The 57,671-nt window shown below is 48.2% G+C and carries 53 protein-coding genes, 1 other RNA gene and 1 pseudogene (1 of these 55 running past the window's edge); 36 read left to right on the top strand and 19 right to left on the bottom strand.

Going from position 1 to position 57,671, the window contains the following annotated elements; genetic code table 11:
- The coding region annotated (locus DXA74_RS11265; protein WP_147401094.1) for a PEGA domain-containing protein crosses the window boundary (this coding region is incomplete at its 5' end): on the top strand, positions 1-598 show 598 of its 864 nt. The annotated region extends 266 nt beyond the left edge of the window.
- Positions 599-637: 39 nt separating this feature from the next.
- The gene (locus tag DXA74_RS11260) at positions 638-1,462 is read left to right on the top strand and encodes a hypothetical protein (RefSeq protein ID WP_147401093.1); all 825 of its coding nucleotides are present in this window, start codon (positions 638-640) and stop codon (positions 1,460-1,462) included.
- A 240-nt stretch (positions 1,463-1,702) separates the two neighbouring features.
- On the opposite strand, the gene uraH is transcribed toward DXA74_RS11260, so the two are convergent.
- From uraH to DXA74_RS11225, 7 genes are all read right to left on the bottom strand, one after another.
- Positions 1,703-2,119: a hydroxyisourate hydrolase gene (gene uraH, locus DXA74_RS11255; RefSeq protein WP_118527638.1), complete on the bottom strand. Its 417-nt coding sequence runs from the start codon at positions 2,117-2,119 to the stop codon at positions 1,703-1,705.
- A 190-nt stretch (positions 2,120-2,309) separates the two neighbouring features.
- Positions 2,310-3,584, bottom strand: a complete 1,275-nt coding sequence (gene nqrF, locus DXA74_RS11250) for an NADH:ubiquinone reductase (Na(+)-transporting) subunit F (RefSeq protein ID WP_118527636.1) — start codon at positions 3,582-3,584, stop codon at positions 2,310-2,312.
- Between the two features lie 18 nt (positions 3,585-3,602).
- A complete protein-coding gene (nqrE, locus tag DXA74_RS11245; protein ID WP_118527634.1) occupies positions 3,603-4,229 on the bottom strand; it encodes an NADH:ubiquinone reductase (Na(+)-transporting) subunit E in 627 nt (208 codons plus the stop codon).
- Between the two features lie 28 nt (positions 4,230-4,257).
- The gene (locus DXA74_RS11240) at positions 4,258-4,893 is read right to left on the bottom strand and encodes an NADH:ubiquinone reductase (Na(+)-transporting) subunit D (RefSeq protein ID WP_118527632.1); all 636 of its coding nucleotides are present in this window, start codon (positions 4,891-4,893) and stop codon (positions 4,258-4,260) included.
- A 16-nt stretch (positions 4,894-4,909) separates the two neighbouring features.
- Positions 4,910-5,764, bottom strand: coding sequence for an NADH:ubiquinone reductase (Na(+)-transporting) subunit C (nqrC, locus tag DXA74_RS11235; protein WP_118527630.1), 855 nt, complete (start codon positions 5,762-5,764; stop codon positions 4,910-4,912).
- A 10-nt stretch (positions 5,765-5,774) separates the two neighbouring features.
- The gene (locus DXA74_RS11230) at positions 5,775-6,950 is read right to left on the bottom strand and encodes an NADH:ubiquinone reductase (Na(+)-transporting) subunit B (protein WP_118527628.1); all 1,176 of its coding nucleotides are present in this window, start codon (positions 6,948-6,950) and stop codon (positions 5,775-5,777) included.
- Between the two features lie 28 nt (positions 6,951-6,978).
- A complete protein-coding gene (locus tag DXA74_RS11225) occupies positions 6,979-8,328 on the bottom strand; it encodes a Na(+)-translocating NADH-quinone reductase subunit A (RefSeq protein ID WP_118527626.1) in 1,350 nt (449 codons plus the stop codon).
- Between the two features lie 222 nt (positions 8,329-8,550).
- On the opposite strand from DXA74_RS11225, the gene DXA74_RS11220 reads away from it, so the two are divergent.
- Positions 8,551-13,005: a translocation/assembly module TamB domain-containing protein gene (locus tag DXA74_RS11220; RefSeq protein ID WP_118527624.1), complete on the top strand. Its 4,455-nt coding sequence runs from the start codon at positions 8,551-8,553 to the stop codon at positions 13,003-13,005.
- Between the two features lie 180 nt (positions 13,006-13,185).
- Here DXA74_RS11220 and DXA74_RS11215 read toward each other — a convergent pair whose 3' ends face one another.
- Positions 13,186-14,562 (bottom strand): threonine/serine exporter ThrE family protein, encoded by a 1,377-nt coding sequence (locus DXA74_RS11215; protein WP_118527622.1) that lies wholly within the window; start codon positions 14,560-14,562, stop codon positions 13,186-13,188.
- 233 nt (positions 14,563-14,795) lie between these two features.
- Entirely contained in the window at positions 14,796-16,277 is a 1,482-nt protein-coding gene (gene proS, locus DXA74_RS11210) for a proline--tRNA ligase (protein ID WP_118527620.1), read from the bottom strand.
- 122 nt (positions 16,278-16,399) lie between these two features.
- Here proS and DXA74_RS11205 point away from each other — a divergent pair, with 122 nt between their 5' ends.
- Complete coding sequence (locus DXA74_RS11205; protein WP_118527618.1) at positions 16,400-17,122, top strand: OmpA family protein; 723 nt, start codon at positions 16,400-16,402, stop codon at positions 17,120-17,122.
- 14 nt (positions 17,123-17,136) lie between these two features.
- Positions 17,137-17,844: a monofunctional biosynthetic peptidoglycan transglycosylase gene (gene mtgA, locus DXA74_RS11200; RefSeq protein WP_199666158.1), complete on the top strand. Its 708-nt coding sequence runs from the start codon at positions 17,137-17,139 to the stop codon at positions 17,842-17,844.
- Here the strand turns inward: mtgA and DXA74_RS11195 are convergent.
- A complete protein-coding gene (locus tag DXA74_RS11195; protein WP_118527616.1) occupies positions 17,841-18,719 on the bottom strand; it encodes an N-acetylmuramoyl-L-alanine amidase-like domain-containing protein in 879 nt (292 codons plus the stop codon). The genes mtgA and DXA74_RS11195 overlap by 4 nt on opposite strands.
- An 89-nt stretch (positions 18,720-18,808) precedes the next feature.
- Between DXA74_RS11195 and DXA74_RS11190 the strand changes: the two genes are divergently transcribed.
- From DXA74_RS11190 to DXA74_RS11180, 3 genes are all read left to right on the top strand, one after another.
- Complete coding sequence (locus DXA74_RS11190; protein WP_118527614.1) at positions 18,809-20,065, top strand: DUF5103 domain-containing protein; 1,257 nt, start codon at positions 18,809-18,811, stop codon at positions 20,063-20,065.
- 97 nt (positions 20,066-20,162) lie between these two features.
- Positions 20,163-21,116 carry a D-2-hydroxyacid dehydrogenase gene (locus DXA74_RS11185; RefSeq protein WP_118527612.1) on the top strand — a complete coding sequence of 318 codons (954 nt, stop codon included), beginning with the start codon at positions 20,163-20,165 and terminating at the stop codon, positions 21,114-21,116.
- A 15-nt stretch (positions 21,117-21,131) separates the two neighbouring features.
- Positions 21,132-21,797 carry a trimeric intracellular cation channel family protein gene (locus tag DXA74_RS11180; RefSeq protein ID WP_118527610.1) on the top strand — a complete coding sequence of 222 codons (666 nt, stop codon included), beginning with the start codon at positions 21,132-21,134 and terminating at the stop codon, positions 21,795-21,797.
- A gap of 113 nt (positions 21,798-21,910) precedes the next feature.
- On the opposite strand, the gene DXA74_RS11175 is transcribed toward DXA74_RS11180, so the two are convergent.
- The gene (locus tag DXA74_RS11175; protein ID WP_118527608.1) at positions 21,911-23,227 is read right to left on the bottom strand and encodes a YihY/virulence factor BrkB family protein; all 1,317 of its coding nucleotides are present in this window, start codon (positions 23,225-23,227) and stop codon (positions 21,911-21,913) included.
- A gap of 25 nt (positions 23,228-23,252) precedes the next feature.
- Positions 23,253-23,613, bottom strand: an RNA gene (gene rnpB / locus DXA74_RS11170) — RNase P RNA component class A.
- 221 nt (positions 23,614-23,834) lie between these two features.
- On the opposite strand from rnpB, the gene DXA74_RS11165 reads away from it, so the two are divergent.
- From DXA74_RS11165 to DXA74_RS11140, 6 genes are all read left to right on the top strand, one after another.
- Complete coding sequence (locus DXA74_RS11165; RefSeq protein ID WP_118527606.1) at positions 23,835-25,301, top strand: Do family serine endopeptidase; 1,467 nt, start codon at positions 23,835-23,837, stop codon at positions 25,299-25,301.
- Positions 25,302-25,482: 181 nt separating this feature from the next.
- Positions 25,483-26,343 (top strand): RNA polymerase sigma factor RpoD/SigA, encoded by an 861-nt coding sequence (locus tag DXA74_RS11160; RefSeq protein WP_118527604.1) that lies wholly within the window; start codon positions 25,483-25,485, stop codon positions 26,341-26,343.
- A 358-nt stretch (positions 26,344-26,701) separates the two neighbouring features.
- Positions 26,702-27,133, top strand: a complete 432-nt coding sequence (locus tag DXA74_RS11155; protein WP_118527602.1) for a hypothetical protein — start codon at positions 26,702-26,704, stop codon at positions 27,131-27,133.
- 3 nt (positions 27,134-27,136) lie between these two features.
- Complete coding sequence (locus DXA74_RS11150) at positions 27,137-28,018, top strand: hypothetical protein (protein WP_118527600.1); 882 nt, start codon at positions 27,137-27,139, stop codon at positions 28,016-28,018.
- Entirely contained in the window at positions 28,015-28,572 is a 558-nt protein-coding gene (locus DXA74_RS11145; protein WP_233550520.1) for a S24/S26 family peptidase, read from the top strand. The genes DXA74_RS11150 and DXA74_RS11145 overlap by 4 nt, the downstream gene beginning before the upstream one ends.
- Positions 28,569-28,835 (top strand): PqqD family protein, encoded by a 267-nt coding sequence (locus tag DXA74_RS11140; RefSeq protein ID WP_118527598.1) that lies wholly within the window; start codon positions 28,569-28,571, stop codon positions 28,833-28,835. The genes DXA74_RS11145 and DXA74_RS11140 overlap by 4 nt, the downstream gene beginning before the upstream one ends.
- Before the next feature lie 110 nt (positions 28,836-28,945).
- On the opposite strand, the gene DXA74_RS11135 is transcribed toward DXA74_RS11140, so the two are convergent.
- Positions 28,946-29,560, bottom strand: a complete 615-nt coding sequence (locus DXA74_RS11135; RefSeq protein ID WP_118527644.1) for a riboflavin synthase — start codon at positions 29,558-29,560, stop codon at positions 28,946-28,948.
- A 156-nt stretch (positions 29,561-29,716) separates the two neighbouring features.
- On the opposite strand from DXA74_RS11135, the gene DXA74_RS11130 reads away from it, so the two are divergent.
- From DXA74_RS11130 to DXA74_RS11065, 14 genes are all read left to right on the top strand, one after another.
- Positions 29,717-31,063 carry a TolC family protein gene (locus DXA74_RS11130; protein WP_118527596.1) on the top strand — a complete coding sequence of 449 codons (1,347 nt, stop codon included), beginning with the start codon at positions 29,717-29,719 and terminating at the stop codon, positions 31,061-31,063.
- Between the two features lie 33 nt (positions 31,064-31,096).
- Positions 31,097-32,269, top strand: coding sequence for an efflux RND transporter periplasmic adaptor subunit (locus tag DXA74_RS11125; RefSeq protein WP_118527594.1), 1,173 nt, complete (start codon positions 31,097-31,099; stop codon positions 32,267-32,269).
- Between the two features lie 14 nt (positions 32,270-32,283).
- Positions 32,284-33,042: an ABC transporter ATP-binding protein gene (locus DXA74_RS11120; protein ID WP_118527592.1), complete on the top strand. Its 759-nt coding sequence runs from the start codon at positions 32,284-32,286 to the stop codon at positions 33,040-33,042.
- A 12-nt stretch (positions 33,043-33,054) separates the two neighbouring features.
- A complete protein-coding gene (locus DXA74_RS11115; RefSeq protein WP_118527590.1) occupies positions 33,055-34,293 on the top strand; it encodes an ABC transporter permease in 1,239 nt (412 codons plus the stop codon).
- Positions 34,286-35,365 carry a sensor histidine kinase gene (locus DXA74_RS11110; RefSeq protein ID WP_118527588.1) on the top strand — a complete coding sequence of 360 codons (1,080 nt, stop codon included), beginning with the start codon at positions 34,286-34,288 and terminating at the stop codon, positions 35,363-35,365. Before DXA74_RS11115 ends, DXA74_RS11110 begins: the two co-directional genes overlap by 8 nt.
- Before the next feature lie 4 nt (positions 35,366-35,369).
- Positions 35,370-36,086: a LytTR family DNA-binding domain-containing protein gene (locus DXA74_RS11105; RefSeq protein ID WP_118527586.1), complete on the top strand. Its 717-nt coding sequence runs from the start codon at positions 35,370-35,372 to the stop codon at positions 36,084-36,086.
- Between the two features lie 92 nt (positions 36,087-36,178).
- Positions 36,179-36,796, top strand: a complete 618-nt coding sequence (locus DXA74_RS11100) for a DUF4468 domain-containing protein (RefSeq protein ID WP_233550519.1) — start codon at positions 36,179-36,181, stop codon at positions 36,794-36,796.
- Between the two features lie 358 nt (positions 36,797-37,154).
- On the top strand, positions 37,155-37,373 hold the full coding sequence (locus DXA74_RS11095) for a tetratricopeptide repeat protein (RefSeq protein ID WP_233550521.1): 219 nt from the start codon (positions 37,155-37,157) through the stop codon (positions 37,371-37,373).
- A gap of 35 nt (positions 37,374-37,408) precedes the next feature.
- Positions 37,409-37,639 carry a ferredoxin family protein gene (locus DXA74_RS11090; RefSeq protein ID WP_118527582.1) on the top strand — a complete coding sequence of 77 codons (231 nt, stop codon included), beginning with the start codon at positions 37,409-37,411 and terminating at the stop codon, positions 37,637-37,639.
- A gap of 4 nt (positions 37,640-37,643) precedes the next feature.
- Entirely contained in the window at positions 37,644-38,732 is a 1,089-nt protein-coding gene (locus tag DXA74_RS11085; RefSeq protein ID WP_118527580.1) for a 3-methyl-2-oxobutanoate dehydrogenase subunit VorB, read from the top strand.
- A 13-nt stretch (positions 38,733-38,745) separates the two neighbouring features.
- On the top strand, positions 38,746-38,985 hold the full coding sequence (locus DXA74_RS11080) for a hypothetical protein (protein ID WP_118527578.1): 240 nt from the start codon (positions 38,746-38,748) through the stop codon (positions 38,983-38,985).
- Positions 38,986-38,996: 11 nt separating this feature from the next.
- On the top strand, positions 38,997-39,770 hold the full coding sequence (locus DXA74_RS11075) for a thiamine pyrophosphate-dependent enzyme (protein WP_118527576.1): 774 nt from the start codon (positions 38,997-38,999) through the stop codon (positions 39,768-39,770).
- Between the two features lie 14 nt (positions 39,771-39,784).
- Positions 39,785-40,330: a 2-oxoacid:acceptor oxidoreductase family protein gene (locus tag DXA74_RS11070; RefSeq protein ID WP_118527574.1), complete on the top strand. Its 546-nt coding sequence runs from the start codon at positions 39,785-39,787 to the stop codon at positions 40,328-40,330.
- Positions 40,331-40,413: 83 nt separating this feature from the next.
- Complete coding sequence (locus DXA74_RS11065) at positions 40,414-42,621, top strand: putative porin (RefSeq protein ID WP_199666156.1); 2,208 nt, start codon at positions 40,414-40,416, stop codon at positions 42,619-42,621.
- A 342-nt stretch (positions 42,622-42,963) separates the two neighbouring features.
- On the opposite strand, the gene DXA74_RS11060 is transcribed toward DXA74_RS11065, so the two are convergent.
- The gene (locus DXA74_RS11060; protein ID WP_118527570.1) at positions 42,964-43,896 is read right to left on the bottom strand and encodes a hypothetical protein; all 933 of its coding nucleotides are present in this window, start codon (positions 43,894-43,896) and stop codon (positions 42,964-42,966) included.
- Positions 43,897-44,129: 233 nt separating this feature from the next.
- Here DXA74_RS11060 and DXA74_RS11055 point away from each other — a divergent pair, with 233 nt between their 5' ends.
- Together DXA74_RS11055 and DXA74_RS11050 are read left to right on the top strand one after the other, a co-directional pair.
- On the top strand, positions 44,130-45,119 hold the full coding sequence (locus DXA74_RS11055; RefSeq protein WP_118527568.1) for a Gfo/Idh/MocA family protein: 990 nt from the start codon (positions 44,130-44,132) through the stop codon (positions 45,117-45,119).
- Positions 45,120-46,262 (top strand): DUF4421 domain-containing protein, encoded by a 1,143-nt coding sequence (locus DXA74_RS11050; RefSeq protein WP_118527566.1) that lies wholly within the window; start codon positions 45,120-45,122, stop codon positions 46,260-46,262.
- Position 46,263: 1 nt separating this feature from the next.
- Here the strand turns inward: DXA74_RS11050 and DXA74_RS11045 are convergent, their stop codons facing one another.
- The gene (locus DXA74_RS11045; RefSeq protein ID WP_118527564.1) at positions 46,264-46,776 is read right to left on the bottom strand and encodes a GNAT family N-acetyltransferase; all 513 of its coding nucleotides are present in this window, start codon (positions 46,774-46,776) and stop codon (positions 46,264-46,266) included.
- A 25-nt stretch (positions 46,777-46,801) separates the two neighbouring features.
- Here DXA74_RS11045 and DXA74_RS11040 point away from each other — a divergent pair, with 25 nt between their 5' ends.
- On the top strand, positions 46,802-47,422 hold the full coding sequence (locus DXA74_RS11040) for a uracil-DNA glycosylase family protein (protein WP_118527562.1): 621 nt from the start codon (positions 46,802-46,804) through the stop codon (positions 47,420-47,422).
- A 32-nt stretch (positions 47,423-47,454) separates the two neighbouring features.
- Here DXA74_RS11040 and DXA74_RS11035 read toward each other — a convergent pair whose 3' ends face one another.
- The 3 genes from DXA74_RS11035 to DXA74_RS11025 form a co-directional block, all read right to left on the bottom strand.
- Positions 47,455-47,850: a PaaI family thioesterase gene (locus DXA74_RS11035; protein ID WP_118527560.1), complete on the bottom strand. Its 396-nt coding sequence runs from the start codon at positions 47,848-47,850 to the stop codon at positions 47,455-47,457.
- Positions 47,851-47,872: 22 nt separating this feature from the next.
- Positions 47,873-50,389: a TonB-dependent receptor gene (locus tag DXA74_RS11030; RefSeq protein ID WP_118527558.1), complete on the bottom strand. Its 2,517-nt coding sequence runs from the start codon at positions 50,387-50,389 to the stop codon at positions 47,873-47,875.
- A gap of 79 nt (positions 50,390-50,468) precedes the next feature.
- Entirely contained in the window at positions 50,469-51,212 is a 744-nt protein-coding gene (locus DXA74_RS11025; protein WP_118527556.1) for a copper homeostasis protein CutC, read from the bottom strand.
- An 810-nt stretch (positions 51,213-52,022) separates the two neighbouring features.
- On the opposite strand from DXA74_RS11025, the gene DXA74_RS11020 reads away from it, so the two are divergent.
- The 4 genes from DXA74_RS11020 to DXA74_RS11000 all read left to right on the top strand — a co-directional run bounded on the left by DXA74_RS11020 (position 52,023) and on the right by DXA74_RS11000 (position 56,691).
- Positions 52,023-53,255 (top strand): site-specific integrase, encoded by a 1,233-nt coding sequence (locus tag DXA74_RS11020; RefSeq protein ID WP_054856192.1) that lies wholly within the window; start codon positions 52,023-52,025, stop codon positions 53,253-53,255.
- 17 nt (positions 53,256-53,272) lie between these two features.
- Positions 53,273-53,665, top strand: coding sequence for a hypothetical protein (locus tag DXA74_RS11015; protein ID WP_039848164.1), 393 nt, complete (start codon positions 53,273-53,275; stop codon positions 53,663-53,665).
- 585 nt (positions 53,666-54,250) lie between these two features.
- Positions 54,251-55,618, top strand: coding sequence for a MobV family relaxase (mobV, locus tag DXA74_RS11005; RefSeq protein ID WP_054858168.1), 1,368 nt, complete (start codon positions 54,251-54,253; stop codon positions 55,616-55,618).
- Positions 55,619-55,953: 335 nt separating this feature from the next.
- Positions 55,954-56,691, top strand: a complete 738-nt coding sequence (locus DXA74_RS11000) for a DUF1266 domain-containing protein (RefSeq protein ID WP_008144975.1) — start codon at positions 55,954-55,956, stop codon at positions 56,689-56,691.
- Between the two features lie 108 nt (positions 56,692-56,799).
- On the opposite strand, the gene DXA74_RS16460 is transcribed toward DXA74_RS11000, so the two are convergent.
- Entirely contained in the window at positions 56,800-56,943 is a 144-nt protein-coding gene (locus tag DXA74_RS16460) for a hypothetical protein (RefSeq protein ID WP_181987188.1), read from the bottom strand.
- A 119-nt stretch (positions 56,944-57,062) separates the two neighbouring features.
- On the opposite strand from DXA74_RS16460, the pseudogene DXA74_RS10990 reads away from it, so the two are divergent.
- Positions 57,063-57,635: pseudogene (locus DXA74_RS10990) on the top strand (rRNA adenine N-6-methyltransferase family protein); the annotation flags it as partial.
- Positions 57,636-57,671: the final 36 nt, after the last annotated feature.

The following is a 57,671-nucleotide window of genomic DNA, read 5'->3' as shown; positions in this document are numbered from 1 at the left end:
AACGGTTAACGGAAAAACTTATCCTATAGAAAAGGGAGTCATACAGACTGAACTTTTGCCCGGAAAATATACTTATACCGCTCAGTCAACCTATTACGAAGACAAAAAGGGAGAATTTGAAGTTACTGATGTCTCCAAATCAAAAATAATTCCCCTAAAATTAAAAGCATATACGGCTAAAGTAAATTTCGTATGCAATGTACCTACAGCCATACTGTATGCAAACAACAAAAAGATCGGCGGCCCCGGACTTCTTGAAATTCCATTAGGAAAACATAAAGTACGTGTTGTAGCTGAGGATTGGAAAGACTATACCCAGGAAATCCAGTTTGAAAAAGAAGGAACTCAAGATCTCAATGTTACATTGAAACCCAAACCCTTCATTCCTGTAATCATAACAGGTAAGGGAAAAGGAAAAATGAGTCTGTTTATAGACAATAAGGAAGTTCCAGAATGGAAGAATGACGGTACACCAGTCAAAATCAAACAAGGCAGACATCTGATTACAATAACCTGCGAACAGGAAAAAGATTTTGAAACCAAAGAAAAAGTCGTGCGTATTGATCAAAACACCCCAAAGATTGAATTAAAATTCTAAGGGTAACTATGCAATTCCACTTACCAATATATTCTACACATGAAAATGACATCATTCAACAAGCTTCCTAATTTCTCTGATACCAATTATGCTTACGCCAGTTATATCTGCGGAACACTGGTTGCTGCCAGCTCGTTGTTTTTTATCTACGAGATGTTTACAGCGGCAGACTTTGGCATAGAGATACAATGGAATATCTTTAAGTCTGCGTGGTTTTCTCCCCTCTTTGTCGTTGGTTTTATCCTCGCCATTGTAAACTGGGGCAAGTTCGGACACTGGGGAGGGCAGCCGGTGAACATTTATAAAGACAAATACGGAAACAAGTATGCAGAACGCAACGATGATATTATGGATAATATGTTTGGGCATATCATACTTCCACTGCTGGGGCATTTTGTCATAGAGCCGATCATTTATGCCTGCATCATATTCTATCCGCTGATGTGTCTCTTTGCAATCCTTGGCTTTATCTTGCCTTATGCCATCACGCTCATACTCATCAGTATTTCTGTCTTTATTTTCCTGAGCCCAAAGCATGCCAACGGCGTCGCTTACCGCTCTGTTGTTTTGGTCTTACTGACTTTGCTGATGGGTGGAGGATTATCCTGGGCAGGCTGGAGTATGGAAAGCAGCAAAGGAAACGATTATTCATTCCAAACTACTTCTCCGGAAACAGAGGAAGAGGTTCAAACAACGACCAGTACAGATAATACCGATGAAGATGACATGTTCAGCGAACCTGCACAGACAAATAGTGAAGAACAGCAAAACAATAACACCTCTACAAGCAATAGCGAGGATGACATGTTTGACACACCGACGAACACCTCTGCTGCTTCTGATCCTGATATGTTCAAAGAATAAACAAGGAAAACAACTATTGGACATAGAAACTCTATAATCCACATTACACCAATTAAAAAGGGAGGGGGAATATGATTCTCCTCCCTTTTCATTTTCTGCGCCTCACGGGGCTAAAAACCGCCCTATATGACAAGAGTTATTCCCAGCAATCAAAGCGGGATAATAATAAGAAATGCCGCCCAGCCTAAAAGCTGGACAGCATCCTGCGAAAATAAACCCTAAACTAAACTTATATACCGATCAGCTACCCCGATAAGTGGAATAGCCGTAAGGAGACAATGTAATAGGCACATGATAGTGAGCTCCATCCTTAATCTGAAAAACCACCTCTATGAATGGATAAAAGGTGTCCTGTCCCTGAGTCTCAAAATAAGGAGCAATATGATAGGTCAGCTTATATATGCCGATATTTCCCGCAGGAGTCTCCTTCAGAAAGTCCTTCACACGTCCGTTTTCGTCCGTCACTCGCTCTTCTATTTGAGTCCAGTCGCCCGAAGCATCCTGACGACTCAGTGTAATCTTTACTCCCGCTGCCGGTTTACCGACATTGATATCAAGTATATGGCTGGACAACTGATATTTCTCACTTTGTGTTTGTGCAATTCCTATCAAGGAAAACAGGGATAGAAGCAATCCCAATACAAAAGCCTTCTTCATAATCCTACATATCTTTAAATTTGTACTGATTACAAAGATATAAAGTTTTCTTTTTGAGAGAACCCGATCACGTTCTTTTTGGAAGATTTTACAGTTCCTTAACAAAAAAAGCAATAAAAAAAGGAAACCACCCTTGCGGGCAGTTTCCTTTTTATTGAGTTTTTCGATTGTCTTATCAATCTGATACAGACTATCCACCGAAGTTATCGTACATGATGCTTTCCGGTTCAACACCCAGACTGTCGAGCATGCTAACCACAGCTTTTGACATCGGGCCAGGACCACACATGTAGTATTCGATATCTTCCGGAGCCTCGTGATTCTTCAGATATGTTTCGTAAATTACCTGATGAACGAATCCCGGAGTATACTTCACGCCAGCTGCATCGGCTGCCGGATCCGGACGGTCGAGAGCCAAGTGGAAGCTGAAGTTCGGGAAGTCCTTCTCCAACTGCAGGAAGTCTTCCAGATAGAATACCTCGTTCAGCGCACGAGCACCATAGAAGTAACTCATCTTACGATCAGTTGTCTTCAATGTCTTGGTCATGTGCATGATCTGAGCACGCAGAGGAGCCATACCGGCACCACCACCTACCCACATCATCTCCTTCTTAGAGTTGAAGATTGGGTGGAAGTCTCCGTAAGGACCGCTCATAATCACCTTATCACCCGGTTTCAGGGTAAAGATGTATGAAGAAGCAATACCCGGCATTACGTCCATGAAGCCAGGACCCTGATCTTTCGGCTTGAACGGAGGAGTAGCGATACGTACAGTCAGCATGAAGCGGTCACCCTCGGCAGGATAGTTGGCCATTGAGTAAGCACGGATGGTTTCTTCAGTGTTCTCACACTTCAAACCGAACAGACCGAACTTCTCCCATGCCGGCAGATATTCCGGACCGATCAGATCCTTGTCGATATCCTTGTTATAGTCCATCTTGAACTTAGGAATCTTGATCTGAGCGTATGAACCCGGAATGAAGTCCATGTGAGCACCTTCAGGCAACTGCACGATGAACTCCTTGATAAAGGTAGCCACGTTCTTGTTGCTGATAACGGTACACTCGTACTCCTTAACACCCATTACAGATTCCGGTACCACGATCTCCATATCGCTCTTCACTTTGCACTGACATCCCAGACGCCAGTTATCCTTAATCTGCTTACGGGTAAAGTGTCCCTTTTCTGAATCCAGAATCTCACCGCCGCCGGCAGGAACCTGGCACTTGCACTGACCGCAAGAACCCTTACCACCACAGGCAGAAGGCAAGTAAATACCCTGCTCTGACAAAGCAGACAGCAAGCTGCCGCCCTGAGCTACAGAAACAGTCTTGTCACCATTGATCTTGATGTTTACATTTCCGCTAGGCGACAAATATTTCTTTGCTACGAGCAAGATAATCACCAACAGCAGGATGATCACGAGGAATACTCCAATGCTCGTAAAAATAAAATTCATATCCATTGTTTATTCCCTTTCCTATTAAATTTTCAAACCTGAGAAACACATAAATGCCATGGCCATCAAACCTACAGTGATGAAGGTGATACCCAGTCCCTGCAACGGCTTCGGCACGTTGGTGTAAGCCATCTTTTCGCGAATAGCCGCCAAAGAAACGATAGCCAGAGTCCAACCGATACCTGAACCCAATGCATAAGCCAGAGAATCCCATACATTAGCGATAGCCTGAGAGCTGGTAGCCGGATCCATCTGGATTCTCTGCTGCATGAACAGAGAAGCACCCATGATGGCACAGTTCACAGCAATCAACGGAAGGAAAATACCCAATGCAGAGTAAAGTGATGGAGAGAAACGCTCCACAATCATCTCAACCAACTGCACAATACCGGCAATTACGGCGATAAACAGGATAAATGCCAGATAAGTGAGGTCCTGACCCAAGATTCCGTCTTCGGCCAAAACTTTGGTCTGCAACAAATAGTCCACCGGAACAGTCACCAGCAACACGAAAGTTACGGCGATACCCAATCCGAGTGAAGTCTTTACATTCTTAGATACGGCCAAGTATGAACACATACCCAAGAAGAAAGCGAAAATCATATTGTCCACAAAAATTGAACGGACAAACAAGCTTAATAAATGTTCCATAATTTTTCTTTTATCTAGTATGTGTTACTTACTTTTTCTTCTTGTCCGGATCATTGATTGCACGCTGTGCCCAAATGAAACATCCTACCAGAATCAGGGCCATAGCCGGCATGGTCATCATACCGTTGTTCATATAACCCATTTCGTAGAATCCGTCAGGGATGATCTGGAAGCCAAGCAAACTACCGTTACCCAGGAACTCACGTACAGCACCTACGATAACCAATACCATGGCATAACCCAAACCGTTACCGATACCATCCAGGAAGCTCTCCCAAGGACCGTTCATCATGGCAAATGCCTCCAAACGTCCCATCAGGATACAGTTGGTGATGATCAGACCTACGTATACAGAAAGCTGAACACTTACATCATAAGCAAAAGCCTTCAGGACCATACTTACGATGGTTACCAGAGCCGCAACCACTACCAGCTGAACGATGATACGGATACGGTTAGGAATGGTGTTACGGATCAAAGAAATGATCAGGTTTGAGAAAGCGGTAATGACCGTTACAGAAAGTCCCATCACAATTGCAGGCATCAACTGAGAAGTTACAGCCAAAGCCGAACAGATACCCAACACCTGTACTGCTACCGGGTTATTGAGGTTGATCGGTGATGAGAATACCTCTCTATTCTCTTTTGAAAATAATTTTCCCATTTTTTTCTACCTCCAATTATTCATTAGTTGTTAAAAAAGTCATGTAACGTGACAAGCACTCGTGAAGCATGTTGTTCACACCGTCTGAAGTCAAAGTAGCACCGGTGATGGCATCGCAACGGCTGTCATCGGTCAGTCCTTCTACGAACTTGCCTTTCTTAGCCACGCTGATCAACACAGCACTCTTGTCGGCATTCAGCACCTTCTTGCCTTCAAACTGCTTCTGGAACTTCTCATACTCGGTGATGATGGCACCCAAACCGGCAGTTTCTCCCTTGTGAGAGAAGTAAACACCATAGATAGTGTTCTTGTCGGCATTTACAGCCACATAACCCCAGATAGCATCCCACAGACCTTTACCGGTCAAAGGCATCACATATTTGGTTTCACCGTTTACGTTACAAACATAAAGAGGGAGGTTCTCAGCAGAAATTTCCTTGTCTTCTACAGCAAAACCATCCTTGTCCTTGCTTGCTCCATCCTTAACCATTTCACCGTTAGAAGTAATGATCTGGTCTGAAACAACCACTTCGTCATATTTGCTTTCTACATTAGCCTTATCCAGATCGCGGATATTCAGGGCAGCCAGAATCTGGCTCTTCTTGTCAATACGTACATTGGCCATTGACTGTGGTTCCAACGCCTTAGAGACAAAAGCCAGCAAGAAAGCCACGATGATTACTACCACACAAGCGTAGATAATCGTATAGGTATTGCTGCTGGTATTGATACCTTTCTTCTTTGGCTGTCCGCCTTCAGTGATTTCTTCGAACTCTGAAGCCGGAGCCTGACACGCGGGACATTTGGCCGGAGCTGCATCACCTTCGTGGATGTAGCCGCATACTTTACACTTAAATTTCTTTGTAGCCATATTCCTTTAATTATTTTTTAATTGCACGTTTAGCTCGCTTGTCAATGTTGTTCTGAACAACGATGTAGTCAATCAGCGGAGCGAATACATTCATCAACAAGATGGCAAGCATCATACCTTCTGGATAACCCGGGTTCAGCACACGGATGATAACAGCCATGGCACCGATCAGGAATCCATAATAGTACTTACCGGTTTCAGTACGGGCTGAAGTTACAGGGTCGGTAGCCATGAATACGGCACCGAAGCAGAAACCACCCAGAATGATGTGCTGATACCAAGGCATAGCAGCTACTGCATTGCCCTCAGGACCGAAGTTAGAGAAGATCAATCCCATAACAGCACCACCGACAAATACGCTGATCATAGTCTTCCAGCTGGCAACACCGGTCCACAACAGGATGATCGCACCGATACCGATGGCAATCACGCTGGTTTCACCGATAGAACCCGGAATCAGACCTACGAACTGCTCCCACAAAGAAGAAGTAATGGCAGCACCTGTTGCAGCCTGACCCAGAGGAGTAGCCATTGTGAAGGCATCCGGAAGGTTGTAACCCAAGCCACAGATGCTCTCTGTAGCTACCCAGCAAGCGTCACCGCTCATTACGGTAGGATAAGCAAAGAACAGGAATGCACGGGTGATCAAAGCTACGTTGAAGATGTTCATACCGGTACCACCGAAAATCTCCTTAGCGAAGATTACGGCGAAAGCACAGGCAATGGCAATCACCCACAGAGGGCAGCCTACCGGCACAATCAGAGGAACCAACATACCGGTTACCAGGTAACCTTCGTGAATTTCCTCGTTCTTCCACTGAGCCACGATGAACTCGATACCCAGACCTACGATATAAGAAACCAGAATCTTAGGCAATACAGCCAGGAAACCATAACCGAACATTTCCCAGAAACCGGTCTCAGCCAGTTTTCCGGCAGCCATGGCATTCTGATAACCGATGTTGTACATACCGAACAACAGAGCCGGAATCAAAGCAATCACAACAAACGACATGATACGCTTGCTGTCAATAGCGTCGTGTACATTTACTCCACACTTCGATGTTGTATTGGGCACGAACAGGAATGTCTCGAAGCCATCAAATACAGAACGGAAAGCGTGAAGCTTGCCTCCCTCTTCGAAGTTCGGCTTTATCTTATCAAGATATTTTCTTAACGCGTTCATTATTATTTACGTATTTTATAAGTTTAAATTAAGCCATTTCTTTGCGAAGCATATCCAAACCTTCACGCACGATACGCTGCAACTCCAGTTTTGAAGAGTCAACGAATTCGCAGAGAGCGAAGTCTTCCGGTGCCACTTCGTAGATACCCAATGCCTCCATGCGGTCGATATCACCGGTGATGATAGCCTTAACCAGCTGCTCCGGGAAGATATCCATCGGGAATACACGGTCGTACTCGTTGCTCATGATCATGTGACGCTCGCCACCCTTCACACGGGCATCCAGAGTGTATTCCTTCTTGCCACACAACCAGCTGAAATATGAACGGCTGGTAGAGAACTGATCGAAACGAGGCATGATCCAACCCAGCATTTCGTGAACATCATCACCTTCAGGAATCACATTCACCTCTGTTGAGTGAGCACCCAGGAATCCGTTGGCAGTAGTCTTCTGGCCGGTCATGACATTACCGTCGATGATACGCACGGTCTTGTCTGTTGCGATACGACCGTTCAGCAAGGTTGTCAGCTGCTGGCCGACCTTTACCTTTGCATAAGCCGGTGCCTTTACTTCTGAACCTGCCAAAGCGATGGTACGGGTCAGATCTACCTTACCGGTGTTGAACAGACGACCGATGAAGATCACTTCCTCGGCTCCGATAGTCCATACGATTTCTCCCTTGTTGATCGGATCCACATGATTGATCTGAACACCTACATTACCAGCAGGAGCCGGACCGTCGAACACGTTCACGGTAACGTTCTTGGCCTGAGTCAAAGCGGCATTCTTCTGCTTGCTGCTCACACCGAGGTAAGTCTTGGCAATCTTTGACAATGCATCCAGACCTGTCTGGAAATCGCTTTCCTGACCTGCCAATACATACTCAAAGTCTGCGGACAACGGCATGGAGTTGAATGCAGACACGAAGATAGCTTTCGGAGTTGCATCCGGAGTAGCCACTACATCATAAGGACGCTGCTTGAAGAAAGCAAAGAGTCCGGACTCCAGCAGGAGTTCCTTCACTGCACTGCCGTCCATAGATGCAACCTGCTTCTTACCGAAGTCAACAGCCTGCTGCTCTGCATCAGCCTTAACCTGCACGCTTAACACTTTACGACGTTCGCCACGCTCTACCAATGACACGGTTCCGCTCACCGGTGAAACGAACTTCACTGTAGGATGTGCCTTGTCTACAAACAAGGCTTCGCCGGCCTTCACGACATCTCCCTCTTTGACAACCACTTTCGGCTTCATTCCCACGAAGCTGTCAGGAACCAATGCGTAGGTTCCCGGACACGCTACCTGAAACTTTTCCTTGGCGGCTTTGCCCTTGAGATTGACATCAAGACCCTTACGTAATTTAATTACACTTGCCATATATTTGGATTATAAAAAATGGTTTTAATTAAAACGGCGCAAATTTACGTAAAATAATAGAAAAAGGGAAAGGTTTCTCCAAAGAAAATTGTAATTTCGTGTATCAAAATATTATAAAATATCAAAACGCTCAAGAAAATAACCAGACGCCTGATTGGTGGAATCGTGACATTCTATCTCGCAGGACTGCTATTGCTGAATATTCCAGCAATACAGGTACGCATGTCCGCATTTCTAGCGGCCCGGCTTTCCGACTATCTGAAAACGGAAATACGCATCGGGCGGACGGATATCGGCTTGCTGAACCGCATTATTGTAGATGATGTGCTGATTATGGACCAGCAGCAAGACACTCTGCTGCGGGCAGCCCGTCTTTCGGCCAAGCTGGACATCGCCTCCATCCTGAAAGGAAAGATCGTCATCAACAACACGCAACTGTTTGGCTGTTACGTCAATATCTACCAGAACAACCCGAAAGGAAAGACCAACATGCAATTCCTGATCGATGCCTTTGCTTCGAAGGACACGACGAGCAAGAAAGACATCGACCTGCGCATCAACTCCATCCTCATCCGACGAGGAGAAGTGCGCTTCAACAAGCGGTTTGTGGCCGAAACGCCGGGAGTCTTCAACCCGGCTCATCTGCACATCCGGCAGCTCAGCACAAACATAGCCCTGAAGGCGTTCACCAAAGACTCTCTGAATTTTCAGGTCAAACGTCTGTCTTTCAAGGAACAGTCGGGCATCAGCATGGAAAATTTCCGTTTCAAGATTCTGGCAAACAGCAAGCATGCCAATATCTCCCAACTCGATGTGCAGCTGCCTCACAGCCGGCTGACCATCGACTCGCTTCAGGCCACCTACCCCGGTTCTCCGAGGATTATCGGGTGGAACAAGTGGATGGACGGATTCCATGCCGTGCTGCGTGTGGACCATTCTTACGTAACGCCTCATGATCTGGCTTGTTTTGTCCCGGCTCTCAAAGGGATGCACGAACCGCTCCACCTGAATCTGTATGGAGAATGGGTCCGTGAACATGTGTTCTTCGACCACATCCATCTGTTTACCAAAAACGAAGAAGTGGACCTGCACACACGCCTGCTTTTATATAATGTAAGAAACAAACAGAAGCGCGGACTGCATGCATCCGCACTCTCACTGGACATCGAGAATGAGGTGATCCAACTCTTGCCCGAAGAGATCAAGAACAAACTCTCCGGCGCAGCACCCTTTATCGAAAAGGCTGAATTCATCCGATTTAACGGAGAACTGAAAGCAACGCATAACCTACTGAATACCAATGGAGAGATCAGTTGCTCGGCCGGCAATATTGCCATCAACGGCACGTTCAACGGCACCAAACAGTTCAAGGGTACCGTCGCATCCAAACAGCTGCAACTCAACAAGATTCTGGCTCCGGAAAGCGGTTTGGGCAACCTGGTCTTCAACCTGAATCTCAACGGAAATCTGGAAAACAAGATTCCGAAAATCGTGGCCAAGGGAGTCATCAACAATTTTGAATACAAGACCTACAACTATCAGAATATTCAGATTGACGGAAAATACGGAAACCAGGGATTCGAGGGCAACGTGTCCATGGAAGACCCCAACGGAACCATCCGTCTGAACGGCAGCATCAATCCTTATCTGAAGGAACCGAAAGTGAATGTGGCTCTTGACCTGGAAAACATGTCGCCACACGACCTGAAACTCACCGACAAGATGAGCGGCATGCACTTCACTACAAAAATCGAGGCGGATTTTTCAGGCTTGAAGGCCGACGAGCTGAACGGCAGTCTGAACATCCATGATTTTCTGGTGCGTAAGGCAGAAGAAGAACGCCATTTCGGCAACCTGTCCCTGAACTGGATCAAAAAGGAAAAACAGGAAAAAAGCATCCGGTTATACAGCGACTTCCTGCAAGCCACCGTTGAAGGTGACTTCACATTCAAAGACTTGATACACAATGGACAATATGCAGTATCCAAGTATCTTCCGGGACTGATACCGACTCCGGAAAAGAAAGCCTCCGACTGCCAGATTTCGGCCATCGTACACATTCAGAATCTGGATGCACTGAAATATATCCTGAACGTGCCGATTGACTTCAAGCAGGCGGCCTACATCAACGCGTCGTTCAACAGTAAAAAGGACCTGATACAGATGCAGGTGAACGCCCCTCATGTGATTTACGGCACGGAAAACATCAAAAACATCCACGTAAACTATGCGGGCAGCAACGGATTCCTGAACGGCGCTCTGTCTCTCTCCAGAGAAATGGGCAAAAACATGGTGCGCATCGGGGTTAACACGGATATCCGCGACGGTATTCTCTACAACAACCTGCACTGGAATATCCCCAAGAGCAAGAAATATTCCGGCAATGTTGCCATCAGCACGCTCTTCGAAGAGACCGAGGACAAGCAGACCCGCACGGTCATCAATTTCAACCCGAGCAGCATTGTCATCAACGACTCCGTATGGAATGTTCATCCGGCGCGCGTGGAAATCGAACCCGGCTCTGTGCATATTGACAACTTCCTGATCGACCAGTCGGCCGACCGCTATCTGAGTGTTCACGGATCGGTTTCCGACCAGAAGAACGACACACTTGTGGCCAATCTCAAGAACATCAATCTGCAGTATGTGTTCAACATGATCAACTTCCACGCCGTGGAGTTCGACGGCTATGCCACCGGACGTGTCTATGCCCACGACCTGAAACAGGATCCTACCGTTGAAGCATATCTGAACGTGCAGAACTTCACGTTCAACCTGGCTCCGATGGGGGCCATGAACGCCTACGCCCGATGGAAAACCAGCGAGCATTCCATTTTCCTGAATGCCCTGATGAACGACCCGATGGAAAGCAGCATGACGCGCGTGGAGGGTACCATCACTCCGGGACATGAGCCGGGCAGCGGACTCGACCTGAACATCACGGCCGACAACACCAATCTGTACTTCCTGAACCAATATACGGCAGGAATCTTCACCAACCTGCAAGGACGCACCACCGGCAATCTCCGCGTATTCGGTCCGTTTGGCGGCATCGACCTCGAAGGCGACATGCTGGTAAAACATGCCCGCATGAAAGTGGACATCCTGAACACGCAGTATCACATGTATAATAATAAGGTGGCCATCCGACCGGGAAAAATCATATTCGACGATGCCGTGATTTACGACGAGGACGGCGGTACCCAGACTCTGGGCCACAAGGCTCTGCTGAATGGCGTACTGAGCCACGAGCATTTCTCGAACATGAGCTACGACATCGACATCAAGGCCGACCAGCTGCTGGCGTACGACCAGAAAGAGTTCGGCGACGAGCTGTTCTGCGGTACTGCCATTGCCTCCGGACGAGTGGGCATCAAGGGATGGCCGGGAGTGCTCAACGTGGATATTGATGCCTGGCCGGAAGAAAACACCATCTTCATGTATAACCTGTCGCGCCCGGACGTGCTCACGGAAAATCAGTTCGTCAAGTTCGTATCCAGCAAAAAGACGGGAACGGACCGGCGGAACCTCCTGCTGGAATCGGAGGACATGACCGCTGAGGACAACGAGCAGACATCGGCCGCGACCAGCAAGACCGCCGAGGACGCTGCCGAAGAAAAAAGCAGCGACGTGCGGGTAAACTTCAATCTGCACATCACACCGCGTGCCACCATGAGAATCCTGATGGATGCCCGCGCCGGAGACTACATCTCTGTAAACGGAAGCGGAAACATCAAGGCTTCGTTCTATAACAAGGGTAAATTCCAGATGTACGGCACCTTTACGGTGCAGGAGGGTGTGTATAAATTGTCGCTTCAGGACGTTATCCGAAAAGATTTTGTCCTGTCGCCGGGAGGAAACATCGTGTTTGGCGGCGATCCGAACGAAGCGGGACTGAATCTGCAGGCCATCTACAGCGTGCCGTCAGTTTCGCTCAATGACCTGAGCTCCGGAAGCACCTTCAGCCAGAACAACGTGCGCGTAAACTGTCTGATGAACATCACCGGAAAAGCCAAACAGCCGCACATCAGCTTCGACTTCGACATTCCGAATGTCAACGAGGATGAAAAACGAATGGTGAAAAGCCTCATCAGCACCGAAGAGGAAAAGAACATGCAGATTGTATATCTGCTGGGTATCGGCCGCTTCTATACTTATGACTATAACAACCCGAACCAGAGCCAGTCTTCTGTAGCGATGAAGTCCTTGCTCTCGTCTACCCTGAGCGGACAGCTGAACGAAATGCTTTCGAACATCATCGGCAACAACAACTGGAACTTCGGTACCAACCTGAGCACCGGCGAACAGGGCTGGAGCGACATGGATGTGGAAGGACTGCTGTCGGGCCGACTGCTGAACAACCGCCTGCTGATTAACGGTAATTTCGGCTATCGCGACAATACGAACACTTACAAGTCGTCTAACTTTATCGGTGACTTTGACATCCAATGGCTCCTGACGCCAAGCGGAAACCTGTCTCTGAAAGCCTACAGCGAAACAAACGACCGCTACTTTACCAAGTCATCACTGACCACTCAGGGCATCGGAATTCAGTTCAAAAAGGATTTCGGCGCCTGGAAGGATCTCTTCAAAATCTCAAGAAGAAAACGGCCGCAGATTCTGGAAAACGATTCCGTGAAAACGGAAACTGACGATAAGGATTTGCAGAACCCATAAGACGGATTCCTGCTAAAAACAAACAGCGCGGGGCTGTGTCTGAACGGACACAGCCCCGCGCTGTTTGTTTATTCTGTTTGCTGCCTGAAAAGTACCGGCAGCATCGTCTCTCAAAAACATCGTGATGTTTTCATGCAATCATCAAAATGATTGGTTCATTTCATCGTGACGATTTTTTCATTACCATTCAATGAACTTTCCGCGCTCACGTCTCTTGCGCAATTCTTCCTGAAGGAAGCGCTGACGGTCTTTGGCGATAAAGCGACGGGCAAAGATGTTCGGAATGGCAACACCCAAGGCAATGCAGAAGATGACCATACCGGAATTTACACCGCTCTCCAAAGCTTTCATAAACGGAGTGATCTCATCCAAAGACTTCACGTTCATGCTGATAAAGCCCAAAAGCATGCGATACATCAGCACTCCCGGAATCATCGGGATGACAGAAGGAATGGTCAGCACGTGGTTAGGCACATGGAACCAGTGAACAGCCTTGATGGCAATGAGGCTCACCAATACTGAACCGGCAAAAGAACCCATGACCAGACCCATATCCAGACCGATATTGTTGGTGCTCGGTCCTAAGTTTACAAAGTTACGGGTACATACAGCCAGAATACCGCCAATGGCTACCACCCACAACAAACGGCGCGGGATGTTGAAGATCATGGAGAATCCCATAGCCGAAATAGCGGCGGCAATGGCATATTCCCAATAAGCGTGATGCGGCACAATGCTCAGGGTGGCAAACAGTTCCGGAATGTTACAGAACTTGATGACGAAGGTAATACCGAAAGCCATAGAGGTGACGATCAACAGCGTATTGACCGCTCGCACGATACCCACCTGAATATAATTGTCGAGCATATCGTCCACAAAGTTAATCAATGGCACACCCGGCACGATAAACAGGGCACAGGCCAACAGCGGATGATAAGGAGTGCTGGTCCATTCCGAAGGCAGATAAGTGGTAGACCAGGCAATCAGCGTAGAGATAAATGCCGCAATGGCAATGCTCATATAGTGATTGATACCCCACTCGTTGCAGATAGCGCGCACGCGCATACCCAGAATGGCCGCAATGGAAGCATAAAGGAAAGCCACCCAGTCGCAACCGAACTGAATACAGAATCCGCCACAGGCAAAACCGGCACCGATAGCCACCTGCCACGGGGTGTAGTTACGTTTCTTGGTACGAATCTTTTCCAATTCAGCCTCATACTGATCCAGAGAATAGTCTTGCTCAATGGCTCTCCATGACAGTTTGCTGACTTCCGAAATGGCGGTCATGTTCACACCATGATGCTCGCACTTCTGGAGTTTGGAGAAAGAGTGGGCGTTGTCACTCAGGTTCACTTGCAGCATGGTAAAACCTACATCAATGTGCAGTTTATCTTCCGGCAAGCCCAAGTAGGCTGCTACCCGATTCATGTTGCGTACAACTCTATTGGTGTCGGCCAGACTTTCTACCAATAATTTTCCGGTTCTCAATAATAAATCTAACTTTCTTCTGATCAATAACAGATCCTGCTGGTCTTCTTGTTTGTGCTCCAACATAAATTAATTTTTATATACAAAAAAACTGATATTTCTTTCGGAGTGCAAAAGTATAAAAAAATAACCAACCCGACAACGTAAAACTGATATTTAACCCAATCTTACAGCAGTTTAGCCAATTCCGAAAGCCGGAGAGGTCTGTTTACGACAAAGAGCATGTCCGCGGGTCTGCACCCGAAGACATGCTCTTTTCTGTATTTTTCGTTTCCGCCGGAAAGCGTGCTCCTGACGGATTAGTAAGAACGTGCGATCAATACTCTACACTTGGCCGGCTTGCCGCTCACCATATCCACACCCGGAGTCTGCTCGAACTCGAACGGAACGCAACGGATGGTTGCCTGAGTATCTTCCTTGATCTTGGCCTCTGTCTCGGCTGTACCGTCCCAGTGACACAGGAAGAAACCACCGTCCTTAACGCGCTTCTTGAAGTCTTCATAATCATCGCACTCGTAGATGTGTGCATCGCGGTATGCCTTGGCCTTGGCGAAGATGTTGTTCTGAATGTCTTCCAACAGGTCTTTCACATACTGCTCGATACCGTCCATCGTGCGGGTTTCCTTCTCCAGAGTATCACGACGCATGATTTCTACGGTGTTGTTCTCCAGGTCGCGGGCACCGATTACCAGACGTACCGGTACACCCTTCAGCTCATAATCCGCAAACTTGAAGCCCGGACGCTTGTTGTCGGCATTGTCATACTTCACAGAAACACCCATGGCACGCAGGTTGGCAGCGATACCCTCAACCTTGGCGTCGATGGCTGCCAGCTGCTCCTCATTCTTATAAATAGGTACAATAACCACCTGGATCGGAGCCAACTTCGGAGGCAATACCAGACCATTGTCATCAGAGTGAGTCATGATCAGGGCACCCATCAAGCGGGTAGAAACGCCCCATGAAGTAGCCCAGGCATATTCCAGCTTGTTTTCCTTATTGATGAACTGCACATCGAAAGCCTTTCCGAAGTTCTGTCCCAGGAAGTGAGAAGTACCGCTCTGCAAAGCCTTTCCGTCCTGCATCATCGCTTCAATGGTATAGGTATCCAAAGCACCGGCAAAACGCTCGGTCTCGCTCTTCACACCCTGAACCACCGGAACGGCCATATATTTCTCGGCAAAGTCGGCATATACCTTCAGCATCTGCTTGGCGCGGTCTTCAGCCTCCTCACGGGTTGCGTGAGCGGTGTGACCTTCCTGCCACAAGAACTCGGCAGTACGCAGGAACAGACGGGTACGCATCTCCCAGCGCATCACGTTACACCACTGGTTGCACAGCACCGGCAGGTCGCGATAGCTCTGAATCCAGTTGCGGAAAGTGTTCCAGATAATGGTTTCGGAAGTAGGACGGATAATCAGTTCCTCCTCCAGCTTGGCAGCCGGGTCTACCACTACCCCGTTTTTCTCCTCGTTGGTTTTCAAGCGGTAGTGAGTCACCACAGCACATTCCTTGGCAAAACCTTCAACATGCTCTGCTTCTTTGCTCAAAAATGATTTCGGGATCAACAAAGGGAAATAAGCGTTCTGCACACCGGTTTCCTTGAACTTGTCGTCCAGAATACGCTGCATTTTCTCCCAGATTGCATAACCGTAAGGCTTGATGACCATACAGCCGCGCACGTCAGACTGCTCGGCCAGATCAGCTTTTACGACCAGTTCGTTATACCACTGAGAATAGTTTTCACTTCTCTTTGTCAGATTTTTCAATTCTTTCGCCATAATGTTTATCTTAATTATTTATTGGCGCAAAATTACAAAAAAGTTTTTATTCCTTGTGTGAAAAGGAAAAAATGTCTTATCTTTGCCGCCGTTTTGAAGAATTTTTAATTTTAAAGTTAACTATGAAAGGAATGAAATTGACAGCAGGTTTTCTCTGCTTTTCATTGGTGTTGAGTAGCTGTGGTATGTCTAACACAGGTAAAGGCTCAATTATCGGAGCAGGTGGTGGTGCAGCCCTGGGTTCATTGATTGGTGCTTTGGCCAGCCAGAACAAGGGTAAGGGTGCTGCTATCGGTGCTGCAGTAGGTACAGCAGTAGGTGTTACCGCAGGTGCGTTAATCGGTAAGAAGATGGACAAGGCTAAGGCTGAGGCTGAAAAGATTGAGAACGCAGAAGTTGAAAGTGTAACAGATGCTAACGGTTTGCAGGCTGTTAAGGTTACCTTCGATTCAGGTATCCTGTTCAACACAAGCAGCTCTACTCTGAGCACAACAGCACAGTCTTCACTGAAGAACTTTGCAACCAACGTATTGCTCCAGAATACAGATATGGACGTTGCCATCAAGGGCTATACAGACAACCAGGGCTGGAAGAACAGCACAGCCGAGCAGAGCGTACAGAAGAACATCACTCTGTCTTTGCAGCGTGCACAGGCTGTTGAGTCTTACCTGAAGAATCAGGGTGTAGGTTCAGCTCAGATCAAGTCAGTAGAAGGATTGGGCGAGGCTAATCCGGTTGCCGACAACTCAACTGCTGCCGGCCGTCAGGAAAACCGTCGTGTAGAAGTTTATTTGTATGCAAGCGAGGCAATGATCAAGGCTGCCGAGGCTGAAGCTGCAAAATAATAAAGTAAAAAATCATGTTTCTTTTGAAACGGATTCAAAAAGTATTGCAATGGATTGTACTTCTGTTCTTTGGAAGTACAATCCTTGCTGTTTTAGTATACCGGTTCGCCCCCGTGCCGGTCACTCCGCTCATGGTGATCCGCTGCGCCCAGCAAATGGCCCGCGGCGAAAAAGTGCGGCTCAAGCATCATTGGGTACCGCTGGACAGCATCTCCAAATATCTTCCGGTAGCTGTCATGGCTTCCGAAGACCAGCGCTTCATGACACACCACGGCTTCGACCTCGTGGAAATTCAGAATGCTCTGGAAGAAAGAGAAAACGGAAAACGCATCCGCGGCGGCAGCACAATCAGCCAGCAAACGGCCAAGAACGTATTCCTGTGGCCCACTTCTTCGTGGGTGCGCAAAGGGTTCGAGGCTTATTTCACCGTACTGATAGAGCTGACATGGAGCAAGGAACGCATCATGGAGGTGTATCTGAATTCCATCGAAATGGGCGATGGTATTTATGGAGCCGAAGCGGTTGCCCAACAGCATTTCGGCCGTCCGGCATCCAATCTGACACGTGCCAACTGTGCGCTGATAGCGGCCACGCTGCCTAATCCTTTACGATACAGTTCCAAAGACCCGTCCCGCTACATGCTCAAGCGCCAGACTGCTATCATGAGACAAATGAAGCACATCGACCTGCTCCCTTCGCAAAAAGAGAGCGATACGGATTAGTGGACACGCACCACACGAATGCCGGTCTGCATCGTTTGTTTCTGCAAATACTCCACCAGGGAAAGAGGTTCCAACACAACCTTTTTCCGCAAACTGGAGGCGTGCATAAAATGCCACTCTCCGCGCTCACGGCACAGAATGCCGACATGGGCAATATCCAGTCCGGCGCGTTTCGTCACGAAAGCCACAACGTCTCCCTCCTGCACAAGCTGTATGTCCCGCGTATTTCCCTTTATTTTCCCTTTGGGCAGAAACCACACCTTACGCCCGCTGATGGCCTGTTCTTTTCCGACGATTGTCTTGACCGCCTCGGGATGTGCCTTCAAGAACGGATAGCGGTCGGCATGACGGCTCATGTAATTTACCTGAACAGACAACGGGGTCAATGCCGAGCCTTTCCCCACGGTGCTCTCGTCAAAGACATCTTTCAGCAGCCCCATGTCCTGATTGCTCTGAATCCATTCACTGAAATAGTGATTGCGGGAAGCATATCCCGAAAGCATACCGTTGGTATAACGGAGGCGCTCCAGAGCTTCACAAAAGTCATAGAACGAGGTACTTCCCCTTCCGGCCGTCAGCGAAAGTGCCGCAACATTCTCCACAAAGGTGGTGCAGTCCAACTCACGCAGATTCACCACCAGTTTTTCTTCGTTTTTATTCCGGTCCAGCGTGTTTGCCACGTATGGCAACCCCAGAAACTTACGCGCAAAAAACAGCATTCGATCCGCCTTTACATACTGGTCGCGGGCCTCTTCAAGCCATTGTACCACCTGAGCCGAATCGGCAGAAGTATAATTCACGTCCTTGAGCGACAGAGCCTGTACGGGAACACCACAACATAACAAAAAAACAAGAGATAAAATCGAATTCCGCATGATGATATAACTTTAAATCTTCCTTAAAATAAGAATACAAAAATACGGAGAAAAAACGGTTCTGATGAAAAAAGAACTAACTTTGTGACATGAAAAAACTATTTTACAGCCTGTTCCTTCTGTTTCTGACTCTGCACCCGCTGCAGGCACAGAACTCACGTGTCTATGCCGATTATGTCAAAACCCTGCAAGTAATTGCCAACGAAGATATGTTGCAGCCTCCCATCATCAATCTGGGCGGCAACAATATGGTGGATATCGGTTTTGACATTCTCAGTCATGACTATCACCGCTTGATATATAAGGTGGAGCATTGCAATGCCGACTGGACTCCCTCGACCGACATCTTCGAATCGGATTATCTGGAAGGATTCAACGGCCAGGTCATCGAGGATGTGGAAAACAGCTTCAACACCAACCTGCTTTATACTCATTACCGGATACGGATTCCGAACAGCGACGTATCGCTCAAGCTGTCGGGCAACTACAAGGTTCATGTGTATCGCGACGAGGAAGGAGCAGACCCGGATCAACCTTTGCTCACGGCCTGCTTCTCGGTCGTGGAACCTGAGGTGGGCATCAGCGCCAGCGTCTCATCGAACACGGACATTGATTTCAACAAGACGCATCAGCAATTGAGTTTCTCCATAAATTACGGCACTCTCACGGTCAATGACCCGATTCGGGAACTGAAGACTGTGGTCATGCAGAACCGACGCACAGACAACTGGGTGATCAATCCCAAACCGGATGTGCAGAAAGTGAACACACTGGAATATCTGCACAACCGGCAGCTCATCTTCGACGCCGGAAACGAATTTCATAAGTTTGAGATTCTGGGCTTTAACCGCGCCAATATGAATGTGGACCAGATTCAGTGGTATGACCCTTACTATCACGTCATCCTGAACGAAGACCGCCCCCAGAAGAACTATATCTTCGAAAACGACCAGAACGGAGCGGCTGTCGTGCGTAACGAAGACAACAGCGACAATGAAACCACGTCGGAATACGTGTGGGTACACTTCACGCTCAAGAGCCCGGAATTGAGCTCCGGCCAGCTTTATATTGCCGGAAACTGGACCTACAACCAGTTCACACCGGAATACCGGATGAGCTACAACCAGAAGACCCAGGCCTATGAAGCTTCCTTGCTGCTGAAGCAGGGCTACTATAACTACCAATATCTGCTGGTTGCACCGGGAACTACATCCGGCAAAAGCGTGGTTGACGGAGATTTCTTCCAGACCGAAAACGAATATATCGTGCTGGTGTACCATCGTTCACCGGGCGAGCGCTACGACCGCCTTGTGGGTTATCGGAAAATGAATTACGTGGGGCAGTAAAAGCCCGAAAGATATTCTTATAAGAATCTTTAAAAGCCGTACACCATATCGGCAAAAGCATTAACTTTGCATTCCAATTTTTAAGCGTATAAAACAAATGAACATTGTAGTATTAGACGGTTACGGACTGAATCCGGGTGACTTAAGCTGGGAGGCGATCAAGACACTTGGCCACTTGACGGTATATGAACGCACCAGTGATCAAGAAATCATACATCGGGCCATTGATGCCGACATCATTCTAACCAATAAGACCATACTCACGGCCGGCACCTTGCAGAGCCTGCCCAAACTGAAGTATATCGGAATTCTCTCTACCGGTTACAATGTTGTGGATATCGAGGCTGCAAAAAGCAAGGGAATCGTGGTGTGCAACATTCCGACCTACAGCACCGCTTCGGTAGCGCAAATGACGTTTGCCCATCTTCTGAACATCACCAACCAGGTGGGTCACTATGCCGAAGAAAACCGCAAGGGACGCTGGAACACTTCGCTGGACTTCTGCTATTGGGACTCCCCCATTATGGAACTTCACGGCAAGAAGTTCGGTATCATCGGTATGGGACATATCGGAACGGCTGTTGCCGAAATAGCACATGCTTTCGGAATGGAGGTATATGCCTATACCGCCCGTGAAGCCTCATCCATGCCGGAATGGATCAGAAAAGTGGAACTGAAGGAGCTGCTGAGTGAATGCGACATCGTCAGTCTGCACTGTCCGCTCAAAGCGAATACCCGACAGATCATCAACAGCGAAACCCTGGCACTCATGAAAAAGACTGCGATTCTCCTGAATACGGGACGCGGCCATCTGATTAACGAACTGGATGTGGCAGAGGCATTGAACAACGGCACCCTTGCCGCCTACGGAGCCGATGTGCTCTGTGTGGAGCCGGCAATACCGACCAATCCGCTGCTCACGGCCAAGAATGTGTATCTCACGCCGCACATTGCCTGGGCTTCGACCGAGGCACGCAAGCGCCTGATGGAGATCTGTGCCAACAACATAAAAGCTTTCCTGAACGGAACTCCCCAAAATGTCATTCAATAAACCCAAATACACAAAATGCAAGAAATCCTAAACATACTGCAAACAATGGGCGAAGCCCTGCGCATCCCCGCCTCATTCGTGATCATCGAGTTTATCGGTACATTCGCCTTTGCCATATCGGGTATCCGACTGGCATCGGCAAAAAAGTTCGACTGGTTCGGTGCCTATATCGTAGGAATGGTTACTGCCATCGGCGGCGGTACGATCCGTGATGTGATGCTTGGCCTTCCTCCTTTCTGGATGACCAATTCCATTTACATCATCTGCTGCGCCCTGGCTCTGTTCTACGTCATCGCATTCGGCAAACGCATCATCCGCCAAAACAGCACCTGGTTTATATTTGATGCCATCGGTCTGGCTCTGTTCAACATCATCGGAATCGAAAAGACCCTGAATATGGATTACCCTTTCTGGATGGCGATTATCATGGGTAGCATTACCGGTGCTGCCGGAGGTGTGATCCGCGATGTGTTCATCAATGAAGAACCGCTGATTTTCCGTAAGGATATTTATGCCATTGCCTGTGTTATCGGCGGCATTGTTTATGTCATCTGCCACAAGCTGGGACTTTCTGCCGAAATAAACGCTCTGCTTTCAGGTATCACGGTTGTAGCCATTCGTATTCTGACCGTCAAATACCACTGGCAGCTTCCGGTACTGAAAGGCGAAGACGAGGCATAAGCAGCGCCATACAAATAAAGAAACAAGCATCCCTGCAAATCCTGATTCATGATTCGGATTTGCAGGGATGCTTGTTTTTTCAGAAAACTCTCTCATCTGCCGTCTGCTGCTTGCTAAAGATCCTTGAGCAGAATATCCCCTTCCTCGAAACGGCATCCCTTACGGATGCGGAGCAGATTCTCCCACTCGGGCTGCAACCAGTTCATCGCTGCCTTGCTGGTGTAGAAATCGCCATACGCATCAATGCGGGCCATCACTTCGTTTACCGTGAGCCGATGAATATCAAATGAGGGCACTACCCGCTGAGTAGCTTCCATATCGTCTCCCTCCACCACAATCAGATTCATTTTGTGCAGCTCATGAATGAGTTTGCCGATCACGCCCACAGGCAAGGTCGTTTCTGCCGAAAGTCCGTAGAGGCTATAGGGAATCATATCCTTTTCGAAGCGCTTGCAGATGCGGGACAGAATCATGATAACCAGCACATCGTGATAATGACGGCTGATGCGGTGAATGTCCTTCAGATAGAAATAGCTTTTCAGATTCTGGTTGGCATAAGTAAGCTGCGCCCCAAAGAGGCAAATGATCCAGGAAAAGTTGACCCAAAGCATGAACATAGGCAATGCCGCAAACGAACCGTAGATGGCATTGTAGGTAGATACCCAGATCTGAGAATGGATATAGAAGTACTGAAGCAACTGAAACAGCACTCCGGCCAGAATGCCGGGGAAGAAAGCATGACGCACCTGCACCCGTGTGTTGGGCATATAACAGTAAAGTCCCATGAAAAGCAGGCTGCTGATAACATAGGGCAACAGGTGCAAAAGCAACTGTACCGTGGTGCTCAGCACTAGAAAGTTCGGGAAATGCTGCGCGATGGTAGCCAGAAAGATGCTCAGACCGCTCGAAATGATAATCAATATGGGCAACAGCAGGAACACACTGATATAGTCGGTGATCTGCCGGTAGATGCTGCGCTGGCTCTTCACTTGCCAGATTTCATTCAGCGCAATCTCGATATTGCTGGTCAGTTGGATAATGGTATAAAGCAACAACAGAAGACCGAAACCGATGAAGAAGCCGCTCTTGGTATGTTCCAGATAAGAGCCGATAAAATCAAAAATCAAGTCGGCAAAACCCTGATTCACACTCAGGTTGCGCTTGATTTCATTCTCGATAATCGTGCCGTAACCGAAACCGCGCCCTATGGCAAAGATAATGGCCAGAATGGGCACTATCGCCAGAATGGAAGAAAAGGTAAGAGCCGAAGCATAGCTGTTGATGTTCCTGCGGAAATAACACTCTATCGTAAGCACCACTTTTTTCATCATCCGGAACACATAACGTCGTGCCGGAGAAAGCTCACTTTCGTTGATATACCATATCTTCTGAGTGAAAAAGAATTCTATCTGACGATAACTGAACTGCATAGGTTTCTCATTAAATAAAAAACATAAAAGCAGCCGGGCGATAAGCCGGGTTCTGTTCCTTGAAGATCAAGGCGTCTGTCATTTATCCAGGCCTTGTGTCACCACAAGGCTCTATCGTTCTACCCTCCGACTCAGACGGGCCGCCTTTCGTTAACGCCGGTTTACGCGAACTTTCAATCCCCAGAATGCACAGCACGGACGTCACCGCCCGCCTGGTGAGCTCTTACCTCGCCTTCTCACCCTTACCTGCCGAAACAGGCGGTTGTTTTCTTCTGCATGATCTAACCCTCGCGGACTACTTCCCATTAAGAAGTGGGGTGCCCTATATTGCCCGGACTTTCCTCCCGCCTTTTTTGCAAAAGGCCAGCGACAGACTGCCCGACTGCTTTTATGATACAAAAGTAATCAAATATTCTGTTTCAAACAAGTTAAACGAATGCAAAAAAGGAGTTCCGGCGGAATTAACTACCGTTAATCCCACTTTCTGCACTGTTAAAAGAAAGGAAAATAGGAATATAGCAGGACTAATCAATTGCATTTGTATTTACTTTTGCCTCAGAAAAAAATCAATAACGCAAATAAATTAACACTACAAATCAATTAAGTTATGAAACAGCTAACTAAGAGAATTGCAGGAACAGCCGGTATGGTATTACTGGGTACCGGCCTGATGGGCTTCTGCCCCACTTTTTCTTCGGCTTATGCTGCCGAAATCCCCAGCGGAATGGTAGACCTTACTCAGGCAGCCGAATCATCGGTAAACGCCGTGGTGTATATAAAAGTGACAATGAACAGCAAGACGCAAACCGTAGACGTACGGGATCCGTTTTCCGATTTCTTCGGTGACTTCTTTGGATTCGGTGGCGGCGGTACGCAGAAAAGACAGATACAGACTCCGAAAAGACAGGCTTCCGGTTCGGGAGTCATTATCTCAAAGGACGGATATATCGTTACCAACAACCATGTGGTGAACGGTGCTGACGAGCTGGTGGTCAAACTGAACGACAACCGTGAGTTCAAGGCACGCATCATCGGTTGCGACGAACAGACCGACCTGGCTCTGATTAAAATCGAGGGTAAAGACCTGCCCACCATTCCAATCGGTAACTCCGACGACCTGAAACTGGGCGAATGGGTACTGGCAGTCGGTAACCCGTTCAACCTGACTTCTACCGTAACAGCCGGTATCGTAAGCGCCAAGGCCCGTTCATTGGGTGCCAACTCCATCGAAAGCTTCATTCAGACCGATGCGGCCATCAACTCCGGAAACTCCGGTGGTGCTCTGGTAAATGCCAAAGGCGAACTGGTGGGTATCAATGCCATGCTTTACTCACAGACCGGTTCTTATTCGGGTTATGGTTTTGCCATCCCGACAACCATTATGAACAAGGTGGTGCATGACTTGAAGGAATTCGGTATTGTGCAGCGCGCCGTGCTGGGTGTAACCGGAACCGATGTGCTGAACTACATCGACAGCGAGAAGGAAAAGGGAAATACCGTAGACCTGGGTACTGTTTCGGGTGTTTATGTAAACGGTATCGAACCAAACTCTACGGCTGCCGAACTGAACCTGGTAAAGGGTGATGTCATCACCGCCATCGACGGCAAGAATATCACCAAGATTGCCGAGTTGCAGGAAGAACTGGCCAAACACCGCCCGGGTGACCAGATCAAGATCACTTACGTAAGAAATAAGAAGACGCACAACGAAACCGTAACGCTCCGCAACGCACAGGGTAACACCAAGGCACTCGAGGAACTCGACATCGACCAGTTCGGTGCCGCTCTCAAACCGCTGAGCGAAGAAACCAAGGCTCAGCTGAACTTGCCTTACGGACTCGAAGTGGCCGCCCTGCGCAACGGAAAGATGAAGGATGCCGGTGTCACTAAGGGACTCATCATCCTGATGATCAACGACAAGCCGATGCGTACTCTGGAGGATTTCGAAGATGTGGTTAAGGAAACCAACCAGTCTTCCGACCGCACTCTGTGGATCAGAGCCATCACCCAAAGCGGTATCAAGAAGAGTCTGGTTATCGAACTGAACGACCCGAAGGACGAAAAGAAGAAATAAAGCCATGCCTCAGGGCATATCGGGCACATATTGGCGGATGCAACGACTTTGCATCCGCCTTTTATTGTTTATAAAACTTAAATCAAGCATAAACGTATTAATAAAAGATAAACTTGACACCTTTTATATACAACTCTCGATTTTTCTTTATAATTTAGCAACCTAAAATTGTTAAGAAGAAATGAGACAATTAAAGATTACCAAAAGTATCACCAATCGTGAGAGTGCTTCTTTAGACAAATATCTTCAGGAAATCGGCCGCGAAGAGCTGATTACCGTTGAAGAAGAAGTTGAGTTGGCACAACGAATCCGTAAAGGAGACCGCATCGCGCTTGAAAAACTGACACGAGCCAATCTTCGTTTCGTTGTATCTGTGGCAAAACAATACCAAAACCAAGGATTGAGTCTGCCGGACTTGATCAATGAAGGAAATCTGGGTCTGATTAAGGCAGCCGAAAAGTTCGACGAAACAAGAGGTTTCAAATTTATCAGTTATGCGGTATGGTGGATCCGACAGTCTATTCTGCAAGCTCTGGCCGAACAAAGCCGAATCGTGCGTCTGCCGCTGAATCAGGTAGGTTCTCTGAACAAGATCAGCAAGGCATTCAGCAAATTCGAGCAGGAGAATGAAAGAAGACCAAGCCCGGAGGAACTGGCAGACGAACTGGACATCCCGGTAGACAAGATTTCGGACACCATGAAGGTAAGCGGCAGACATATTTCTGTGGATGCTCCTTTTGTGGAAGGCGAGGACAACAGCCTGCTGGATGTACTTGTCAATGACGACTCTCCAATGGCCGACCGCTCACTGGTGAACGAGTCTCTGTCACGCGAAATTGACCGTGCCCTGTCTATGCTTAGCGAAAGAGAGAAGGAAATCATTCAGATGTTCTTCGGTATCAACCATCAGGAAATGACTCTGGAGGAAATCGGTGACAAATTCAACCTGACCCGCGAGCGTGTTCGACAGATCAAGGAAAAGGCTATCCGCCGTCTGAGACAGAACTCAAAGAGCAAATTGCTGAAATCTTATTTGGGATAATCCCAAAGACAGAAACATATTTTGCATCAAGCAAGGAGAAGGGGATTCCGCAATCACAGCGGAGTCCCCTTTTTTGTATCCCTCCAACCGGAGAAGGGAACGTGCTCCCAAAGAAAAATCATCGGCATGATGATAAATTATCTCCCTGACGGTAATAAATTATCGCACTGATGATAATCTGACGCAACCGGCAGGAGCCTCCCGGAACACTTAAAAGAAACGTAACGGAAACACCCCACGGACGAACTTTCCGAAAGCACGTCTCGGGAGCGGAATCCGGAGAAAAGAGAAAAAAGACTTAATTTGTTGGCTGATGAAAGATTATTGTTTACTTTTGTAACGGTAAAAACTTTAAAGTATGAAACGTTTCAAAATCTCTTTTCTATTAATTTTCGCAACACTGGCCATCGGCATAAGCACTTATGCCAAGGACAAGAACACGACAGGACCGACTAAAGTTTACATGTTCGGATTTTCGGCTTCCTTTAACGACTCTCTGATTTACATCACCGACATTCAGGCAGTGGATTCCGTAATGATAGAACCTAAAACAGAATTTCTTGTAGGACGCACCGCTTATGGCAACCAGTTGCAGTTCTTCCTGGCCGATCATAAAGAGCGTCCGAACACTACTTGTGTGGTTTTCTTTGACAAAAAACTGGAAAACCTCCGCAAGAGATACAACAAGGTTATGAAGCGCTACAAAAACAGCAATGCCACCATTCTGAAGACTCTGTCTCAGGATGAATTCCGCTTCGAGTCGGAAATCAACCAAGTAATTTCTGAATAATTCATGAAAACGAATTTATATAAAGTGGCCGGTCATCTGTTCCGCATTACTTTTCATACCGCGGAAGAGATTGAAGACCTGCTGCCCTCATGCACTCCCTTTGTCTGCACCGAAGCAAAGGACTCTCCCTTGTTTGAAATGACCGTCACCGAGTCGGCCTGCACCGAAGCCCCTCACGAGGAAATCGGACAGTTTGACTGCGGCGGATGCAACCACGGCGTATATCTGATGAACGACGGCGGATACCAGTTCGTCATCAGCAATGTAAACAATGTGCCGTGTTGCCGCGTACGCGTCAATGCCGACTTCAGTCTGGCCACCGTACATCTGCTTGCAGAAAAAAGAGAGGAGCGTGCCTTTGGCACCAACAATGCCCTGATGATTGTCTATGCCTTTGCCACCTCGCCGCACAACACCCTGCTGATTCACTCTTCCGTCATCCGGAACAACGATAAGGGCTATCTGTTTTTGGGAAAGAGCGGTACTGGAAAAAGCACGCATACCCGTCTTTGGCTCAAGCACATCCCGGGTTCGGATCTGATGAACGACGACAATCCAGTGGTACGCGTGGTGGGAGGAAAGACCTTTGTCTACGGCTCTCCCTGGAGCGGAAAGACTCCCTGCTACCGCAACATCGAAGCCGAGGCCGGAGCCTTTGTCCAGCTGGAACAGAAAAAGCAAAACGAAATCCGGCGTGAAGATATTCTGCACTCTTTTGCCCACATCCTGTCGTCCGTATCGGTCATGAAATGGGACAAACGGGTCTACAACGATATCTGTAACACGATATCCGAGATTCTGTCACGCACCCCGGTATATCATTTGGGCTGCCTGCCCGACGAAGAAGCGGCCCGCCTCAGCCATCAAACCGTTACCTCAGCATGAAACAGAGCGTCAAGAAAAGAATCTTCGGAATGCTGTGGAAGGGATTCGCTCCCATACGGCGCCTCACAGCCCCTGCCCCGACAGCATCGGCCCGGGAAAACGTGGCGCGGATGAGTTTCCCCAACGAACTGATTCTGGGACAGGTCAAGGAACTGGTGCGCGAAGGGCACACCGTGACCATCATGGTGAAGGGCTACAGCATGCGCCCCTTTCTGGAGCATTGCCGCGACAGTGTGGTGCTGGCTCCTTTTTCGGAACTGAAGGTGGGCGATGTGGCCCTGGGAGAAATTTTCCCGGGCAAGTATGTGCTGCACCGCATCATCGGACTCGATGGAGACAAAGTGACCCTCATGGGCGACGGTAACCTGAAAGGCAAGGAATACTGCCGGCGCGAAGAGGTGGCCGCCGTGGTGCGCACTTTCATCCGCAACGGAATAGCCATACCGGCCGACGACGAAAAATGGAACCGCTATGCCCGCCTGTGGAGAAAGCTGCTGCCCGTCAGAAAATATTTATTATGGATCTATAAACTAAATCTAGAACAGAAATCATGAAAATAAAGAAAGGATTCGACCTGAAGAACGTATGCAACGAGTACGTTATTGTGGCCTACGGAAAAGAGAACATCGACTTTACCAAGATTATCAGCCTGAACGAATCGGCTGCCTATCTGTGGAACAAGGTGAAAGATACGGAGTTCGAAGCAGAACAGCTGGCCCAGCTGCTGCTCGACGAATATGAAGTGGATGCGGAAACTGCCCTGAACGACGCCCGCGACATCATGAAGTCGTGGAAGGAAGCCGGACTGACGGAATAAGTTTCCAAACCGCAATCAGGAAAAGAATAAACGGAAAAAGCTGTTTCGAGACCTGCACGGCAAGTCGGAAACAGCTTTTTCCGTTTTTATATGTTCCGCACCGGCGGGTATCAGCCCTGCTGTCCGGTGAGCGACATCATGCGGCTCAGATACTTGCCGATAATGTCAAATTCGAGATTAACCACACTGCCGGGTCTGAAGGTGTGGAAGTTGGTGTGATCGAAAGTATAAGGAATGATGCACACCTGGAAAGTATCCTGCGTAGGATTGCACACCGTGAGGCTCACTCCATTCACGGTTACCGAACCTTTGTCCACAGTGAAGTAACCGCGCTTGGCCATCTCCGGATCAAAGGCATAACGGAAAGTAAACACATGACTTCCCTCGGCATCCTCCACGGAAACGCACTCGGCGGTCTGGTCTACATGACCCTGCACGATATGACCGTCCAGACGGCCGTTCATCATCATGGAACGCTCCACATTCACTTCATCACCCACCTGAAGCAGACCCAGATTGCTGCGGTCGAGCGTTTCCTTCATTGCCGTTACCGTATAGGTACCGTTCTCGATGCGCACCACTGTAAGGCAAACTCCGTTGTGTGCCACACTCTGATCGATTTTCAACTCATCCACAAAAGAGCATTTCAGGGTGAAATGCACATTTTCCAATTCTTTTTCAATGGCCACCACCTGGGCACATTCTTCTACTATTCCAGAAAACATAAGCTTGCATTTATGGTTTTTACCCTTCAAAGGTACAATATTTTAATAGAATAAAAAGGGTGTTTCGTCGAAAAAAAAGCCCCCTTAGTATATTATAATTGTAAGAGCGGCAAAGCGCTCCTAAATTTGCCTTCGTAAAAACCAACCAAGACGATTATGAGCAAGAAGAAGTATTTTTTAGCTCTGTTGTCGCTCTTCATGATGAACAACATCAGAGCCGGCAACGAAGAGACCTGGGATTTGGAGCGCTGCATCCAATATGCCCTGGAAAACAACATTCAGATTCAGAAATCCAATGTAAGCGAACAGCAGCAGGACGTCAGCCTCAAGGAATCGCAGGCTGCCCTCTTCCCCAGCCTGTCATTCGGCATGAACCAGTCACTCAACTACCGTCCGCTGCAGAGTAACCCGAACAGCATCGTAGCCAACGGCATGGCCAACACTTCCAGCAAAAAGCTGACCGAAAACGGAAATTATTCATTGAATGCCTCCTGGACCGTATGGGATGGCAAATCGAACACAAACACAATCAAGATACAAAAGTTAAACAAGAAGATGGCCGAGCTGGATACAGAGATCAGTAAGAACAGCATTACGGAACAAATCACCCAGCTGTATATTCAGATCCTGTACTCCACCGAGGCCAAGAAAGTGAATGAAAGCATTCTCGAAACCGCCAAAAAGCAGGTGGAACGCGGAAAGGAAATGATGCAGAACGGACTGCTTTCGGAAACGGAACTGAAACAGCTCGAGGCGCAATGGAGCAGCGCCCAGTATGATGTGGTCAACGCACAGACTCAGATTGACGATTACAATCTGCAACTGAAGCAACTGCTGGAATTGGACCCGGGTACGGATTTCCAGATTGCCAATCTGGAGATTTCTGACGAACAGGCTTTGCAGCTGGTACCTTCCAGCAACGAGGTTTACAGTCAGGCCCTGTTGCTTCGCCCGGAAATCCAGAGCAAGCAGACTGCCATCGAGGCTGCCAAGCTGAGTGTGGATGTGGCCAAGGCCGGATACCAGCCAAGTCTTTCGCTCAACGCTTCCATCAGCGACAGTCACTACAGCACCGGAGCCCAGGTGGCCAGCCAGCTGAAAGAAAATCTGAACGGAACCATCGGACTGACACTCTCCGTACCGATCTTCGACAACCGTAAGAACAAAAGCGCTGTGGAACGTGCAAAACTGGATCAGGTGACCAAGTCTCTGGAACTTACCGAAGAGCAGAAGAATCTGTATAACACCATCGAGAGCTACAATCTGCAGGCCCGTAACAATCAGGAAAAGTTCAAGGCTTCGATCACCAAGACCGAAAGCATGGAGAGCAGCTACAGACTGCTGAACGAACAGTTTGAAAACGGACTGAAAAACGTGGTGGAGCTGCTCACTGGAAAAGACGATCTGCTCCAGGCACAACAGGAAAAGCTGCAAAGCAAATACACCACCCTGCTGAATATCCAACTTCTGAAATTCTATCAGGGCAACAGTATTACCTTATAAAAACAACTCATATCCAACAAACAGAACAGAATCATGAAAAAGAATAAAATCATCGTGGCTTCGGCCATCGTCATCATCGCCGCCGGAATATTCTTCTTCTGGCCCAAAGGCGACACTTCCCTGAAACAGGAATACGAAACCACCAAAGTGGAAAAGGACACCATAAAAAGTATCGTAACGGCCACCGGTAGCATCGAACCGGTAACCAGTGTGGATGTGGGTACACAGGTATCCGGTATCATCAGCAAAATCTATGTAGACTACAACAGTGTGGTGAAAAAGGGACAGGTCATTGCGGAACTCGACAAGACGAACCTGATCAGCGAACTCAACAGCGCGCAGGCCAACCTGACCAGTTCGAAGAGCGATTACCAATACCAGAAAGCCAACTACGAACGCTACAAGAATCTGTATGACAAGGGACTGGTGAGCCGGAACGATTACGAAGTGGCCCGCCTCAGTTTTCAAAAGGCAGCCGAGGACGTAAAGACCAAAGAGGAAAACGTGAAGAAGGCGCAGACCAACCTGGGTTATGCCATCATCACCTCGCCGATTGACGGTATCGTATTGGGCAAGGACGTGGAAGAAGGACAGACCGTAGCCTCCAGCTACAGCACTCCTACCTTGTTTACCATCGCTCAGGACCTGACCGACATGCAGGTAGTAGCCGATATTGACGAGGCCGACATAGGCAACATCAAGGAAGGACAGAAGGTCAGTTTCACCGTAGATGCCTTCCCGGATGACACTTTCAGCGGAGTGGTCACTCAGGTACGTCAGGAAGCCGTAACCGAAAGCAACGTGGTCACTTATGAAGTAGTGATCTCGGCACCGAACAAGGATCTGAAACTGAAACCGGGACTCACCGCCAATGTGAGCATCACCACCATCGAGCGCCCGGATGTAGTCAGTGTGAAATCCAAGGCTTTGCGCTTCACGCCTTCTGCCACTACTCTGAAGGATGTAAAAATCGAAGACTGCAAGGGAGCTAACAAACTTTGGGTGAAGAACGGCAATGTGCTGAAGGCTTATCCGGTAAGAATCGGAGTTTCCGACGGAACCCGCACGGAGATTCTGAGCGGAGTACCTGAGAACACAGAGGTAATCATGAGTATAAAAGAGCTTCAGGAAGGTATGGAAGAAGGACCGCAACAGGCAGAAAGCAGCCCGTTCATGCCACATCCGGGAGATAAGAAAAAGAAATAAAATCAGAATGGATTATGGAAGAAGACAAAAGAAAAGTAGTCATTGAACTACAGGATGTAAAACGCAACTTTCTGGTTGGTGACGAAATTGTTCACGCCCTGCGCGGAGTGTCTTTCAAAATCTATGAAGGAGAATTTGTCACCATCATGGGTACTTCCGGTTCCGGCAAGTCTACCCTGCTGAACCAGTTGGGATGCCTCGATACGCCGACCAGCGGAGAATATATTCTGGACGGCTCTCCGGTGAAGAACATGAGCCGCACCCAGCGCGCCATTCTGCGCAACCGCAAAATCGGATTCGTGTTTCAGAACTACAATCTGCTGGCCAAGACCACGGCTATCGAGAATGTGGAACTGCCGCTGATGTATAATGCCTCCGTATCGACCAAGGAACGGAAGGAAAGAGCCATCAAGGCTCTTGAAATGGTGGGACTGGGCGACCGCCTCTACCACAAGTCAAACCAGATGTCGGGCGGACAGATGCAACGTGTGGCCATCGCCCGCGCTCTGGTAAACAATCCGGCGGTGATTCTGGCCGACGAGGCTACCGGTAACCTGGACACCCGCACCTCGTTCGAGATTCTGGTGCTGTTCCAGCAACTGCACCGCGAGGGAAGAACCATCATATTTGTAACGCACAATCCTGAAATCGCACAATACAGCAGCCGAAACATCGTGCTTCGCGACGGCAAGATCCGGGAAGATGTGATCAATCCGAACATCCTCTCTGCCGCCGAGGCACTGGCCAAGCTGCCCAAACCTCAGGATGACTAATAGAATCGCAGTATGAATACAATCAATCTTTTCAAAATAGCACTGAAAGCCATCGCGGCCAACAAGCTGCGCTCGTTCCTTACGGCACTGGGTATCATCATCGGTGTGGCTTCGGTTATTGCCATGCTGGCTATCGGACAAGGCTCCAAACGAAGCATCCGACAGCAGATCTCCGAAATGGGTTCCAATATGATTATGATTCATCCGGGAGCAGATATGCGGGGAGGCGTGCGTCAGGACCCGAGCGAAATGCAGACGCTGAAGATCAGCGACTTTGAAGCGTTGCGCGATGAGGCCCGTTTCATCACCGCCATCAGCCCTTCCGTAAACAGCAGCGGACAGTTCGTATCGGGAAACAACAACACCCCGTCTACCGTCTATGGTATCAATCAGGATTATCTGGAAATCCGGCAATTGGAAGTGGAGGACGGAGAGATGTTTACCGATCAGGACATCAAAACGGCAGCCAAAGTGTGTCTGTTGGGTAAAACGGTAGTGGACAACCTCTTCCCCGACGGCAGTGACCCGATTGGTAAGGTGGTCCGTTTCAACTCCATCCCTTTCCGCGTAATCGGTGTTCTCAAGTCAAAAGGTTACAACTCCATGGGACAGGACCAGGACGATGTGGTGCTGGCTCCTTACACCACCGTCATGAAACGTATTCTGGCCGTGACTTATCTTCAGGGCATCAACTGCTCGGCAGTGACCGAAGCAGCTACCGACCAGGCCATAGAGGACATCACCTCCATTCTGCGCCGCACGCACAAGCTGAAAGATGCAACGGAAACGACCGAGGCCGAGGAGGACGACTTCACGATACGAAGTCAGGAAGAAATGGCCTCCATGATGAACTCTACCATGAACCTGCTCACCATCCTACTGGGTAGTGTGGCCGGAATCTCCCTGATTGTCGGCGGTATCGGTATCATGAACATCATGTATGTATCAGTGACCGAACGTACCAAGGAAATCGGTTTGCGTATGTCTGTAGGAGCCCGCGGCATTGACATTCTGAGCCAGTTCCTCATCGAAGCCGCCCTGCTGAGCATATCGGGAGGTATTTTGGGAATCGTTTTCGGCATCGGAGCTTCATTTTTAATAAAAATGCTGGCCAACATGCCTATTTATATCCAACCTTGGAGTATCTTTGTAAGTTTTGGTGTGTGTACCTTCATCGGAGTGTTCTTCGGATGGTACCCCGCCCAGAAAGCAGCAAGAATGAACCCGATAGAAGCTATCCGATATGAGTAAACTGAAAATATTCTTTTCACAAGGTAAAATTCCGAGAGAATGGGTCATCCACCTGTTCTCTTGGGCTTTTCTGTTCGTATTCCCCTTCATGCTCATGAACCGGGGCAGCGAAGACCTCGGTCCGAAAGAATGGATCAAAATGATGGGCGCTCCGCTCACCCTGAGCATCGTGTTCTACGGAAACTATCTGTTCTGGGTTCCGAAATACCTGTTGGCACACCGGAAGAAGGAGTTCATTCTAGCCAATCTGGGCACCTTTGTTGTGGCCTTTCTGTTCACTCGCTTCTGGTTTACCCTGATGGACACGCTTTATCCCATCCGACCGCATCACATGCACCGGGTATTGGAGTGGAGCGACAAGGTTTTGTTCTGCATCCGCGAACTGGTTCATTACATATTCGCCACCGCATTGGCAGCCATCACCCGAATGAGCCAGCAATGGCAACACGCCGAAATGGCCCGACAGGATGCCGAACTCAAACGTGCCGAGGCGGAATTGCAGAATCTGCGCAGCCAGATCAATCCGCATTTCCTGCTCAACACGCTGAACAATATCTATGCGCTGATTGCCTTCAATCAGGAAAAAGCGCAAAATGCGGTGCTGGATCTGAGCAAACTCCTGCGCCATGTGCTTTATGACAATGAACAGCAATTTGTAAGTCTGAAAAAGGAATGCGATTTTTTGAACAATTACATTTCACTGATGCGCATCCGCCTCAGCAAGGAAGTCGATGTGCAATTCCACATTGATCTGTTCCAGAACCAGGATCTGCCTATTGCCCCGCTGATCTTCATCTCGCTGATTGAGAACGCATTCAAGCACGGAATCAGTCCGATGGAAAAGAGTTTCATCCACATTTCCCTGCGTACCGACGAACGGCACACCATCTATTTCCGTACGGAAAACTCCAACTTCCCGAAGAAAAAGAACGATGTGAGCGGCAGCGGTATCGGACTGGAACAGGTGAAACGCAGACTGCTCCTGATGTACCCCAACCACCATGAGTGGAAGCAATACACGGATGCGGCAAACAATACTTATATCTCTGAACTCACTATTTATACGGAATAAGATTATGGAACTTCATTGTGTAATCATTGACGACGAACCGTTGGCTCTGGACTTGTTGGAATCCTATATCCAGAAAACTCCCTTCCTGATTCAGGAAGGAAAATACAGCAGTGCCGTAGAAGCATTGTCGAAGGTAGACTGGAACCAGATAGACATCATTTTCCTGGACATACAGATGCCGGACCTCAACGGACTTGAATTTTCAAGAATGCTCCCGAACCGTGTGCGCATCATCTTCACCACAGCCTTTCAGCAGTATGCCCTGGACGGATTCCGGGCCAACGCCTTGGACTATCTGCTCAAACCATTCAGCTATACCGACTTTATGGAGGCTGTGAAGAAAGCGTTGGAATGGTTTCAAATGAAGAACTCCGGCCCGGAAAAGGAAGCTACTGACAATGATTTCATCTATGTGAAATCAGACTACAAACTGATTCAAATCGCCCTGAAGGACATTCTTTATATAGAAGGACTGAAGGACTATCTGAAGATTTATCTCGAAAACGAAGCACGCCCGATTATTACCCTGGCGAGCATGAAATCCATGGAAGAGCGGCTGCCTTCTCCCCGCTTCATGCGCGTGCACCGCTCGTATATCGTACAGACCGTAAAAGTAAAAACTCTGGAACGGGGTGTCATTGTCTTTGGTAAAACACGTATTCCGGTTTCAGAAAGTTACAAAAGCGCCCTGATGAACTTTCTGAATGAACATACAGTGTAAAAAAGTAGTTAATTTGAATAAAACATACAGGACACATATAAATTATATTGCCGTTTTGTTTAAATTTGCAGAGAAACTAAAGAAAACCGAATATGAAACAGTTATTATTAACCTTATTGCTGTGCCTGCCACTGTTTGCTTTTGCCAACAACGATGACTCGAAATATCTGGCCGGCGCTGTACCCGAAGTAAACGGACAGATTGTCTTTCAGCAGACATTTGCCGTAAAAGACAAGAGTCAAAGTGAGATTTATCAGGTGATGAGCGATTTCGTGAAGAGAATGACGCAGGAAGAAAACCAGCTGTCACGCACCCGTATTACAGAAGAAGACCCTGCCAACGGTATCATTATCGCCCGTTTTGAGGAATGGCTTGTTTTCAAGAAAAAGATTCTCTATCTGGACCGCACCCGCTTTAACTACATGCTGAGCGTGACCTGCTCCGACGGTAAGTGCAAAATGGTCATCACACAGATCAGCTACTACTACCGCGAAGACATGGACGGACACAATGGCGAAACCTATAAAGCCGAAGAATGGATCAGCGACAAGGAGGCCATCAACAAGGCCGGTACCAAGCTTTATCCAATTTCCGGAAAGTTCCGCAGAAAGACAATCGACCGCGTGGAAAGCATCTTCAAGCAGGCCCGCGAAGAATTTGAAAAGGAAGTAAAGAAACAGAATCAGGCAACCGAACTGATTACAGAATAAACACTTTTTATTCAATCCTCATAACAGACGACAGAAAAGCATGCGACAAGTTTTCTGTCGTCTGTTTTTTTAGCACATTTTGCTTGGAAATGAGCAATCCGAATCGAAGTGACACAAACAGATAGTTGCAAGTAAAACTAAATAGAGGCATTTTTATTACATACTATAAATCAACAGATTAGCATATATATAAACCATAATTTTTTATTTTTTTAAATTAATATTCGTTTAAATTCCATCAAATAGAACACAATTGGCGAATATGAGAGTATCTTTGTACTAAGTATTAAAAGTAGAATTTATGAACGAAATCACCGAATGCAAAAGATTATTACAGGAAGGGCAGATTGAGGAAGTCATGCAGCGGATTCAGGAACTGCTTCATGCCGGGACGCATCCGGCAGACGAACTCTACTACCTGTTGGGAAATGCCTACCGCAAGCAACAGAACTGGCAGCAGGCCATCAATTGCTATTCGGAAGCCGTGGCCGTGAATCCGGAAAGCCCGGCACGCGAAGCACGCACCATGATTCTGGACATTCTCAACTTTTATCATAAAGACTTATATAACCCTTGATTTAAGAAAGAACCAAACGACTAAAACAAATATTTATGGCAAAAATAAGAGGTGCAATTGTTATTGACCGCGACCGCTGCAAGGGATGCAACCTGTGCGTGGTAGCCTGCCCGCTGAACTTGCTGGCACTGGCCGAAAAAGAAGTCAATAAGAAAGGTTATCGATTTGCCCAACAGACAATCGACAATGTCTGCAACGGATGTGCATCATGCGCCATTGTCTGTCCGGACGGATGTATAACGGTTTATAAAAAGAAAGAGATCTAAGAGTATGGCAAAGGAAGAAATAGTTTTAATGAAAGGCAATGAAGCCATTGCCCACGCTGCCATCCGATGCGGATGTGACGGGTATTTCGGTTATCCGATCACCCCTCAGTCTGAAGTTCTGGAAACGCTGGCAGCCGAAGAGCCTTGGAAAACAACCGGTATGGTGGTCTTGCAGGCCGAAAGTGAAGTAGCTTCCATCAACATGGTTTATGGCGGTGGAGCTGCCGGAAAGAAAGTCATGACTTCATCCTCCAGCCCCGGTGTGGCCCTGATGCAGGAAGGTATCTCTTATATGGCCGGCGCGGAAATTCCGGGTCTGATTGTGAACGTGCAGCGCGGAGGCCCGGGTCTGGGAACCATCCAGCCCAGTCAGTCGGACTATTTTCAGGCAACACGCGGCGGCGGTAACGGTGACTACAATGTCATTGTACTGGCTCCGGCATCGGTTCAGGAAATGGCCGATTTTGTGGACCTGGCTTTTGATTTGGCTTTCAAATACCGCAATCCGGCCATGATTCTGAGTGACGGTGTGATCGGTCAGATGATGGAAAAGGTGGTTTTGCCTCCATTCAAGCCACGCCGCACCGAGGAAGAACTCGAAAAGGAATGCCCGTGGGCCGCTATGGGCAAAAAGCAACACCGCGCACCGAATATTCTGACATCTCTGGAACTGGAGCCGCACCACATGGAAGAAAAGAATCTGCATTTGCAGGCCAAATATCAGGAAATCCGTGAGAAGGAAGTGCGCTATGAGGAGATTCTCTGCGATGATGCCGAATATGTGATTATCGCTTTTGGCTCCGCTTCCCGCATTGCCCAGAAAGTGATTGAGCTGTGCCGCGAAGAAGGACTGAAGGTCGGTTTGCTCCGACCCATAACCCTGTGGCCGTTCCCCACCAAAGAGATTCACGAACTGAGCAAGCGCGTCAAGGGTATGCTCAGCTTTGAAATCAATGCCGGACAAATGATCGAGGATATCCGTCTGGCAGTGGCCGGAAACACTCCGGTGGCCTATTACGGACGCATGGGCGGTATTGTCCCTACTCCGGAAGAGGTGGTCGAAGCCCTGAAAAAAGAACTAATCACCAAGTAAAAAGAAGGATCAGATGAACCGCGAAGAAATAGAAAAACTTGTTGAAGAATCGGCCAGCCAGGCAAGAAAGCACCGCAAAGGGCCTTCAACAGACCAAATACGCCAAGTGCTCAACGCGCTGTTTCTGATTGCAGCCGTAGTGGGACTGGTTTGCTACTTTGCCATACCCGAGAACCGCTGGATCGGTCTGGGGATTGTAGGAGGAGGAATGATTCTCAAAGTCATTGAATTCTTCATACGTTTCATGTTCTAAATAAAATGACTATGACTGAAAATGAAATCATAAAACCGGAAAATCTGGTTTATAGCAAGCCCAAGCTGCTGAACGATAACCCCATGCACTATTGCCCGGGCTGCAGTCACGGAGTGGTGCACAAGCTTGTAGCAGAAATCATAGAGGAAATGGGCATGGAAGAAAAGACAGTGGCCATCTCACCGGTGGGCTGCGCCGTCTTTGCCTACAACTATATTGATGTGGACTGGGTAGAGGCTGCCCACGGACGTGCCCCGGCCCTGGCCACCGCCATCAAGCGCCTGTGGCCCGACCGTCTGGTATTTACTTATCAGGGCGACGGCGACCTGGCTTGCATCGGTACGGCCGAGACCATCCACGCCCTGAACCGCGGAGAGCACATTGCCATCATCTTCATCAACAACGCCATCTATGGTATGACCGGCGGACAGATGGCACCGACTACGCTCATGGGCATGAAGACAGCCACTTGTCCTTACGGACGCGAGGCTGACATCCACGGTTATCCGCTGAACATCACCCAGATTGCCAGCACTCTGGAGGGCACATCCTACGTGACACGCCAGTCGGTACACAGTGTGGCCGCTATCCGCAAAGCCAAGAAAGCCATCCGGAAAGCCTTCGAGAACAGTCTGCACGGCCAAGGTTCCAGCCTGGTGGAAATCGTATCTACCTGTAACGCCGGCTGGAAGATGTCGCCCGAGAAAGCCAACCTTTGGATGGAAGAGAACATGTTCAAGTCATACCCTTTGGGCGACCTGAAAGACAGTACAAACCTGGAATAAACAGTTAGACCATTATGAAAGAAGAAATTATTATAGCCGGATTCGGCGGTCAGGGTGTTTTGTCTATGGGAAAGATTCTGGCATACGCTGCCCTGATGGAAGGCAAGGAAGTTTCCTGGATGCCGTCGTATGGTCCTGAACAGCGCGGCGGTACGGCCAACGTGACCATCATCGTGAGCGAAGACCGCATCTCCTCACCGATCCTGAGCACTTACGACACGGCCATCATCCTGAACCAGCCTTCGCTGGACCGTTTCGAACAGCAGATCAAACCGGGCGGAACCCTGATTTATGACAGCTACGGCATCACCACTCCCCCCACCCGTACCGATATTTCCATCTATCGTATCGAGGCCATGGAAGCTGCTGCCGAGATGCAGAATGCCAAGGCATTCAACATGATTGTGCTGGGAGGACTGCTCAAGATTCATCCGCTGGCTGAGCTGGACAATGTGCTGCTCGCCCTCCGGAAAACCCTGCCGGAACGCCATCACAAGCTGATTCCGGTCAACGAGGCCGCCCTGCGCAAAGGAATGGAGATTATTTATCAAGTGAAATAAGACGATATTTCCCGGAAAAAAGAGCATGTTTTTGAATACAGAAACATGCTCTTTTTTAATTTATTGCTATCTTTGCACCCATTATGAAGCAATATATTCTAGCACTACTAGTCTTATTCCTTATCCCGGCCATCGGACGGGCTCAGATTGACAATTTCAGTCTGCAAAATCAGGAATACAACCAAGAATCCGGAAGAATGGATCAAGGCGGCAGCAACCACTTTTCATGGGGACGCGACACCACCAAAAGCGACAAGCCCATTCCCATCGGACTAAATATGTGGCGGATTGACGAGCGGTTCGGCGATGTCATCCCTACGGAAGCCGACACGGTGATGTACCGCTTCCAGAACTTCAACAATACAGACGGCATGAGCGGTTCCTACAATGTTTTGGGTAACCTGGGCTCTCCGCGCCTGAACAGACTCTTCATGGACCGGAGCGTTTTTTCGGAAACGTTCTTCATGGAACCCTATAGCTATTTCTATACCCACGTAAACGAGTTTATGTTTACCAACACCAAGAGCCCGTTTACCAACCTGTCCTATCACCGCGCCGGCAATACGCAGGACGGTGAAGACCGCGTGCGCGCTTACTTTGCCACGAACATCAACAAGATTTCGGGCATCGGATTCCTGCTGGACTATGCCTACGGACGCGGATTCTACAACAATCAGGCCACTTCGCTCTTCAACGGTTCTCTTTACGGTTACTATCTGGGCGACCGCTATAACATGCATGCCTGGATCAGTTCCAACCACATCAAGATGGGCGAAAACGGCGGTATCGACGATGATGCGTATATTACCAATCCGGAAAGCTTCAGCCAGTCGTTCCGCTCGAAAGATATCCCTACGGTGCTGGCACAGACCTGGAACCGTAATGACGACCAGACTTATTTCCTGACGCACCGTTACAATCTGGGCTTTGACAAGGCCCTGATTTCAGAGGACTCCATTGCCAAACTGACACCTGCCGACAGTACTCTGTTCAAATCTCTGAAAGACAGCGTGCTGCGCGTGCGGATTGCCAATGATTCTCTGCTCCGCCAGCAGGTGCGCGACTCACTGTATCAGCAATACATGGCCGATCTGGCGCTCCCCACACGTTTTGTGCCCGTGACCAGCTTTATCCATACGCTGAAGGTGCGCCACGGCATGCATGGTTACTACAGCTACGAAACTCCTGATTTTTATTATACCAACCATTACTATGGCGACCAGAATCAGGTGAAAGACCTCTTCGATGAACTGTCTGTAAAGAACACTCTGGGCATTGCCCTGCGTGAAGGCTTCAACAAATGGGCCAAGGCTGGACTGACGGCTTTTGCAACCCACGAGCTGCGCACCTTCAAGTTGCCTCTCAGCATGGGGGCCAACGGACTGAACCGACAAAGCTACACGGAAAACAATGTGTCGGTGGGCGGTGTGCTCAGCAAAAAGGAAGGAAAAGTACTTCATTACCAGGCTGTGGGAGATGTTGTCCTGCTGGGTGAGGATGTAGGCCAGTTCAATATCGACGGTACTGCCGATCTGAACTTCCGCCTTTTCAAGGATACCATAACCCTGTCGGCCCACGCCTACATGAAGAATCTGAACCCTTCGTTCTACTACCGCCACTACCAGTCGCAGTTCACATGGTGGAACAACGACCTGAGTTATGAATTTCGCACCCGTCTGGAAGGAACCCTACAATCGAAGAAGTCGGGTACTACCCTGCGCATCGGTGTAGAAAACATCAAGAACTACACCTACTTTGCCATGGAAAAGACTCCATATACGCAGAACTTCGAGATAGCCGGATACAGCCACAACACGGTGGTCAACCAATATACCGGAAACATTCAGGTGTTCAGTGCCATCCTGAACCAGAACTTCCGCTTCGGCATTTTCAACTGGGAAAACGAAATTGCGTATCAGAAGTCCAGCAACGCCACAGCCCTGCCGCTGCCCGACCTGACCCTATACAGCAATCTGTATATCAAATTCAAGATAGCCAAGGTGCTGAATCTGGAATTAGGTGGTGATGTGCGTTATTTCACCAAATACAATGCTCCGGACTATTCTCCGGCCATCGGCCAGTTTGTAAACCAGGACCGCAATTCGTATGTATCCATCGGTAACTACCCGATCTGCAACGTCTATGCCAACCTGCTTCTGAAGCACTTCCGTTTCTATATCATGGGAAGCCACATCAACTCTTCCATGAACGGAAACGCTTTCTGGGCACCGCATTACCCGATCAACCCGATGGTAATCCGGTTCGGACTCTCCTGGAATTTCTATAACTGATGCCTGCACCGTCAAGGCTTTCAGAAACAAAGACGGCTTGTCGGAAACAGCTGTTCCCAACAGCCGAAAAACGTGCTACAGGCGCTCGGAAAGCCTCTCCTTCCGGAGGTTTCCTCATGCGCCTGCTTATCATAGCCAGGCACTGGAAACTGCACGGAGAAAGCCATAAAAAGAATTGAAAAATTCGCCCCTCAATATTTTTGTGAACAAACAAATAAATCATCCTGATGATTTCCGAAAAACATCTCAATCATTTTCAGAAGTCATCAGGATGATTTTATAGAAAAGCCGCTTCCACTCTGACACGCAGAATGGAAGCGGCTTTAAAAATCTTTATCGTCTTTATGCCTGCATCAGGCGCTGTTGCTCCTGCTCATAAAGAGCAATCTCTTCTTTTTTCTTCTCCAGAGAGCCGTACATAAACAGCAGGGAAAAATACATGGTTGTGAAAAGGAACAGACTCAATGCAGATGACAGGAACACAATGAGCAGCTGCATCACATTAAAAGCTGCCGGCAAATCGGTCAAATCACCGCCCAACTCCATAAAGAAAGACTCGGAACGGGCAAAGAGCAACACGAACGAAGGCATGCTGAAAAATACCGCACAAAGCGCACAGAACAGTCCGCTGACAAAGAAGACTGCCGACCAAGCACCCCAACTCTTATAAAGGTCCTTAATGGAGGTGAGGCTGAATTTGCAGGCCTTAGGATCCAGAATGTGAGATACCACAAAAGCGGTGTAAGGAATGAATACGGCCAATATCAGCAACACATCCCAGAACCAGCTCCACCAAGCAAAGCCTACAAAATAATGAAACACTCCGGAAAGTACGGCCACTTTAATCAAGAAGATAAAGTCAAAAGCCAACAGCTTGCCCGAAGGCTCCATGGCGGCCTTTACCAGACGGCCTTTTCCGGTATATTGCAAATGTCCGGTCTGCACATAATTACGCACCAGCACCGTGAGCTGACCGCCAAAGAATGCCGAAGCCAGTGTGGCTACAACGAACAGGAATACCAGCAGAATTCCAAACAGCATCTGCGGGAAATAAGGCAGACTGGAAGGATCGGCAAAAGTAAACACCAGACGGGCGAGCGGACGATACAGAAAACTGCACACAGCCACACAGAGGGCAAACAGCAGAATCGAGGTCCAGGTACTCTTCAGAATGGTCCACAGATTGTCGGCGAAAAGCTTGAATCCTTTTATCAGGCATGACGAATAGCTCCTCACCTTATAAAAACTCAGATCAACATCTTTCTTCTCTTCCATAACTTCATTCGGTTAATACGAGGCAAATATACCCAAAAAATCCGATACAGAAGCAGGAAAGACAAGACGAAAAAAGCAAATGCAAACAAAATTATTCTTATTTCGAAGGTGTTTACATCTGACGGCCATAAAAAAACACGGAAGCTTTCTTTTTTCCAAAATAAAAACTAATTTTGTGTAGAAAGACTAAAGCCTGAAGGGCTATTTTTGATTATCCAAACAAAAAGATACTTATGGACGAAGAAATCATCATCAAATGGGGGTTCATCGGTTGCGGCGAGGTGACCGAAAAGAAAAGCGGACCCGCCTTCAACATCATACCGGGCTCCCGTATCGAAGCGGTCATGAGCCGAAACAAGGAGCGTGCGCGCTCGTATGCCGAACGCCATCACATTAAAAAATGGTATACCGATGCTCAGGAACTGATTGACGATCCGGAAGTAAACGCTATCTACATCGCCACTCCACCCTCCTCACATGCCACCTTCGCCATCATGGCCATGAAGGCGGGCAAACCGGTCTATGTGGAAAAGCCATTGGCTGCCAGCTATCAGGACTGTGCCCGCATCAACCGCATCTCAGAGGAAACGGGAGTGCCTTGTTTCGTGGCCTACTACCGCCGCTATCTGCCTTATTTTCTGAAAGTAAAGGAGCTTCTGGCGCAAAATACCATCGGTAAGGTGTTGAACATACACATCCGCTTTGCCGTGCCTCCACGCGACCTGGACTATAACAGTCAGAATCTGCCGTGGCGCGTGCAGCGCGACATTGCCGGCGGAGGCTATTTCTATGATCTGGCACCGCATCAGCTTGACCTGCTTCAGGAATTTTTCGGCCCGATTCTCAAGGCTCAGGGATATTGCACCAATCGGGGCGGACTTTATACCACCGAAGACACGGTGAGCGGCTGCTTCCAGTTTGCCAACGGCATTCCCGGCTCGGGTTCGTGGTGTTTCGTAGCACATGAATCGGCCAAAACCGACCGCATCGAGATTGTCGGCGATAAAGGACAAATCAGTTTCTCAGTGTTTACTTATGAGCCGATAGCTCTGCATACGGAAGAAGGACGGAAGGAGTTCGTCATCCCCAATCCGGACCATGTGCAGCTACCGCTGATCCAGAACGTGGTGGAGCACCTGCAAAAGAAAAGCATCTGCACCTGCGACAGCATCAGCGCCACTCCGGTAAACTGGGTTATGGATAAAATATTGAACAAATTCTAAATGAAAAGACTACTGCTCGGGTTATCCGCACTTCTGGTCTGTGTCTCCTCTACTATGGCACAAGTATCTCTGCCAGAGGATTCAGTCCGGCTGTCTGACGGCAGTCGGAACAGCGGTATGCCGGTATATCAGGACACACTCCGCCGTCCCAAAGAAAATTTCATCAAGCGCTTTATCCGGGCATTCAACGAAACCGATACCACATACATCCAGCCTAACAAATACAACTGGGCGGTGATGCTCCAGAACACCAATGCCTTTGAAAGTTACACCATAAAAGATACACGGGCTTCGCAAAGCATCACCTTCTCCCCAAAACCGGGCATCAAGATTGGTCCTTATCTGGGCTGGCGCTGGCTTTTCTTTGGATATACCTTTGATGTGAATTCGTTGGGCAAAGGACGCAAATCCACCAAAACGGAATTTGAGTTGAGTCTTTATTCGTCCATGCTGATGTGCGACCTGATTTACCGCCGCACGGGCGATGACTTCAAACTGCGCCGCCTGAGCGGCTTTGACCAGAATGTGGAACAGCTGGAGGGAGAACACTTTAACGGTGTGCGAAGCTACACGGCAGGCATCAATGCCTACTATATCTTCAACCACAAGCGCTTTTCCTATCCGGCAGCGTATGCCCAGAGTACCGTACAGAAGAAAAGCTGCGGCACATGGAAAGCCGGCTTCTCCTTTGATCTGCACGAACTGAATTTTGACTATAAGGAACTGCCCAACAACATTCCGATCAGCAATGACCTGAAATTCAAGCAGACCAAATACTGGAATCTGAGCTTCTCGGCCGGATATGGCTATAACTGGGTTTTCAAGAAGAACTGCCTGTTCAACATCTCGCTCACTCCGGCCATCGGTTATACACATAACTATGGGCATACCACCTTGAATGCGGCAGCAGAAGCCAACGAAGAATTGCTGTTCAAACATTTCAACCGGAATAACTTTCACATCAACTGCACAGGACGTATGGGAGTGGTGTGGAACAACACGAAATACTTTGCCGGCATGTCGCTCATCGTGCATACGTTCAATTTCAAGCACACCAACCTGTTTACAAACAACACATTCGGCACCCTGAACTTCTACGTGGGACTGAATTTCATCAAGCGCAAGGAGTATCGCGACAAGTAGTCTAAAGCCGTTTGCCCAGCACCACGCGCGGATGACCGCCATAGAGTGACACCTCGGCCAGTTCCTCATATCCCAAAGTCCGGATGTTGTTCCGGGAATAGATATTGTCGGGATGAACCGTGCACTGCAGATAGTCAATACCTTGCTTTCTCAGTTCGGGTTCTGCTCCCTGCATCAGCCGCTGCTGCAAACGATGCCCCCGGAAATCCGGACTTACAGCCACGATGTCCATATAGGCCACCGGAAGCATGGAATCGGGCAACCAGGCATCCAGATAGCGGTCGGTTACAGGCAACACAACAATCAGAACGGCAGCCAGACGCTCTCCGCAAAAAGCCCCCCAAAGCAGTGTATGCTCATCACGGCATACGGTATCGAGATAACCGTCCTCGTCCACAGCAAACCAGGATTTGTCAGACACCTGCTGCCAGACTTCCTGCACGAGACGGATAATCTGCGGCGCCTCTTCCCGGGAGCACCGGCGAATCTTTATTTCATCTTTTTCCATATTCATAAATCAGTAACTTAATCATTCTTTTATGACCGATACGCAGAAAAAAATCATCCTGCCGGAGGTAGAAGAACATCCTCTGGAACCTTTCCTCCCGGCTCACGCGCAACTGCTGATGCTGGGCAGCTTCCCGCCTCAGAAAAAACGCTGGTGCATGGAATTTTATTACCCGAACTGGATCAATGACATGTGGCGAATCATGGGACATATCTTCTACGGCGACCGGAATGAGTTTGTCAAAACCGAAGAAAAGACCTTTGACAAGGAGAAAATCATCCGCTTCCTGCTGCAGCGCGGCATCGCACTCTATGACACGGCCTGCGCCGTGCGCCGCCTGAAGGACAATGCATCGGACAAATTTCTGGAGGTGGTACAACCCACGGATCTGGACCTTCTGTTGCGACAGATACCGGAATGCCATACGATTGTGACTACCGGTGAAAAAGCCACCGAAACGATCTGCAACTATTTCGGGCAAACGCAGATGCCAGCTGTGGGGCAATACATCAGTTTCACGCACCGCGACCGGCCACTCCGCCTCTACCGGATGCCCTCAAGCTCAAGAGCCTATCCCATGAAACTGGAACAAAAAGCCATCTGTTATCGTGACATGATGATTCAAACGGGACTTCTCCGGGAAACTGAATAAGGTTTCCCCGGAAAAGTCCCGTTCCTTTATTCTCAAAACAGATTCTCCTTTTTGCGATAGCCCGAACTGGTGAGCACGGCTACCAGCTTGCCTTCTTCGTCGGTAATCCGCACCTCGATGAAAGGCACCCGGGCATGCGAAAAGACCTCTTCGGCCTCAGCGTACACCCATCCGCGGGCCACAGCACTCAGAAAAGTAATCTGTGCATTCAGCGACAGGGTGAGTTGCCGGCGGCTGTTCGCCACAGCGGCAAAGGCCAGATCGGCCAACGTAAACAGGGCACCACCCTGACATACACCTCCGGCATTCAGATGCTTTTCAATAACCTGCATGCGGGCTTTGGCATATCCCTCACGCACTTCAATCAATTCCACTCCTGCCTCGGCTGCAAATCGGTCGTGGAGGAGAATTTCTTTCAGTTTCTCCATAATCTGTTCTTGTTTTAATCATTTAGAAGCGGCAACGCACATCCACACCGATCTGCATCGGGCGTCCCTGCTGCTCAAATCCGCGACTCATCGTCTCGAAATAGATGGTCTGGTACTTGGTATTCAGGGCATTGTTGATCCACAGACCAATCTGTCCGTTACCTTTGTTCAGACTGATGCGTCCGTTCAAGGTTCCGTAAACTGACTGGCTCACGTTGTTCTGCTCGGTCCAGTAGATGCGTCCAGCACCACGGTAATTGGCATTCACGGTAATATTGTCCAGCCAGTTGCAGTGCTTCAGGGCAAACACATACTGTGCTCCGGCTCCAAAGGTATGCATCGGCACGAAAGGAACATATTTTCCGTTGTAGCTCACCTCATTTCCGCTCTTGTCATTGGTCACATAGTCGGTAAAGGTAGCGTGCGTATATCCGTAGTTTCCATTCAGTGTAAAGGCATCGGTAATGCGTGCCACAACAGCAGCCTCAGCACCCACACTGCGGCTCTTACCGGCATTCACCGTAGTACGTCCCAGTCCGCTCTGCGCAAAACGGGAAATCTGCTGGTTGCGGGTATCCATGTAATAGGCGGCTACATCAGCCTGCACCTTGCCGTTGAACAAGGTTGTATGTGCACCCACCTCATAGTTCCAGGAATATTCCGGTTTATACAAGGTAGCCTTCTGCACATCTGTTTCTACCGACTGCGACAAGCGGTTCAGAATGCCGGCCACCTGCTGCTTCACCTCATCCGATACCATCGGTGCCTTATCCAGTGCCTTGATTGTCACATCGGCCACATCCTTCATGTTCATGCTCTGCATGTCGCCCTGTAAGATATCCGAAAACATCTGAATGTTATAACCTCCCGAACGGTATCCCTTGGAAACAGTGGCATAGATATTATTCTGACTGTTGAAATCATATTTCAAGGCCACCTTCGGCAACCACTGCAAATAACCGTGATTCAACTCGCCCTGATAATAGATGCTTTTCTCAAAAGTCTGCGCCGGTACCATCGTAATTTCTTTGTTGCCCGGAGTCAGTTTTCCGGAGAGCGCATAAGTATGCGTATATCCACAACCGGTATTGTAGTTCAGGTTCAAATGCTCGTAATCTAAGCGCATACCCACCGTGAGCGAAAGTCCTTTGGCTCCGAACAGGTCGTTAAAGGTGGACTGATGGAACACGGCTCCGTTCCAGACCGGAGTGCTGAACTTGCCCTCTATCGGCAGAGTCTGTCCATTGATGATATCACTGAACACAAAGTTCATGGTCATCGGTCCCATGCTGATTGGCGGCATATATTTGTTGGCCATACCGTTTACCATACCGTTCAGCCATGCCAGTCCGTCCTCGCGGAAAGTCACCGGTGCTTCGGTATCGAGCCACTGGTAAAATCCGCTCACTCCGGTAGTCCACTGCCAGCGATGACCGGGCTTGGATTTGAATACCAATTCCTCACTGATAGTCTTGGAGTTCTGCTTCTGAATCATGGTGTAGATGTCCTGCTCCGTGAAATCCTGGTCCAGATCCATCTGGTCTTTCAGATACTGAAATCCTGTCACACTGCTGAGGATGAAATTATCAGCCTGATGCTCCAGGTTCAATCCACCATTCAACAGGTTACGTTTGTATCCGCTTTCGTGGTTGTAGGCGATCTTGCCGATATAGTCCTTACGGTCCTCTTCCCCACTCACCAGTCCGGTGTACGCATAAGGATAACCGCCCTGATCGGTAAACTCATAATTCAAGGTGAAGTCCAGCTTCAGATTCTCCTTCGGCAGATAGATGGCACGGAAACGACCTCCGAACTCATCCCCCTTGTCGATCTTGCTGTTATTGCGCGCTATATTCTCGAAGGAACCGCCCTTATGCTCATAGAACAGATTGGCCGAAAAGGCAAACTGATCGGAAATGCGATGATAGTGGCTCACAGAAGCCTTATAATTATTATAGGTAGCAGCACTCAAAGTGAGGTCTGTACCCTGATAGGTGAACGGCGACTTGGTATAGATACGGATCAGTCCACCCATCGTGTTGCGTCCGTAAAGTGTTCCCTGCGGTCCGCGCAACACATCCACCCGCTCAATATCCGAGTAGTTGAAATCGAACGCCGACTTGTCAATGAAAGGAATGTTGTCCACATACAATCCTACCGCCGGTGTGTTGATACGCGAACCGATACCACGCACATAAACCGAGGTGGTCAGTTTGGAGCCGTAATCCGGAATAAACAGATTAGGCACCAGTCCGGTAAGTGCTTTCACCGAGTTCACGCCGTTGTTCCGCATATCCTGCTGTGAAAGCGAGGTAGACGAAAGCGACTGTTGTCTTAATCGGTTGTTCTCTTTCGGGGTGGCGATAATCACCAGTTCTTCGATATCCATCAGTTTGGCTGTATCTGCCACAGCCGCTACCGGAGCTGTTGTTTCTGAAACTGGTATCGCCTCTGTATGGGAAGCAGCTGCCAAAGAACCGGCAGCAAGAGTTGCAGCAAAGGTGCAAAATGGTCTTAATGTCTTATGTCCTTTCTTCATTGATTTGTTTCGTTCTTGTTTTTCTGAGTGCAAAGTAACAGAAAAAACAAAAGCACGGCAATCCTAATTTATTAGGATATTATCGGGTTAATGCGGCAATAGTACGACGCACACGGGCTGCCGTAGTCACCTCACGAAGATATTCGTCCTGCCCTTTTCCACCCATAGACAAAGCCGGATTGCGAACCTGCATCAGGCTTTCCAAAGGCTCTCGTGCCGAAAAGTGAAACTCACAGGCTCCGGTTCGTCGCGCCAGTTCCTGAATATTCTGTTCATTCACACCGCAACCGGGCATCACCACAATCCGATCTTCAGCCTGCTGCACCAGTTCGCGCAACAAGTCCGCTCCCTGCAAAGCAGTAGGTTGTTGTCCGGAAGTCAGCACACGGTCTACTCCCAAAGCTATCAGCTCCTCCAAAGCCTTCTGTGGATGGACCACATAATCAAAGGCACGGTGAAAAGTGACCGATAATCCTTCGGCTGCCGACATCAGTCGCTCCATAGCCTTACGGTCTATAGCGCCATCAGCTGTAAGACATCCAAACACCACTCCATCGGCTCCTGCCTCACGTGCCCTACGGATATCTTCTTCCATGATTTCCAGCTCTAAAGGAGAATACAGAAAATCTCCGCCGCGAGGACGGATAATGACATGCAGACGAAGGTCCGTATAACGGCGCGCCATCCGGATTTCCCCGTAAGAAGGCGTCGTTCCTCCTTCAGGCATTCCGGCACACAGCTCTACCCGTTGCGCTCCGCCTTCCTGCGCCGCAATACAACTCTCTACTGAATTGGCACACACTTCAAAGGTATATTCCATCATATTCTCGTTATTCTATAAAGGACGATACACGTCGTTTTTTACGCAATACTTTCTATAAATATAATCTGAAGTCCAAAGTTACAAGATTAAAATGAAATTTCGGAAAGAATTATTCTATCAAAAGCTGAAATCAGTCCATAATCCAATCAAAAACGATAGTATTTCACCGGGTGTTTCAAATCTGACTTAAGAGTGAGATAAAATGTTAATAGACAATTTTTATTTCATATAAAAAACATTAATTTTTTAATATACTCAAATGAGAAAATAGACTCTTTTAAAGTTACGGTTGAGATGTTTAATCCTATTAGTAGTATTGACTATGGATTATATCTCCCCAATATAGTATAGTTAAGTCTTATAGTTGATATTGCCACACATAAGTTTGGACGTCCGATAGTCATTCACAACCAGTCACACATTTCTCGTCATATATCGATTGATCTTGACCATTACACTACATTTGAAATGGATTACGCATCTCTGAAGTAGCGTACTAAGGATATTATCCCCGACAACAGTATCCATTTTGCAAATGCATAAAATAAACACATAGCGAAAAAGTAAATTTGGGCAGAGCGTAGCGAATTAGCTGATAGAGCGTTCGTTACGCTTTGTTTTTCTATGGGACAGAGCCAACGAAATACCACCTCGAAGCCAAACGGTGCAGAAGTTCAGTTACCACCTCGTTACTCCCGTAACGGGTGCAGATTTCTTGCTAAACGGTTCTGTTTCTGCGTTTTGCATCGATTTACATAGCTGTCGGTAACTCACTAATAACTAATTTTGTAACCAAAAAAGGAGTGAGTTATGCGTAGTACATTCAAGGTATTATTTTACGTGAAGAAAGGCAGCGAGAAGCCGAACGGCAACCTGCCTCTGATGTGCCGTATCACGGTGGACGGCGAGATTAAACAGTTCAGTTGCAAAATGGATGTTCCCCCACGGTTGTGGGACGTGAAGAACAGCCGTGCTTCGGGCAAGAGCGTCGAAGCACAGAGAATCAACCTTGCGGTAGATAAAATCCGTGTGGAGGTAAACCGCCGCTATCAAGAACTGATGCAGACGGACGGTTATGTAACCGCCGCCAAACTCAAAGACGCCTATCTCGGTATCGGCGTCAAGCAGGAAACTTTGCTGAAGCTGTTTGAGCAGCACAACGCCGAGTTTGAGAAGAAAGTCGGACACAGCAGGGCGCAAGGTACATTTACCCGTTACCGGACGGTCTGTAACCATATTCGGGAGTTCCTGCCCCACAGCTACAAGCGTGAGGATATTCCGTTAAAGGAACTCAACCTCACATTCATCAACGATTTCGAGTATTTTTTGCGCACGGAGAAGAAATGCCGTACCAATACCGTGTGGGGCTACATGATTGTGTTGAAACACATCGTTTCCATTGCGAGGAACGACGGACGTTTGCCCTTTAATCCCTTTGCCGGATATATCAACTCTCCCGAAAGCGTGGACAGGGGCTACCTCACCCGAACGGAGATACAGACGCTCATGGACGCACCGATGAAGAACGCCACCCACGAGCTTGTACGGGACTTGTTCGTCTTTTCCGTGTTCACGGGTCTGGCGTATTCGGACGTGAAGAACCTCACCGCCGACCGCCTGCAAACCTTCTTCGACGGCAATCTTTGGATAATCACCCGAAGAAAGAAAACCAACACCGAATCGAACATCCGCCTTTTGGATGTTCCCAAGCGTATCATCGAGAAGTACAAGGGACTGGCTCGGGACGGTCATGTTTTCCCCGTTCCGAGTAACGGAAGCTGCAACAAGATACTCAAAGAGATAGGCAGGCAATGTGGCTTCAAGGTACGTTTGACCTATCATGTCGCAAGACACACGAACGCCACGACCGTGCTTTTGTCGCACGGCGTACCCATCGAAACCGTAAGCCGCCTTTTGGGACACACGAACATAAAAACCACCCAAATTTACGCCAAAATCACCGCCCAGAAGATAAGCCAAGACATGGAAACCTTGTCGCACAAGTTGGAGGACATGGAGAAGAATATCTGCCGAGCCATCTAATTAAAAGCAGAATACCGATGAAAGAAGAAAGGAACATTATCACGATGGACGAGCGGGGCAATATCTCCCTGCCGAGCGATATAGGTGCAACCGCCATGACCGAGTGGGAAATCTGCGAACTGTTCGGGGTTATCGCCCCGACGGTTCGGGCAGGGATAAAGGCACTCTGCAAAAGCGGAGTTTTGAGTATATATGACATAAAGCGCATTATCCGCATATCGGACAGATACAGCGCGGAGGTTTACAACCTCGAAACGATAGCCGCCCTCGCTTTCCGTGTCGAATCGTTCGGGGCGGCGAAAGTCCGCAAGGCATTGCTGGAAAGGATTATGCACGTGCGAAAAGAAAAAACGACGGTGTTCGTGTCGGTTGTTTCGGACGGCAAGCCCAACAGCCGTTGGAAAGCGTGATGATATACCAACATAGCAACATGCAAACGTACCAGCATGCCAACATGCCAACATGCAAACCTATCACTATGGTGATATATATTGCAGGGTCTATTTCTCTTTTCAGAAGAAAGCGGAGCAATCATTTCCGTTTACAAAGGCAAAGCAAGCACGGGGCTTTCCGTCGGCTAAAAGGTCGGGCGGCTGCGCCGTTTCCCGATAAATCTTCCTCTCGCTTCGCTGCGAGTGTATTTATCGGGAAAACCTTGTATCCGACCGCCCCATGCAAAAGAGCCTTTGAAAACGAAAACGACCGCCCCGCCACCCACCGACCGAAAGGGGAAAAATAAGGTGGGGTTATATGGGTAAGCAGACGGCAGGGACAGCCATAGCCGAAAGGCAGGCAGACGGCACGCCGCAGGGTATTTACGGAGAAAATACCGTAGCTTATTAGGGAATTTTCCGAGCCGCAATACTACGTATCGCTGAAAATTCCCCAATAAGGCAAGGGGCAAGCCCCTCTGCACACCCCATCGGGGACGGCATTTCGCCGCCCTCAAAGATAGTCAGATTTATTGTTTCACAAGCCAGAAAAGAAAGGAATATATGGGTTTCGTAGTTTTACACATGGAAAAGGCGCACGGCAGCGACAGCGGAACGACCGCACATATCGAGCGTTTCATCATACCGAAGAACGCCGACCCCACACGCACGCACCTAAACCGCAGGCTCATCGAATACCCCAACGGGGTGAAAGACCGTTCGGCGGCTATACAGCAGAGATTAGAAGAAGCTGGGCTGACACGCAAAATCGGAAGCAACCAAGTACGGGCTATCCGCATCAACGTATCGGGAACGCACGAGGACATGAAGCGGATAGAGGAAGAGGGGCGTTTGGACGAGTGGTGCGCCGACAATCTGAAATACTTCGCCGACACGTTCGGAAAGGAGAACATCGTGGCGGCTCACTTGCACAGGGACGAGGAAACGCCGCACATACACGTCACACTCGTCCCCATCGTCAAGGGAGAGCGAAAGCGCAGGAAACGGGAGGAGCAGACGAAGAAGCGATACCGCAAGAAGCCGACCGACACCGTGAGACTGTGCGCAGACGATATTATGACACGGCTGAAATTGAAGTCCTACCAAGATACCTATGCCGAAGCGATGGCGAAATACGGGCTGCAAAGGGGCATAGACGGCTCGAAAGCTCGCCACAAGTCCACGCAGCAGTATTATCGGGATATACAGAAACTCGCCGACAGTCTGAAAGCGGAGGTGGTGGATTTGCAGCAGCAGAAAGAAACGGCGCAGGAGGAATTAAGGCAGGCGAAAAAAGAGATACAGACCGAGAAGCTGAAAGGGGCGGCAACTGCTGCAGCCGCCAACATTGCCGAGAGTGTCGGTTCTCTTTTTGGCAGTAACAAGGTCAAGACGTTGGAAAGGGAGAACACCGCCCTGCATAGGGAGGTAGCCGACCACGAGGAAACCATCGAAGCCCTGCAAGACAGAATACAGACCATGCAGGCAGACCACAGCCGGGAGATACGGGAAATGCAGCAAAAGCACGGCAGGGAGATAGCGGACAAGGACACAAGGCACAAGCAGGAAATATCGTTTCTGAAAACGGTAATCGCAAAGGCGGCGGCATGGTTTCCCTACCTGCGTGAAATGCTCCGTATCGAAAACCTGTGCCGCCTTGTGGGATTCGATGAAAGGCAGACCGCAACGCTCGTCAAGGGAAAGACGTTGGAGTATGCGGGGGAACTCTACTCGGAGGAACACGGACGGAAATTCACGACCGAAAAGGCTGGGTTTCAAGTGCTGAAAGACCCCACGGACGGGACGAGGTTGGTTCTTGCCATTGACCGAAAGCCCATTGCCGAGTGGTTCAAGGAACAGTTCGAGAAGTTAAGGCAGAACATACGGCAACCTATACAGCAGCAAAGGAAAAGCAGGGGTATGAAACTGTAAAGCTCCAATTTTATACAGCGAGCAAATAAATCTATTGCAACATAAGTGATTATCACAACTTTTCACTACCTTTGTGGTTGGATTAGGGAAACTCCGTCCAAGACATATTAGAAAAGAAAGAAGCGTTATGCTTATCTTGTTGTTGAAAACGTAGGAAATTTTCAAAATGAGCAAGGATGGCATAGTGGTTCTCACGCTATAGCGTGGGCTGCTATTACTACATCTGCTCATTAGGTTTTTCCTACGACCTTCAACAAAGACGTGGCATTGCAGTTCCACGCTTCGTGGTTTAATAATAAAAGGTCTTAAGGAGCTGGAAAGACAAACATAGTACTATGGACATGACATCTCTTTGGGGAAGACTTGCAAAATTGCAGAGTTTCTTTCAGGATGGTTTGAATGTGGATGAAAATTCACATTTGCCAGAAGCGGATTTACGCAAGATAAGTCTTGGCAATCTGTATGTATATCAACAACAAGGTGTATTGAACACATTCGAAACTGGCGTAACTCCCTCTGTTCGTAAAGTTATTTTAGGTGAATACTTTGGTATAACGGATAGGGATAGTGCCATCGAAACTTTGAATTGGTTGTCGCAAGCTCCCTCGCAAACAATGTTTCACTATGCTTATACGGCTTTTCTTCAAGGAGGGGGTAATATAAGCAGGAAGTGGCTTAATGAAAATGAAGAATTGAAAGAACACACCGATTTCCGAAATGACTGTTTGGAAAAGTTGGAAACGATGGAGGAAAAATATCCGGACATTGAACAAGCTGGAATTGTCGTATCCAAAGAAGAAATGGGCAAACTCGGAGTACTTGCGTGGGATGCAGGAAGATTAAACTTTATCAGCAGACTTTGCCTTGAGCAAGAGTACATTGTAAAAGAAGAATGTATGCAGTGTATCAATGCCGCTTACGAGATGACCAAAGAAGTTTATACCAATTGGAAAGACTATGCTTATAGTTATGTTCTTGGTCGTACTTTGTCGATGGGAACTACCAACATGATTGGATTGGCAGAAGATTTACTGACAGATACCAAAAGCCCTTGGACTTATATAAAATGGTGATACTTTATTAAAAAATATTTATTAACTCTACATTTTTTTTGAATTATGAAAACGTTTAATTATGCTCCAGCCTCTCCTATCAAGGATAACATTACAATGTTGGCTGTATCAGTCGGTATGGTTGTCGTGCCGCTCGTTTATCCATTCGGTATAAGAATAGGCAGTACCCGAATACTTGGCCCTACGAGTACTGCCATTGTTTTTATAATCGGAGGACTCGTTCTCTTGGTAATAACATTGAACAAGGTTCATCTTGCCCGTGCTTTGGCGGCGAACGGAGGAAAAATCGTTGTCGATGCAGATAGTGTAACCTATCCTATAATAAAGAAAGGGGAGAAAACCGACAAGTATTAACCTGTAAGAAGTAATTAATGACAAAAAAGAAATTGCCCGTTCGTTTCACGGGTCAGCACTTTACCATTGATAAAGTGCTAATAGAAGATGCAATAAAACAAGCAAATATAAATAGTCAGGATACGGTTTTGGATATTGGGGCAGGCAAGGGATTTCTCACTGTCCATTTATTAAAAATCGCCAACATTGTCGTAGCTATTGAAAACGACACAGCTTTGGTTGAATATTTACGAAAATTATTTTCTGATGCCCGCAATGTTCAAATTGTCGGTTGTGATTTTAGGAATTTTGCAGTTCCCAAGTTTCCTTTCAAGGTGGTGTCAAACATTCCTTATGGAATTACTTCCGATATATTCAAAATTCTGATGTTTGAGAGTGTTGAAAATTTTCTCGGAGGTTCCATTGTCCTTCAGTTAGAACCTGCTCAAAAGTTGTTTTCGAGTAAGCTCTATAATCCATATACTGTTTTCTATCATACTTTTTTTGATTTGAAACTTGTCTATGAGGTAAGTCCTGAAAGTTTCTTGCCACCACCAACTGTCAAATCAACTCTGTTACGCATTAAAAGAAATCAGTCTTCTTTTGATTTTCCTTAATTCCGCAACACTATTATAAAATATTTTTTT

This window comes from Bacteroides sp. OF04-15BH (assembly GCF_003477995.1).
Classification (GTDB): domain Bacteria; phylum Bacteroidota; class Bacteroidia; order Bacteroidales; family Bacteroidaceae; genus Paraprevotella.
This window is presented reverse-complemented; position numbering and strand designations above follow the sequence as displayed.

Coding starts and splice junctions, on each gene's coding strand:
- nqrE (WP_118527634.1), bottom strand. CDS start 4,229: ATGGAACATTTATTAAGCTTGTTTGTCCGTTCAATTTTTGTGGACAAT.
- DXA74_RS11190 (WP_118527614.1), top strand. CDS start 18,809: ATGAAAAAACTATTTTACAGCCTGTTCCTTCTGTTTCTGACTCTGCAC.
- DXA74_RS11080 (WP_118527578.1), top strand. CDS start 38,746: ATGAACCGCGAAGAAATAGAAAAACTTGTTGAAGAATCGGCCAGCCAG.
- mobV (WP_054858168.1), top strand. CDS start 54,251: ATGGGTTTCGTAGTTTTACACATGGAAAAGGCGCACGGCAGCGACAGC.
- DXA74_RS11105 (WP_118527586.1), top strand. CDS start 35,370: ATGGAACTTCATTGTGTAATCATTGACGACGAACCGTTGGCTCTGGAC.
- DXA74_RS11240 (WP_118527632.1), bottom strand. CDS start 4,893: ATGGGAAAATTATTTTCAAAAGAGAATAGAGAGGTATTCTCATCACCG.
- DXA74_RS11225 (WP_118527626.1), bottom strand. CDS start 8,328: ATGGCAAGTGTAATTAAATTACGTAAGGGTCTTGATGTCAATCTCAAG.
- DXA74_RS11060 (WP_118527570.1), bottom strand. CDS start 43,896: ATGGAAGAGAAGAAAGATGTTGATCTGAGTTTTTATAAGGTGAGGAGC.
- DXA74_RS11020 (WP_054856192.1), top strand. CDS start 52,023: ATGCGTAGTACATTCAAGGTATTATTTTACGTGAAGAAAGGCAGCGAG.
- proS (WP_118527620.1), bottom strand. CDS start 16,277: ATGGCGAAAGAATTGAAAAATCTGACAAAGAGAAGTGAAAACTATTCT.
- DXA74_RS11150 (WP_118527600.1), top strand. CDS start 27,137: ATGAAAACGAATTTATATAAAGTGGCCGGTCATCTGTTCCGCATTACT.
- DXA74_RS11230 (WP_118527628.1), bottom strand. CDS start 6,950: ATGAACGCGTTAAGAAAATATCTTGATAAGATAAAGCCGAACTTCGAA.
- DXA74_RS11050 (WP_118527566.1), top strand. CDS start 45,120: ATGAAAAGACTACTGCTCGGGTTATCCGCACTTCTGGTCTGTGTCTCC.
- uraH (WP_118527638.1), bottom strand. CDS start 2,119: ATGAAGAAGGCTTTTGTATTGGGATTGCTTCTATCCCTGTTTTCCTTG.
- DXA74_RS11260 (WP_147401093.1), top strand. CDS start 638: ATGAAAATGACATCATTCAACAAGCTTCCTAATTTCTCTGATACCAAT.
- DXA74_RS11130 (WP_118527596.1), top strand. CDS start 29,717: ATGAGCAAGAAGAAGTATTTTTTAGCTCTGTTGTCGCTCTTCATGATG.
- DXA74_RS11015 (WP_039848164.1), top strand. CDS start 53,273: ATGAAAGAAGAAAGGAACATTATCACGATGGACGAGCGGGGCAATATC.
- DXA74_RS11090 (WP_118527582.1), top strand. CDS start 37,409: ATGGCAAAAATAAGAGGTGCAATTGTTATTGACCGCGACCGCTGCAAG.
- DXA74_RS11065 (WP_199666156.1), top strand. CDS start 40,414: ATGAAGCAATATATTCTAGCACTACTAGTCTTATTCCTTATCCCGGCC.
- mtgA (WP_199666158.1), top strand. CDS start 17,137: ATGTTTCTTTTGAAACGGATTCAAAAAGTATTGCAATGGATTGTACTT.
- DXA74_RS11185 (WP_118527612.1), top strand. CDS start 20,163: ATGAACATTGTAGTATTAGACGGTTACGGACTGAATCCGGGTGACTTA.
- DXA74_RS11025 (WP_118527556.1), bottom strand. CDS start 51,212: ATGATGGAATATACCTTTGAAGTGTGTGCCAATTCAGTAGAGAGTTGT.
- DXA74_RS11195 (WP_118527616.1), bottom strand. CDS start 18,719: ATGCGGAATTCGATTTTATCTCTTGTTTTTTTGTTATGTTGTGGTGTT.
- DXA74_RS11085 (WP_118527580.1), top strand. CDS start 37,644: ATGGCAAAGGAAGAAATAGTTTTAATGAAAGGCAATGAAGCCATTGCC.
- DXA74_RS11030 (WP_118527558.1), bottom strand. CDS start 50,389: ATGAAGAAAGGACATAAGACATTAAGACCATTTTGCACCTTTGCTGCA.
- DXA74_RS11115 (WP_118527590.1), top strand. CDS start 33,055: ATGAATACAATCAATCTTTTCAAAATAGCACTGAAAGCCATCGCGGCC.
- DXA74_RS11110 (WP_118527588.1), top strand. CDS start 34,286: ATGAGTAAACTGAAAATATTCTTTTCACAAGGTAAAATTCCGAGAGAA.
- DXA74_RS11100 (WP_233550519.1), top strand. CDS start 36,179: ATGAAACAGTTATTATTAACCTTATTGCTGTGCCTGCCACTGTTTGCT.
- DXA74_RS11000 (WP_008144975.1), top strand. CDS start 55,954: ATGGACATGACATCTCTTTGGGGAAGACTTGCAAAATTGCAGAGTTTC.
- DXA74_RS11125 (WP_118527594.1), top strand. CDS start 31,097: ATGAAAAAGAATAAAATCATCGTGGCTTCGGCCATCGTCATCATCGCC.
- DXA74_RS11135 (WP_118527644.1), bottom strand. CDS start 29,560: ATGTTTTCTGGAATAGTAGAAGAATGTGCCCAGGTGGTGGCCATTGAA.
- DXA74_RS11155 (WP_118527602.1), top strand. CDS start 26,702: ATGAAACGTTTCAAAATCTCTTTTCTATTAATTTTCGCAACACTGGCC.
- DXA74_RS11120 (WP_118527592.1), top strand. CDS start 32,284: ATGGAAGAAGACAAAAGAAAAGTAGTCATTGAACTACAGGATGTAAAA.
- DXA74_RS11070 (WP_118527574.1), top strand. CDS start 39,785: ATGAAAGAAGAAATTATTATAGCCGGATTCGGCGGTCAGGGTGTTTTG.
- DXA74_RS11145 (WP_233550520.1), top strand. CDS start 28,015: ATGAAACAGAGCGTCAAGAAAAGAATCTTCGGAATGCTGTGGAAGGGA.
- DXA74_RS11220 (WP_118527624.1), top strand. CDS start 8,551: ATGTCCGCATTTCTAGCGGCCCGGCTTTCCGACTATCTGAAAACGGAA.
- DXA74_RS11140 (WP_118527598.1), top strand. CDS start 28,569: ATGAAAATAAAGAAAGGATTCGACCTGAAGAACGTATGCAACGAGTAC.
- nqrC (WP_118527630.1), bottom strand. CDS start 5,764: ATGGCTACAAAGAAATTTAAGTGTAAAGTATGCGGCTACATCCACGAA.
- DXA74_RS11075 (WP_118527576.1), top strand. CDS start 38,997: ATGACTGAAAATGAAATCATAAAACCGGAAAATCTGGTTTATAGCAAG.
- DXA74_RS11055 (WP_118527568.1), top strand. CDS start 44,130: ATGGACGAAGAAATCATCATCAAATGGGGGTTCATCGGTTGCGGCGAG.
- DXA74_RS11040 (WP_118527562.1), top strand. CDS start 46,802: ATGACCGATACGCAGAAAAAAATCATCCTGCCGGAGGTAGAAGAACAT.
- nqrF (WP_118527636.1), bottom strand. CDS start 3,584: ATGGATATGAATTTTATTTTTACGAGCATTGGAGTATTCCTCGTGATC.
- DXA74_RS11175 (WP_118527608.1), bottom strand. CDS start 23,227: ATGCAGTTCAGTTATCGTCAGATAGAATTCTTTTTCACTCAGAAGATA.
- DXA74_RS11045 (WP_118527564.1), bottom strand. CDS start 46,776: ATGAATATGGAAAAAGATGAAATAAAGATTCGCCGGTGCTCCCGGGAA.
- DXA74_RS11035 (WP_118527560.1), bottom strand. CDS start 47,850: ATGGAGAAACTGAAAGAAATTCTCCTCCACGACCGATTTGCAGCCGAG.
- DXA74_RS11205 (WP_118527618.1), top strand. CDS start 16,400: ATGAAAGGAATGAAATTGACAGCAGGTTTTCTCTGCTTTTCATTGGTG.
- DXA74_RS11215 (WP_118527622.1), bottom strand. CDS start 14,562: ATGTTGGAGCACAAACAAGAAGACCAGCAGGATCTGTTATTGATCAGA.
- DXA74_RS11095 (WP_233550521.1), top strand. CDS start 37,155: ATGCAGCGGATTCAGGAACTGCTTCATGCCGGGACGCATCCGGCAGAC.
- DXA74_RS16460 (WP_181987188.1), bottom strand. CDS start 56,943: ATGAACCTTGTTCAATGTTATTACCAAGAGAACGAGTCCTCCGATTAT.
- DXA74_RS11160 (WP_118527604.1), top strand. CDS start 25,483: ATGAGACAATTAAAGATTACCAAAAGTATCACCAATCGTGAGAGTGCT.
- DXA74_RS11165 (WP_118527606.1), top strand. CDS start 23,835: ATGAAACAGCTAACTAAGAGAATTGCAGGAACAGCCGGTATGGTATTA.
- DXA74_RS11180 (WP_118527610.1), top strand. CDS start 21,132: ATGCAAGAAATCCTAAACATACTGCAAACAATGGGCGAAGCCCTGCGC.